Genomic DNA, 52,284 nt, shown 5'->3' with positions numbered 1-52,284 from the left:
TGGACGCGATTCTCACCGTGCTCACGCCGGAGCAGCGGGCTCAGTTCAACCCCGTCCCGTGCGAACTGAAGGCGGGGGAGGCGGTTTTCCATCACCCGCTCATGCTCCACGGCAGCTACGAGAACCGTAGCCCACGGCCGCGGCGAGCCGTGGTGATCAACCTATTCCGCGACGGAACGCTGTCTGATGCCGACGAACCGCTGCTCAAGGGAGTCGATGCGATTCCCCGCGGGGAGAAGATGAGCGGAAGATTCTTCCCGCTGCTGTCGTAAGCCAGGCTTTTCTGCCTGAAGGACGCCAAGATACGTTGCGTCCTGGGAGAGTCCGATCAGGCGAGAATGCCTGATCGAAAGCTAAAGTACCGGAGAGAGGACTTGAACCTCCACGCCCTTGCGGGCACATGGACCTGAACCATGCGCGTCTGCCAATTCCGCCACTCCGGCGAGCTACGGTCAGATAACAATCGCAGACCGAGCCGTTTAATTCAAGGGGGGCTGCGTAGGGTTCAGCGTCCGGGGTTCAGGGTTCAGAAAATTCGATTCTTTCCCCGCATTTTCTGAGCCCCGAACCCTTCCACCTAACCCCTTAGTACCGCGCCATCCCGGGTTCGACGTCGGTCGCCCACTGATCGATTCCGCCCGCCATCGATTGGGCTCGCGTAAATCCTTGCTCGCGGAGCCAATTGGCAACTCGCAAGCTGCGGCCCCCCTTATGGCAATGAATGACGACGCGGCGATCTTCGTTCCCCGCCAATTCGCCGACGCGCTCCGCGAGCGTGCTCATCGGCAGCAATTGTGCCCCCTCGATGGCGGCGATCTCGTACTCGTTCGGCTCGCGGCAATCGATGAACAGGAAGTCTGCGCTCGCATCGCGGAGGGCCTTCACCTCGGGGACAGAGATTTCGATCGGTTCGTTCGCGGCAGACATGGCGGGCCAATGCGGGGTGGCGGTGAATGGACGCACGACTAGCCCCCCATCTTTCGCAGCGCCGCCAGCAAATGGCAAGGGGCTGCGATCAGGGTTTGCCGCGAGAAATTGGCGATTAGCGGCCTAAAACCTGGTCGTAAACTCGGGCCACGTTGGCCGCCATCGCTTCGGCCGAGAAGTACTCGGCATGGCGCGCTTGCGCGTTGCGGCTCAGTGCCGGATAGTCGATCAGCCCCGACGCCAATTCGTCGATCGCCGCCGCTAGCGAAGCCGCGTCGCCAGGTTGCACGAGCAAGCCGTCTTGGCGATCGACGACCGCCTCGGGAACGCCTTCAACGTCGCTCGCGATCACCGGCAAGCCGGCAGCCATCGCTTCGAGCACGACCATCGGCAATCCTTCGCCGAACAGGCTCGGAAGCACGAGAGCGTCGATCTTCGCCAATTCAGCCGAGACGTTCGTTACGAACCCGGTCCAGTCGATGGCGTCATCAAGGCCGAGTCGCGTGGCGAGGCTGCGGACCTCGGCCTCGTAGGCTGGCGTTTCGAACGGCCCGATGGCGCGGAGTCGGACGTTGCTGCCGCTTCGGCGGGCCAACTTGAGGGCCTCGAGCAGTATTTCGACGCCTTTCCGCGGACGGAAAAGCGCCGTCATGCCGAGCGTCCAGCTCTTCGGCGCCTGCGCGCGAGGCGATGCGTCGATGGTCGGCACGCCGTTGGGAACGCAGATCACGTGACTCGCCAGAAACCCTTGTTCGATCATGTAGCGTCGCACGCTCGGCGAGACGGCGATCAGGCGCGCGGCGCGGTGGGCCGAGTGCCGCTCAAGCCAAGCATTGGCCATGTTGCGGAACCAACGCGTGGAATCGCGACCCGCGGGGCTGTGGACGTGGTAAATCAGCGGCACCTTCGCGAGGCGCGCAGCCTGGTCGGCGACCATCAACGACCGCGGCGTGTGGGCGTGGATGAGCGCAAAGCCTTCGTCGCGAATCAGCGCGGCTAACTTGCGGCCGCAGCTGAAATCGAGCCGACTCCGCATCGGCATCGGGTAAAGGGCCGCATCGCGAAATTTGCGAACCTCGGGAAAACGATTCGGCTTCACGCAGGCAAAGCCAACTTCATAGCCGCAGTCGGGCAGGTAGCCTGCGAGCAAGTCTTGCACGCGCTCGGCGCCAGAGTAGTGCTCGCCGTTGATCACATGGAGCACGCGGACCAGTCGTGGCGGGGCGACTGCTTCGACCGCGTCGACGTCGAGAACCGCTGGCTCGAACGGGCGACAAAGCTCGTCGTCGGCGCCGGTGGTGAGAGGTAACAAAGCGACCGGCGTGGCGTCGGACATGGGGCGAGACCTGGACCTGCGAAGGAGCGGCCCAGACTGACCGGACCATAGTGCAAGCCTATGTCACGCCGCTCGGTGAGGCGGCGACGGTTGCGGCGGTTGGCGCGAGCGGATTGCCGAAGCGGCTGGTTGTAACGGTGGCGCCGGCGACGAGGCGCGTCGCCGCATTGCTAGCCCCGGGCTTCGCTCGGGGGTCGCGTCACGCACCGCAACGCTTAGCGGAATAGCAAGCCACCCCCGGGCGGAGCCCGGGGCTAGAGCGGGAGCAATCCTCTACCGCTTCAGTTCCAGCGTCCCATTCGGATTGGCGGCTTGAGGCGCGGCACCGCCGGGAGCGGCAGTGCCGTCTTCGTTCACGACCCGCGTCCAGCCAAACGGCACCCGCGGGGCGGTGAAGAGGGACGGAAACCAATCGCCAAGCCCCGTCTCGTTCACCTTCGGCGCCGTGAACATGTAGGCGTGACGTTGTTTGCCGCCTGGCAGCTTCACTTGAATCGCCTTCGGCTGCATCGTCTTGCGGTCGAGCATCACGTCGACCATGTCGTAGTTCAGGGCGTCGGCCGGCCAGCGCGGATGGGCTTCCAGCCAGATCATGCTGGGGTCCGAGGCCCGCTGACGGATCCAGTAACGATCCATCAACTTCTTGGCTTCGGCGCCGAATAGGAACGGCAGCGGGCCGTCAACGATCTTCGTGCCACGCATCTCTTCCGGAATGCTGGTTACCTTGAGTTGCTTGTCGCGGTGGCTGTATTCGTAGACAGCTTTGCCGTCGCAGACCCAGTGCTCGCCGATTTCGTCTGGCTTCGGAGCCCAAGTGCCAGGCGCATTCACATCGGTGCTTTGCGGATCGTTCTTGCCCCACCGGCTGATCGAGTCGATCTTGAAGCTTCCCTTGTCGGGCTTCGAGAACGACAGCGTTCCCTTCGCCTTGATCATCGGGATATCGGCGCCGGGGCCGAACACAGCATCATATTCCCAGCGCTCGAACGAGGAATTGAACGTCTTCACGTCGGCGCTCGACTTCTCCCACATGTCGAGAATGCGGAAGACTTCAGCCTTCTCAAGTTCCGTCAGGATAAACGGGGGGCCGGGCGGCAGGTTCATCGGTGCGCCATTCGGCGCTGTGGCGACGGGTGCGCCGCCATTCGGCCCGGCAACAGGCGCTCCCAGGACGCCGCCCACCTGAGCGCCAGGTTGCCCGACGCCGACGGCCGCTACTTGGTTGATCGTTCCCGCCGGTTGCTGCATCGGCGCGCCGACGACTCCCGGCTGGCCGCCGTTGACGGGAGTTCCCGGATACTGCTGCCCTTGCGCGACGCCTACCGGGGCCGCTAGCGAAAGGGTCAACGTCGTTCCGAGGAAAAATCGGCGGAGTGTCATCGCGCTGGTCTCGCGGTGAGGCAATGGCGGAGGGGCGGCCACTCTTCATGGCCGAAATGGGCGCGGAGAATAACAACCTCGCCCCAACGCCGCGAGGGCAGCTTTCACCGAAATCGCAGCGCCGGCTGGAGGTGCGGCGAGTGCTATCGCCCCGCGGCGGCTCTCCGGCGTATCTTGCCTACGTCAGATTGCTTACGCATTCATTCAACTATGCGCCATTTTTCGCGGCATGCCGGCGGCGACTGAAAAGATGCTCGAAGAACTTCGCTGGAGAACGAGCCCCGCGGCAACGGCCCTCTACCTCGCCGCGTGCCGCGCCGATAGCGTCGCGGCCGCCGACGGCGCACTAGCCGCAGCGATCGCAGCGCCAGCGGACGCGCTGATCGCCGAAATCGACGCCATAGGCCTCCCCCGCACCGAATTGCTGGCGGAAATGACCTCGCTGGCTGCGGAGATCGACAACAACCGCGAACTCGTCGCACGCGCCGCGGCTCGTTTGCACGCCGCGCCGCTTCCTTCCCCGGCAGCGACACGCATCGCTGGCGCCGTTGGGGAGTTAGAAGCCGCGCTCGGGCGCGCTCAGCCGAATCTCGCTGAAGAACTCGCCGCGCGAGTGCGGCCGCTGCGGGAACAGTGGGAAGCCCGCGGGCCCGGGATGCTGCGGGAAATCGGCCGGCTGACCGACGAGGCAATCGTGCCGAGCGCCGCCGAGATTGTCATCGTGTTGCCGTACGCCGGCGGGCGCGGCGTCGCTCATCCGCGGCAGAATCGGCTGACGCTTGAGGGGGTACTCGTTCATCCACACCCACAGTTGCCGGAACCGCTGCGGATCGCGTGGCTACTTGCTCAACTCAACGCCGATCTGCCGCGCTACGCAGATGTACTGCCGCCTGGGCGCTCCCTCTTCGCAGTTGCCGTAGCGATGACGCCGGCGACGCTAGCGGCGGCTGAAGAAGTTGAGCTAGCAACGTGTGACGAACCGGCGCTCGCGTCGGCCTTCGAGGCGTGGGGACTTAGCAGCGAACTGCGGAACGACGCGCCGCAGCGCGTCTTCGGCTGGTGGCAGGCTTGGCTCGATCGGACGGCGACGTGGCCCGTGGCTGTCGCGGCGCTGGAACGCTTGCTGGCGTAGGCTGACCTTGACCCGGTGCCGTGCGGCGTCGATCATCCCGGCCCAAACCCGACCGCTACGTCCACGCCGTTTGCGAGCCATTCGATGCATCACCGTCACCTGCTTGTCGTTCCGCTGCTGATTGCAGCGTTCGCCGTCCCCACGGTGGCCGAGCCGGCGCCCCCCGTCGCGCCAGTTGCTCCCACCGCCACGGGCGCCGTCGTACGCTTCCGCCAGGCGCCAGCGATTGCTGGCGATCGCGTGACGCAAACGCTCAACGTCGACCTCGGTCTAACAACCACGATCACTCAGTCGGGGCAAACGGCCCACGAAAGCCAGAACCGCATGCGGCGCGAGCAGCAGCGGACGATCGAGGTGCTCGAAGTCGCCGATGGCCGCGCCGCGAAGGCCAAGGCGACGTTCGGCGTGAGCCGCCGGCAGTCGCCCGAAGGCGCGAAGCCCGAAGAACTCGTCACGCAGCCTATTGAAGGAAAGTCGTACCTGATGGTGCGCGCGGGCGATCGCGTGACGATCACCGACCTCAAGGGCGCCGCGCCGCCGGATGAAGAGGCGCGCCTGGTCGCCGAATCGCTCGAAAACGTCGGCAAACCGAACCCATTCGCCAGCTTACTCATCGAACGCCATATCACGGTCGGCCAGCGGATTCTCGTACCGCGCGACGTGGTGCAGTCGCTTCTCGGCTTCGACGGTCCGATCGGCACGGTCCACCGCTTCGAGTTGACGCTGCAGAACGTCGAACCCGCCACCGCCGATCGTCCCTCGCCCGTCGCTCATTTCAAGGCGGCGATCGAAGTGCGCCCCAATGGGGAATCGCCGCTGTCGATCGTCCTCAATGGCGAGATGGAGGTAGAGACGGAAACCTGCCGCCTCACGGCCGTGAAGATGGTCGGCCCGGTGCAACTGTCGAGCATCGAGCGGACCGCCGGCGGCATTTTTCAATACTCTGCCGGCGGGGAACTGCATCTCGCCATCCGCAGCGAGTACGACGCTCGCGTGCGCTAAACGGATTCTGACGCCGAGTTGCCAAGCATGAACGCCGCTCCCCTACACTCGATTCCCCTGCGTTGGTTCGGCGTTGCGATCGTCAGCGTGGCGGCGCTCGCCGTGCAGGCACAGGGAGCCTCGATCACGCTCGCCTCGGCGGAAATGGGGCCGGCCGGGCAAGTGAGCGGTACGCCGATCAACGCGAGCAAGTACATTGGTTGGCGGTTTCGCGTCACGAAGACCATGGCTGTGACGGAAGTCGGCGGGCATGTCGGCGGCCTTAACGGGGAACTATTTGCTGCGATCGTCTCGCTAACCGCGCTCGACGCGCTGCCGCAAGGAGCGCCGTTCGCCGACGGCACCGTCAAGGCGAGCACGACCTTCTTGCCGCCAGCACCGACCGCGGAATTTCACGCTCCGCTCGCCGTCACGCTGCAAGCGGGAACCTACGCGCTCGTCATTGGTTCCGGCAAGTTTGGAGCCACCGGCAACGGCGTCGCGTCTTCGGTACAGCAGCCGAACATCTTGCCGACGACGCAAGCTTCCTACATCTTCTGGGAGCAATCGGTGCCGAATGTGTTCAATTGGACCGTCGGCTCGGCGAACAACCTGCGATTCATCGTGACGGGCGCGGAGCTCACAAGTCCAGCAGACTTCAATCTCGACGGCACGGTCAACGCGCTCGACCTGCCCGTTTGGAAGGCTGGCTTCGGCAACCCTGCTCCAGCAGGTACCGCCAACGGCGACGCGAATGCTGACGGGAAGGTTGATGGCGCTGATTTCCTCGTCTGGCAGCAGGCGGCCGCCGCCAGCGCCGCCGTACCGACGGCGAGCACTGTTCCCGAACCTGCAGCCGGGAAGATGGGTGCCGCTTTACTTAGCGTCGGCTTCGCTGCTCGCCGGCGAACTAGCGTCGGCTGCGGCTGAATCAGCCGCGGCGGCAGACGACTCCGCAGCGCGGTGTTGCCGCTCCTGCTTCTGCACGCGGAGGTAACTCCAGCCGACAGAGCCGATGATGATCGCCACGGTCGCCACCAAGTAGCCGACGAACAGCGACACCACCAACGTGCGATTGTGCCGCGACCAACGATAGAGCCGCTCGCTGAGGCGATCGCGGTGGGCTCGCACCGGTTCGTCGCCGAGCCAACGCTCGATGTCGTCCGACAAGGCGCGGGCCGAGACGTACCGCCGCTCCGGAGCCAGATCGAGGGCTTTCATGCAAATCGACGCGAGCGGCCGCGGCAGCCACGGCGCCTGGCTCAGCACGGGGATCACGCGGCCATGCTCGGCCTTCGCGATCATGACGCCCAGATCATCGTCGTCGGCATGCGGCAGCCGGCCCGTCAGCATGTGGTAGAGCGTCGCCCCTAGACTGTAGATGTCGGTCGCCGGGCCGAGTTCGTCGTTCCGGCCCGCCGCCTGCTCGGGACTCATATAAGCCGGCGTGCCGATCGTCATGCCGACTTGCGTCGACGTGGCGCCCCCTTCGCTCACCGGCTGGCGGACCATCCGGGTGGTCAGCGCGACATCTTCGTCGGAGCCGATCACCTTGGCGAGCCCCCAGTCGACGACGAGCGTTTCCCCATACTTGCCAACCATGATGTTCGACGGCTTGAGGTCGCGGTGAATGACCCCCTTACTGTGGGCATAGTCGACCGCGTTGCAGACGTCGACGAACCGCTGCAACAGCTTGCGGATTTCGGACATGCGCTCGTTCAGCTTGCCGCCGACCTCGGTGACGTGGAACCGTTCGAGCACTTCCAGCAAACTCTCACCGCGAATCAACCGCATCGCGTAGTAAGGGCGGCCGGTCGCGTCAGCGCCAACGGCGTAAATTGGGACGATGCCAGGATGCTCGAGCCGGCCCGTGATGCGGGCTTCGAGCAGAAAACGGGCCCGCGAGCTTTCGTCGTCGGCCCACTGCGATTTGATTTGCTTGAGCGCCACCGTGCGATCGATCTCGTGATCGCGGGCGAGGAAAACGACGCCGAGGCCCCCCTGGGCGTGGACTTGCAGAACGTCGAATCGCTCGCCAGGCGTGAGCGTCGCGGGTGAGGCGCCGGGCGCCGCACGGGAGGTCGGCGAGGCAGCGCGCGTTTCGAATCCCACGTCGGTCGCGAGCGCCACATCGGAGGCAGGCCCCGCCAACAGCCGGCGGACGCCGGGAGGGAGCTCGCGCAACCGCGAGGTGCGGGGATCGACGGCCGTGTCGGTCGCGCTGGCCGCCAGGAGGTTTTCAGCTTCCTCCCGCTGCTGCGGCGTGAGGGCGCCCCGCGCGACGAGCACGGCGAGGAGCGGTTGCTCGTTTTTGCCGATCCACTCGACGACCGCCCCCTCAATATCCTGGTCCGACATCCAGCCCCGCTGTTTGACGAGCAGGCAGAGCAGCAGATCGCGGCTGGAAATCGAGGGGGACATGCGTCCGTTGTACCAAGCTGCCGAGCAAGCCGCCAATTGCCCCGGCTAGCGTTCCGGCCGCTTGTAGTCGGCTGCGATGGCGTCGGCCGATTCGATCGGAAGAAACGGCGTAACATCTCCCGCCGCCCGCCGCTATTATCCGCGGCAGACGGCTGCGGCCGCTGCGGGAGAGATTGCTCTCCGCACTTTCACAAGACGTTCACCATTTGCCGGAAGAGAGAAACCATGTCACGAACCATTCACACTGCCGTCGCCCTCGCCTTGATGGTCGGCGGTTCGATCGTTGCCGCCCCGCAAGCGTCCGCGAGCACCGGCTGCTGCTTGCCGCCCGTAAAAGTCACGCTCTGCGTCGATGATCCGTGCGATCCTTGCCCGGCCTTCCCCGTGACGGTTTGCGTGCCAGGTGGATGCGACGAGACGCCATGCGTCAGCTGGCGGAACGGCGCATTCGGTCGCCGCGTCGCCACTTACACTTGGCGTTCTACCGGCCACCAGGTCGAGGTCGTCGTCACGCGTCGCGGCGAGGTAATCGTTCGCGACTAGCGGTCGACGAACTGGCCGATTGGCCCCACGAGCGTCACGCCAGCGGAGCAAGATTTGCGCGTTCCGTCGCTCGCTTCGCGAAACACGCAAACTTTACCGAGAGCCTTTGCGAACGCTCGGGAGTCATCGATATACTCCCGGGCGTGAGGGGCTTTTCTGGAAAAGGAGGCGTTCCATGACGCGCTTGCTCGGATGGCTGTTGGCGTGCGGCGGAGTGCTGGCGGTTCTGCTCGCTGAGCCAGCGACGGCTCAAACGGTTTCGACGGAGCACTACCGCTTCCTACCGAAGCTGAGCGTATTGAACCAACATGGCGGGTTCGGCGGCTTCGACGTCGATCACCGCGTGATGGGGACGTTCGACTTTGAAGTCGAGATCGGACCGACAGACGTCTGGCCGACCGCGTACGTCGCGAAGTTCTCGGACGTCAACGCCTGGGCGAGCCACCCGATTCTCGCCTACGTGTTGCCGCTGAATCAGACGCTTAACCTTGAAGGATTAGTCGGCCACAAAGTTCCGGTGAGGGCGCCGATCGATATCTATCGATTTGACGGAACGACCGGCGACGGCTCAAGCGTTGAGTTGTATGCCGCGCAGATTGGGCCGTGGCTTCACTTGAAGGCAACGACCGCCGCCCCGCCGAACAGCGCCGACTTTTTTGAGTACGAGTTGAAAGCGGTCGCGCGCCGGACGCCGTTCGCCGACTTCGACGGCAACTCAAGCGTCGACAACGCCGACCTCGCCAAGTGGGCGAGCCGCTTCGGCCTCAAGACCTCGGTCGGGGATGCGCTCGCTCAGGGCGATGCGAATGGTGACGGCGTCACGGATGGCGCCGACTTTTTGGCATGGCAGCGGCAAGCGGGCGAAGTCGTGCCGACGGCGGAGAGTCTCGATGCGCTCGTCACGGCGGCGCTCGCAACGGCGAATGGTGCGACGCAAAGTTCACTTGCCGCCGTGCCGGAGCCGGCAACGTTCGCGCTGCTCAGCCTCGCGGTTGCCGCTCTCTCTAGCCCCGGGCTCCGCCCGGGGGTCGCTCGCCACTCACGTACGCATCGCCTCGCGTGAGACGACCGCAAGAGAGACGCCCTCCAGGTGTAATTTCGGCCACAATGAATGTTGTGGCTCCCTCCCCCTTGAGAGGATTATGCAACTGCTAGCAGCGTCTTGAAAAGAAGGAGTCCGCGTTCCACCTTGTCGGTAGCAAACCCCTGACAAGGAGAGTTTTATGGAACGCGAACTCTGGCTGGCACTTTACCTATTAGCGCGCGGATTGGACAAGCGTTGGGGAAGTTGGAAGTACTCGACGGCGGAGATTGTGGCGGTTTACTTCTGGGCGGTGGTGCACGATCGGCCGACGAGTTGGGCGGCGTGTGCCGAGGAGTGGCCGGCTGATCTGCGGCTCGATCCACTGCCGCCGCAGAGCACGCTCAGTCGACGACTGAAGCAGGCGGACGCCGTGGAGTTGTTGACGGCGGTAGAGCAGCAACTGCTGATCTTAATTGGTTTAGGGCGGCAGTGGATCCACATCATCGACGGCAAGGCCTTGGCGGTCAGTCCGATCAGTCAGGACCGGGACGCCGCCTGGGGTCGCGGCGCGAAGGGGAAGCAGAAAGGTTACAAGCTGCACGCCGTGTGGAATGGAGGGCCGTTGTTTACGACGTGGTCGCTCGCTCCGATGAACGTGAGCGAGAAGACCGTCGCGCGTCAGTTGTTCGAATCACTGCCAGGCGGCGGTTATCTGCTGGGAGATACGCAGTACGACGCGAACGGGCTCTACGATGCGGCGGCGCAAGCCGGGTTTCAACTCGTCGCCAAGAAGACGCCCAGTCGCGGTCGCAACGGCCTCGGCCATCGTCGCCAAAGCCCGAGCCGCCTGCGATCGATCGAACTGTTGGCCACGCCGTTCGGCCGCGAGCTCTATCGCGAGCGTGGCGCCATCGAGCGACAGTTCGGCGTCTTGGCAAGCACCGGAGGAGTCTTAGCCCCGCTGCCAGCCTGGGTGCGACGCTTCCACCGAGTCCGACATTGGGTGCAAGCCAAATTCATTCTCAACGGCCTCCGGTGGATCAAAATCCGGCAACCGGAACTGCTGGCACTTGCATAATCCTCCTTGAGGGGAGGGCTGGGGAGGGGGTGGAACGCTTGTACCCGCATCTTTCACCCCTCCCTAACCCTCCCCCTCAAGGGGAGGGGATCTCAGGATTCAATTTTTCGGGAGCCTAGCGAAACCGCACGAGGCGAGTAGCTACTTCCAATCCTTCAGCGCCAGCACCTTCGCATACGCGAACCCCAGCGCACTCATCGACGCCGCATGAACATCGGCGGCCGTCACCCGACGGCCGTCGAATTCCTGCTCGCGAGTCGCACAAGCGTCGTGGATCACCTCCACTTGGTAGCCGAGATCCGCGGCCGCACGCGTTCCCCCTTGGATGCACATGTGGCTCATGGCTCCGGCGATCACAAGTTGCTTCACGCCGAGCGCTCGTAGCTGTGCTTCGAGATCCGTCTCGCGGAACGAATTCACGTACTGCTTCGTGATGACCGTCTCGCCCGGCAGCGGCTTGACGCTCTCGTGAATGGCCGCCCCTGCGCTGCCTGGGCGGAAGAACGGGGCGGCGGGCGAGGCAAACTCGTGGCGGATGTGGATCAGCGGCTGGCCGGAACTGCGAAAGCGATCGAGCAGTTCCGCAGCCTTCGCGCTCGCCTCGCCGATGCGGTCGAGCTCGTACGCCCCGCCCGGGTAGTAGTCGTTTTGCAAGTCGATCAGCAGCAAAGCTTGGGCGGAATTCATTGAAGGCTCGCAATTTGGGCGTCGGGGAACGGTCTCGCACGGACCGTCATCGCAACTCAATCGACAAACTTTACCAATCCCCACGCTGATTGCCACCTGTCGCCGCCCTAGTCGGGGGCATTCGCTCTCTGCGGCTGATCGACTTTACCGCCTCGGCAAAGCCCGCCGATCGGCTGAAGCCTGCCGATGGCGCCAGTCGTGCCCAGCGATCGGAGAATCCCGCGGATAGCGCCCGGCCGCCGTCGATGAATGCGACAGTCGCGCTCGATTTAGCTGGCAGGACGCCGGTGTCGCAGATGCGATTGCTCACACGGAGGTCGGGCAGATGAAGGCGGGATTACAAATCATTGGCGTTTCGTCGCTAGCGATGGCGACGAGCGTCGCCGCGGCGGCGACGCCGCTGGAGACGGCGCTACACAATCCCGAGTCGATCGACTCGGCGGCGTCGACGGAAGCATCGCAATCGTCGATGATCATCTATGATCGCGCCGTTTCGGAAACGGCTTACAGCGCTGAGTGCACCGACGGCTGTGACAACGGCTGCGGCGACTTGTGCGGCTCGCTCTGTGCTCCGACGTGGAAAGTCCGCGCCGGCGCCGCGATTCTCAACCGCAACCGGCCTGACGGCGTCTCGCTCGTCCGCCCGCTCGGCGGGCTGATCGACATCTCGACTGGCAACGACTTCGATATGGGCTACGCCGGCGGTCCGGACGTCTCGATCGAACGTCGCCTCGGCAACGGCCCGAACAGCATCGAAGCCCGCTTCCTCGGCGGACTCGAGTGGAACTCGCTCCACCAGTACGGTGCGATGGGCGATATCCAAATCGGCCCGATCAACATTCCGCTGACGCTCGACGTCAACGCGAACTACCAATCGAAGCTGAACAGCACGGAAATCAACTGGCGCCACCAACGCTCGGATCGCGTCACGTGGCTGGCTGGTTTCCGCATCATTGAGCTGCACGAAGAGCTCGCCTACGACGTTGACTTCATCGTCCCGAATCTGACGGGCGTGAACTGGAACACCGACAACCACCTGTACGGCACGCAAGTCGGCGCCGATCTCGCCCTGTGGCGGCTCAACGCTCCGCTGTCGATTAACGGTTTGTTCAAGGCCGGCATCTACGGTAACGACGCAGATAACGACTTCACGTTTGACGTGCTCGGCAACCCGCTGATCGACGGCGGCGCCAACAGCAATCCGGTGGCTTTCGTGGGCGAAATCGGCCTGACGACGGCCTACCAAGTGACGCCGCACTTCGCTCTCCGCGGCGGTTATCAGCTGCTGTGGGTCAGCGGCGTCGCGTTGGCGGCCGAACAGGCTCAGCTGACGCTCAACTCGCTGAACCAGAACGTCATCGACACCAAGGGCGACGTGTTCTATCACGGCGCCTTGGTCGGCGGCGAGTTCACTTGGTGATCTTGAACAGTTGCGAACGGTGAGCCCGTCTCGTCCCCGACCACGTATTCGGGGGCGAGACGTTTGGAAATATGTGAGTTAGTCGACCGTTCGTACGGAGACATCGAGGGCCTTCGGCAATTCTTTGCCGAAGGCCCTTTTTCTTTGCTTGGAGTGAAAGTGCGCCGCTCTCGTTGATTTCACTGCGAAAGCTGAGTGAAATCGCGCAGGCCTTCGGCGGTGGTTAAGTGCAGCGGTTGCGGGCGTCGACACTAGTGACTGACATGCCACTGGCGACGGTTGTGACGCCACTGCTCGCATGTCCCCTGTACGATCGCGCAAATGCGACGGCAGCGGCCACGAGTGTTCCCACCACGATCGCCGACGCCGCTTCCATTCCAGGCGTTGGCTTCTCGGCTCGAAAGGCGGAATCGATGTCGAAGCTGTTGCGCGCCATGGCTGTTGGCTACTTTGGTTTGACGGCCGGAACAACGCTGGCTGCTGAGCGCCGCACGGGCGACTCGATCGCCGACGGCATCGAGTTGACCTCGGCTTGCGATTCGATCGCGAGCGACGAATGCTGCAGCGGCGTCGGTTGCGGCGAGGACGTCTCACTCGACCTCGGCTGCGGCTGCCCCAGCTTGTGGACCGTGCGGGCGGGCGCCGTGATTATGAAACGCGAACGCCCGAATGCGGGAGTGCTGGCAGAGAGCGATCCGGGCAACGACCCGATTTCCAACACCGCCGACTTCGCGTTCGACTGGACCGGCGGTCCCGACGTCTCGATCGTCCGCCGCACCGCGAACGGCAATGCGTGGGAGCTCCGCTACTTCGGCATTTTGGATGCCGAAGCGAACCGCGACTACGGCGATCCGGGCAACTTCAGAATCAATCCGTTCGGATTCAATACGTCGAACTCGCTGACAGCGAACTATCTGTCGACGGTCCACAGCACCGAATTGAACTGGCTGCACCCGGTCTCGCAGCGCGTTACTTGGCTGGCGGGCTTCCGCTGGGTGGAGCTAAACGATCACCTCACCTACACGGTCGGCTATCCCAGTCCGACGGTGATCGACCAGAACTACAACATGCACAACCACCTGTACGGCGCCCAGACCGGGGCCGACGTGGCGTTGTGGAACCGCGGCGGGCCGCTGACAGTGAACGGCATCGTGAAAGCTGGCCTCTACGGCAACAGCGCCGACAGCAGTATCTATTCGATCAACCAAGACAACGAGGTAAACAGCGACGGCGGGGCCACGTCAAGCCACGCGGCGTTCGTGGGCGATCTGAGCTTCGTCGCCTCGTACCAGGTCACGCCTCACTTCGCATTGCGCGGCGGCTACCAGCTGCTGTGGCTCGACGGCGTCGCGCTCGCGAGCAACACGGCGCTGCTTGGCAAGAAAGAGACGAGCAAAAACGTGATCGATACAGATGGCAGCTTGTTCTACAACGGCGCGCTCGTGGGCGCCGAGTTCACTTGGTGAACGGCGCCCACGGCGCTCAGTCGCTGGGGAGTCTTCAGTTAGCGGCCGTCAAATTCTTTTCAAGGAGTAACGAGTCGACTACACTCAGCGAGATCGCGGCGCGACGTTGCGCTGGGGAGGATTCGAGTAACTCGATGGAGTGAGGTGGGCCATGGCAAAGAAAAAAGCTACGAAAAAGAAAGCGGCGCCGAAGAAGGCGGCTGCTAAGAAGGCCGTCAAAGCGGTGAAGAAGAAGGGCGCCAAGAAGCAAGCCAAGAGCGCGAAGCCCGCTGCGGCCAAGGCGGCTCCGGCCCCCGCGCCGAAGAAAGCCGTGAAGAAGCCGAGCGCGAAGGCGACCAATCCGCCGAGCAAGAAGGCCGCCAAGCGACCGACCGTCGGCAAGGGCGTGCCCGACGTCGCGGTGCCGGCCGTGGAGAAGAAGGTCGTTACGAAGAACGCTTCGGTCGGCAAGCGGAAGACGGCTCGCGTGCCGGTGCGAACCGGAGCGGCAGGCGGCCGTCCGGGCGGCGGCGGGACGGCTGAACTGACGCCGGCGAGCGATACGGCGGCGCAACGCGGCCGCGGGCGGAAGCGGACTTAATCGGTGACGATTGTCGATTATGCAGTCGACTATCAATCGGCGCGCTTGGCCCTCGGTTTGAAGAACCGCGGGCTAAACGCGCTGTTGCGTAAATACTTACCACGCGCAGCCGCGGGCCGTGACAGGCCAGATCGCTTCGACGCGATCGCCGCGGTAGCAGATCAGTTGATCGTGCATGTTCACCGTCGGATCGCAGTGGCCGGGGATCAGCTTCAACTTCTCACCCAGCTCGTAGTCGCGGGCGCCGTTCAGCTGAATGACGCCATGCTCGTCGGAGATGTTCGAGTAGACGGCGCTCGTCTGCTCGGCGAGGAGCGGCAAGCCTGAGTCGATGCTCGATGACTTGAGGCCCGCGTCGACCACCGCTCGCACGCCCGGCACGCGACTCATCACCGTGGTCCACACGAAGAGGCTATTCTTGAATCGCGGGAACGAGCTGTCGCTCCACTCGTTGGCACCGTAGTCGGCGTCCATGAAGACGTACGATCCGGCCTGCAGTTCGTTGTAGACGGAGCTTCCCGCCTCGAAGAGAAACGTCCCCGTGCCGGCGCCGGTGATTTTCGGGCACTCGATGCCGGCCGCTTGCAGGCAATCGCGAGTGAATGCGGCCAGCTCCGCCGCTTTTGCGATGACGGCGCGGCGTTCGTCGAGCGAGCGAACATGCTGCGCCGAACCATGGTACGCCTGCAGCCCCGCGAAGCGGAGTTGCGGCTGGACGCTGATTAGCTCGGCCAATCGGACGGCTTCAGCCCCGGGCTGTACGCCGCAGCGTTTGGCGCCGACGTCGATTTCCACGAGCACGTCGAGCGTACCGTTGCCGGCGGCGCTCATCGCATCGGCGAGGGCGGTGATTTGTTGCTCATCGTCGACGCAGATCGAAAGCTTTGAACGCTGCGCCAGTGCGGCAACGCGAGCGACCTTCGTCGGGCCGACGACTTCGTTCGAAATGAGCACGTCCTCGACGCCGCCGTCGACGAGGGCTTCGGCCTCGCTCACCTTTTGACAACAGACGCCGACGGCGCCGTGGGCGATTTGAGCCAACGCTATCGTCGGGCACTTGTGAGTCTTCGCGTGGGCGCGAAGTTGGACGCCGAAGCCGGCGATCGCTTCCTGCATTTGCCGCAAGTTCGCTTCGAACGCATCGAGATCGACGAGCAGCGCCGGCGTGTCGACGGCGGAGAGAGGCATGCCAACGGCGGCGGGTGCGTGAGACATCAACGGCTTACGGATTGCTGGGCGATCATGCCGCGTGGAAGCAATGGAAGACATGGATACGGTGCTCACCAACCAATAAGGAAAACGTGTTCGTCAGGCGACGCTGGTAGGCGAGTGTAATTGAGCTGTTTCGTTTGCAGCAGGCGGCGGAGTCCTTCATCCGGGAGATTGCGCAGAATTGACTGAGGCGGGTAGCAAAAAAGGTGGCTTTGTGCGGCCGTTCGACTACTTGATGAGGCCTGGGCGAATGGGTCGCGACGGGAGTTTTACCGCAGGCAGACCGGCTGCGCGGCGCCAGATGCTGATCTGGCCGATGTGGAGCGACTCGTGATGGAGCAGCAGGTCGGGGAGCATGAACTCGACGGTCGGATATTGTTTGGCCCAACGCTCAAGCGTAGGCGACCGCTGGAAATCTTCCGGCTTCGCGGCGAGGAGGGCTTGAGCAACTTCCTCGTGCCCCGCGGCGAAGCGATCGACCATCGCCCGCTTGCTGCCATAGGGGGCGAGCTCATCAAGCGGCCCATGGCCAGCGAAACCAAACAGCGGATCGTCCTTCGGATCGACGACCGGTTCCCCCTTGAGCAACTGGATGATCACCGGGTGATATGCGGCGATGTGGCCGACGATCCACGCCGGATGATTCATCCGCCCCTGCGGCCGGAGGACGAATTGCTCGTCGGTGAGGTCGTCGAGCAGGGCGAGGGCGTAGCCGAGTTGGTTGTCCCAGGCGTAGATGATGGAGGCGGGGGTGAACATGGCGGTCAGAGGGTTCAGGGTTCAGGGTTCAGGGTTCAGGGTTCAGGGTTCAGGCGGATGGTATGTCGTGTCGTGTCGCATCGTGATAAAGAGAAAATCGTATTTTAGGCGACACTACGCAACTCGTTTTACGGTAGCGACTTAAGTCGAAATCCGACGCGACATTAGCAGTAAAAGGCGACACCAAGCGGTCGATGCGACACGAAAACGAGAAACGCTGGCTGCAGCCCTATGCCGACAGGATGCACGCGGCGTTTAGCTGATTCGCTCGTCGCTTATCGATTGGCGCGCAGCGGCGGCCAGAGCGCAACATAGCAGATTAGGCCAGGCGCGAGGCGGGGCTATTTTCGGCCACCCCGCCGTGGAGGGTGGCGACGTTGAAGGGGTCGGGAACCTTTTGCCACTGGCGAGATTGCCTTGAGTAGAAAACCACCAGCGGCAAAAAGTCCCCGACCCCGTTTGGCGTGCCGACCGTATCGGCTAGCGGCGCCGATTGCGAACGATCCCGAAGGCCAGTGCAACCGCCATCAGCGTCGCGGCAGCCGGTTCAGGGATCGCAACGGCACTAAAGTTGAAAGAGACGCCGTCGCCGTCGGCGGGGGTGTGGTTGTACCCGCCGAGGAGCGCCAGGTTGCCGTTGAGGCTGTCGGCGAGTTTGAAGCTCGGGAAGTCCGACGATTTGAGGTGAAGCAATCCGCCGATGAAATCTTCGACGAACAACCGGTTGCCGAGCCACGCTTCGACGAGATCTGCGGTGACGGGCGTCAATGCCGGCGGGGCCGCTTGGATCGCTTCGTTGCCGGTAAGCGTGAGGTCGAGATTGAGCAGCCGCGCCGTCTTGGCCGTCGTATCAAGCTCGTAAGTAAACGTGCCGCCGATGCCGAAGTCGAGTTCGAACGGGCTCGGCGCGCCGCCGGGAATTCCGACCCAGGGGGAAGGTTTGTATTCGTACTGCCCGCCAGGGTTGATGCGGTAGGTCGTCTGCGTGACGGCGGCAGGGGCCAACGAGGCCGCGAGCGGAATGAACAAGATCGACGCGATGCAGCGAATGGCGTTCATCGGAAGCCTCCTCCTACAAATTGCTAGATCGAATCGTGCGGGGACGCAGAGGCGGACCACGCAGCCCGCTTCCGTCCCCGCTTGAGCAACATACACCGCTTCATTTCAATCGCTAACTGAGCCACTTAACTGTCGCTGGAGCCTACGCTCGAAATTACCCGACTATCTGCTTCGCCCCCCTGCCCGCTCAGCCCCCTGTCAACCAGAAGCTAAGCGGCACGCGATCTAATTCGGCCGATCAGCGACGGCGGTTGAGCACCGTCATGCTCAACAAGCACGACACGGCGATAACTGCCGACGTCGGCTCTGGCACGGGAACCAAGAGGAAGCCGAAAGACGAAACTCCAGGGATGATGCATTCGCCGACAATCCAACCTTGGTCATTGATCGAGTTCGCTCCGATCAGCGTGAATCCGCTGCCTGGTTCGATCAGGTCGTTGAGGTTGTATGCTTGGCCGCCATGCCACAGCGTAGCGACGCCGCCAGTTTTACCAACGACGACGCCGCTGCTGTTGATCGCAAACGGCTCTCCGTCGGTGTAGCCGGCGAGCAGCGGCAGGAGGCTGAAAGCGCTCGGGGTGTTCCAAACGACAGGTTGCCGCTGGAACGAGCCGTTGAGAACCCACCCCGCGACTTGGCCAAGGTCGTTGATCGCATTACCGGCCGAGCTCAATCCCAGATCAGGCAACTGCACCATCTCGCCTGGATCGGAAGCGTTATTGTTGTTGAGGTCGGTCCAGCGAAAGGCGCGATTGTTCTGATTGGGCGTTTCTGCAAATCCCGTGACCTGCCCGGCGTTGTTCAGCGCGAACGCTGCGGATTCGTTGCCTCCCAATGTTCCGATCAGCATTGGAACGCCGGCGTTCCATAACACTGCCGAGCGATCGGAAGCAGGTCCGGGGGCAGCCCAACCGGCGATTTGGGCAGAATTGTTGATCGACAAGGCGATGCTGAAATTGCCAATCGATGAGAGGGGGGCCGTGTGAATATCGTGGACGACCGAGCCGTCGTAGTAGGCGGCGTGCAGTTGGGTGCCTGCACCACTGCCAATGCTCCCCGCTATTTGGCCAAGTTCGTTAGCGCTGGCAGCGGCGCCGAGGTCCGTGGGGAAGGCGACGGCAGATGCACTCAGCCAATAATTCGACTGAGACTGCGGGTGGGAGTGTGAGCCGCCGATCGCCAATCCAGCGTTAGTAATGTCGCTGGCATTGCTATTTTGATAGCCCGGCAACGGGGCGAGCACCGTCAATTTGTACTGCGGCGGCGGCCCGGCGGCGTGGGCCCGTTGGCCGTCAGTGATTCCGAAATTTAGGCACAGCAGCGCTGCGCCGCTAATGAGAACTCCGAATTCTGACCGCATCATTAGGCATGCTCCGCGTTGAAAAGTTCGAAGTGCGTCGGCGTTGATGGCTTTCGTTGAACGCCAAGCAGTGCGGCTGCCGGCTTTCTGTCGAAATCGTAACCCATACGCTAACACGCAGGCCTGGGCGGGGCAACGACCGGGATGCTGGAATCGATTCGATTTGACATAAGAGGCTCTTTTAATTTGTCACGGGGATTTTTGATTGTTGTTGTTGGCGCGGAAGAGCTCGGGGGCCTTTGCCACTGGCGAGATTGCCTTGAGTGGAAAATCTCTAGTGGCAAAAGGCCCCCGACCCCGTTGGGTTAGCCCATCTTTGGCGGCCGGCCGCGCACCCCAGGCGTCGTCGGCAAACCGAGTTGCTGCTCCGTTGTTCACCGCCATGCTGGATGGCCGAATGGAACTCCGCGTGTCACGCAAGTTTGTGGGGGCTTCATGAACTACCGGCGCAAAGCTCGCTAGGCCGTGCGTGAGGCTAAGCGTTGCTTGCGGCGGCGCGGTTTGCCCCCGGTTTGAAGAACCGGGGGCTAAGCGGCGATTTCGCACTACGCGATGATTTTAGTTTACATTTGTGTATGCCGTCGTTATTTTCGCGACATGCGGCCGACGCTGGGCATCATGATCACGGCGACGACTTACGGAACGTGGCTGCGCGGGGATCGGCGCGGATGGATCGATGATGGAAAGCTGATGCCGCCCAGCCCTGGGCTTGAAGACGCCGATCGCGAACGGATGGAGCATCCGCCATTCGTGTTTGGGGCGGAGCAACTACTTGAGGTGGGCGATCTGATGGGGCGATCGCTCGTGACGCGGTTGGCGGCGCCGATCTTTGCATTACACGTCGGCTCGTGGCACTTTCATGTCGTGATCGGCGTGCAGCCGTGCGACGTGCCGGCAGCGGTAAAGTGCGGCAAGGATGCGGTGCGGTTTGGGTTACGGCCGAGCCGGCCGATTTGGACCGCGGGCTACGACAAGCGGTATTGTTTCGACGAGGCGTCATTGCGGGGTCGCATACGTTACGTCGAGCGCCATAACAAACGCGCCGGCCTCCCGCCGCGTCCGTGGCCATTTATTACCCCGCCCTGACGTCAGGAAGCGTTGTTTTAGCCCCCGGTTCTTCAAACCGGGGGGGCGCGGCGGCCGGCCATCTCATCCCCGCCGAGAATCCCGCACCGCGGCCGCCATTCCCCCGCGAGGCAACGTTCACCGCCAGCGCCATGGCGGCGGCACCTCTACGTCATGCCGGAAGTCGGCAACGTGGCGGGAGCGGGCGATACTACGCGTTTGGCAACGCGGTTCGCCCCCGGTTTGAAGGAGCGGGGGTTAAATGCTGGGTTGTTCTTTGAGGCGGCGGCGCATTACGAGGGTGATCGCCAGACCGATCGCGCCCGCGAGGATAATCGGAGCAGCGATGATAGCGGCGAAAAACGTGCGGTAGCCGCCGCCGAAGCCGCCAGGGGACGAACCGGGGGGATCGCCAATCGCAACGATAGCCACGCAACCAATGGGGACGAGGATTGCCAGACCGCAAGCTCGGGCAATCCACTTTAGTGTAGACAGCTTGTGTTCTCGATCACGAGAGACTTCGACTTCCGCCGCGCCGCCACGAGGCAACGCAAGACGCCGCTCGGAAGAATTCAGCAATGCAAGAACAACAAGCAAGAATGCGGTCGCACTGGCGACGCCTGGAACACCCCACCAACTGAAATAGCGAGCGACTTCGTCAGCGATGAGCCCGAGCGGCAAGGCTTCGAATAGGCGTACAAGCCACTTGATAAACCTCAACGATGTGTCGCGCCCTGCCACGAGCGGATGAGTAAGAACAGCAACGATCGTGACTAATGGATACGCGAAAGCAATACGATACGCCCAGGGCCGGCAGAGGACGACGCCGATGCTGGTGGCAATCAACGCGACGGCAATCGGCAAATTGAGAATGCTGCCGGCGATGACATAGAACGTTACCTGAAGGCCGCTGATGGCAAGTAGCAGAGCGAAAATGATCCAAGTGATGCGCGAGATTGCTACAGGGAATTGAGGCCAACGACGTTGTCCGCGAGTGAGCATGAGGCGCGATTTACGTGGAGGATTGCCGGCGGACGATCGAACACGATTGCTCATTGTACAGGGTTTACAAATTCCCATAAAAATAGCCCCCGACCTTGCGGTCGGGGGCTATTTCGTTGTTGGTTGCAGACCGCCGGGGTGAACCCGGCGGCTCGCTTTTTTAATGGAGGACGCTTCGGGGGGACCGCGACCGGCGGTCGCGGCTTTTCCGCTTGGCGTCCCAAGTCTTTTAATACATGTCGTCCATGCCCGGGGCGCTGGCGGTCGCCTTGCCGCCCTTTTTCGGGGCTTCGGCGATGAGGGCGTCCGAGGTGAGCAGCAGCGTTGCGACGCTCGAGGCGTTTTGCAGCGCGGTGCGGGTCACCTTCGTCGGGTCGATGACGCCCGCCTTGACCAGGTCTTCGTAGACGTCGGTCGCGGCGTTGTAGCCTTCGTTGTTCTTCGCAGCGATCACCTTTTCGCAGACAATGCCGCCGTCTTGGCCGGCGTTGTTCGCGATCGCGGTGAGCGGAGCGCGGCACGCGCGGACGACGATCTTGTAGCCCGTCTCTTGGTCTTGGCTCAGATCGGCCGGCTTCACCTTGCTGCTGGCACGCAGGAGAGCGACGCCGCCGCCGGGGAGAATGCCTTCTTCGACCGCCGCGCGGGTGGCGTGAAGGGCGTCTTCGACGCGGGCCTTCTTCTCCTTCATTTCGCTTTCGGTCGCGGCGCCGACGTTGACCTTGGCCACGCCGCCGGCGAGCTTCGCGAGACGCTCTTCGAGCTTCTCACGATCGTAGTCGCTGGTGGTGTTTTCGATCTCGCGACGGATCTGGTCGATGCGACCCTTGATGTCGCCGCTCTTGCCGGCGCCTTCGATGATCGTCGTGTTGTCCTTGTCGACGATCACCTTCTTCGCGCGACCGAGTTCGGCGAGGCCGATCGAGTCGAGCTTGATGCCGAGGTCGTCGAAGATCGCCTGGCCGCCGGTGAGGACGGCGATGTCTTCGAGCATCGCCTTGCGACGATCGCCGAAGCCAGGGGCCTTCACGGCGACGACGTTGAACGTGCCGCGGAGCTTGTTGATGACCAGCGTGGCGAGGGCTTCGCCGTCGATGTCTTCAGCGACGATCAGGAGCGGCTTGCCGGCGTTGACGACGGCTTCGAGGACCGGGACGAGGTCCTTGACGCTCGAGATCTTCTTTTCGTGAACGAGGACGTACGCGTCGTCCAGTTCGCAGGTCATGCTGGTGGGGTTCGAGACGAAGTAGGGGCTGAGGTAGCCGCGGTCGAACTGCATGCCTTCGACCCACTCGACTTCGGTGGCGAGCGACTTGCCTTCGTCGACGGTGATGACGCCGTCCTTGCCGACCTTCTCCATCGCTTCGGCGAGCATCTTGCCGATTTCGGTGTCGCCGTTGCTGGCGACGGTGCCGACCTGAGCCATCTCTTGCGACGACTTGATCTTGATCGACATCTTCTTGAGTTCGGCGGTGATATCAGCGACCGCTTTCTCGATGCCTTGCTTCATGTGGACCGGGTTGACGCCGGCGACGACGGCGCGGAGGCCTTCGTTGAAGATCGCTTCGGCGAGCACGGTGGCGGTGGTGGTGCCGTCGCCCGCGACGTCGCTCGTCTTGCTGGCGACTTCCTTGACCATCTGGGCGCCCATGTTTTCGTAGGCGTCTTCCAGTTCAATTTCCTTGGCGACGCTGACGCCGTCCTTGGTGACGGTCGGCGAGCCGAACGACTTCTGCAGGATGACGTTGCGGCCCTTGGGACCGAGCGTGATCTTGACGGCGCGGGCAAGCTTCTGGACGCCGCGACGCATTGCGTCGCGAGCTTCCTGGTCGAAGGCGATCATTTTGGCCATTGGTGGCTCCGGTAGAGTGCGTTGTTAATTGAATGCCGCGGCTGCGCGGCTTTGATTGCTCACGTGAATCGCTGCGGATGACGCCAGGGTTCAGGGTTCGGGGTTCAGCGAATTGCGTTACTGAACCCTGAACCCCGAACCCTAGTCGCTTCGCAACTACTCGATCACGGCGAGAATGTCGCTCTCGCTCATGAGGAGGAATTCCTCGTCATCGATCGTGATCGTTTCGGGGGCGTAGCTGGTGAAGAGGACGCGGTCGCCCTTTTTCACTTGGAGGCTGCCGCGGGTGCCGTCGTCGAGAAGCTTGCCGGTGCCGATGGCGATGATCGTGCCGCGGCTCGGCTTGTCCTTGGCCGAATCGGGCAGGACGATGCCGCCGGCGGTCTTGGTCTGCGATTCTTCGCGCTCGACGACGACCTTATCGCCGAGGGGTTGCAGCGTGACCTTAGCCTTCTTCTTCGTGGCGGTTGCCATGGATACGAACCTCCGATGCGTGTGTGAAATGCCTGTGTGCGAACTTCCCGCGGCGACCCGTGACGGGCTGAATGCGGGGATTTGAATGCGGTGTATCGGCGAGCCGCGGCCTTAACGGCTGCGGGCTTGTCTCGCGCAGCCCATCAGTGTGACGAATGGGCGGCGGCTGGGGGAGGGGCCGGGGGTGCGAAAGGGTGGAATCGCGACCGCATGCGCAGCCTCTCCGCTGGCGAGGGGTTCGTGAGCAAGCGCTGCGCCAATCTGCCGAATTGCCGTAAGCTGTTTCTGTATAGTGAGTTACGATTAAGCAATGCAAATTGGCGTGGCTGCCGTTTTGGCGAGGGGAGACTGGTGGGCCGTGGGTTGCGTGGGGGATGGCTGCCAGGATGGCAGGTAGCGAGGGCGAGCCGGAGGGGACGCGCGGTCTTACGACCGCGGCTAAATGGGCGTTGTGGTGGGGCGGGGGCTGGCGTGATGCTCCGGCGGGTCGTTGACCCGCGGCTACTCCGCTCCGTCTCTGCGCGATCGGCGCCACATGATCATTCCGCAAACTCGGCCTGAACGGCGCCTGCGGCAAAATAGTGCTAGCTGCTAGGGGTCGTACGAGCGGCACTCGATATGAGGGGAGACGTGCGTCTTCGCCCCCTCGATCGAATGCCATGCCGCTGAAGTCACTCGCCACTTTCGGAGTTGCCCTGCTGGCCGCGGCGCTCGGTTGCCGCTGCTCGTCGCGGTGCTGCATTCCGGCGACGCCGCACGTGGCGTGCAATTTCAAAGAGACGACCGGCGAGACGCTGCCGCCGAACTTGCGGGAGCTGACGCCCGACTGCAGCGTCGTCGAGTGCAATCTGCAAACGCTGCCGAGCCCCGGCGAAACGTACGAGTTGCTCACCGCCTCCGACGCGCAGTGCCGTGCGGCGACGAACGCGACGATCGCCAATCTGGTGAAACTCGAAGAGCACTGGGCGGGCGTCATCATCGAGTGCGACTCGAAGATCGTGGCAGAGAACGTTTGCCTGCAACGCGACCTGCTGGAACTTCACGCCGCCGACGAGCGGAATAAGGCGGCGGCTTCGGCGCTTGAGGCGTTCTACCAGCTCGCGGCGATCGAAGCTCGCAAGCATTACCTCGAACAAGCGACGCAAGAAACAACGCGGACCCGCGATCGGCTCGACAAGCTGCGCGAGCAAGGCTTGCCGGCGGAAGTCGATCGCGACGAGATCGACGCGAGGCTGACGACGCTGGAAGACCAACGGCTGCAGCTTGACTTTGCACGGGTCCAACTCAACGGCCAGCTGCAAAAGCTTCTCGGCTGCCCGGTCTCGGAAGCAAACTTCTTCTGGCCGCAGGCGGATTGGGAACCGAACCTGGCGCCGCTCGACGCCGATGCGGAGTTGGCGGCGGGATTGCCGAACCGGTTTGATTTGCGCGGGCTCGAGTTGGTGCTCTGCAACTTGGAAAAGTCGACCATTCGCGTCGCCCGCGGCGTGCTCGGCGTGGCGGACGCGACGCTCGGCTCGGTCGAACCGATGGATGGGATCGTCCACAAGCTGCGGTGCGTAAAGTGCAACGACCATGAAGTCGACGTGCGATGCCGGCAGCTTTCGATGCTGCATGCGGATACGGAGCAACTCGCGACGGCGGAGATCAAAGGCGCTGTTTATCAGATCGTGATGCAGCAGCAGCGCGTAGCACTCGCTCGCAGCGCCGTCGAAGCACGACAGAAAAACGTCGACGCGCTGGTCGCCCGCCGCGACGCCGACGATACGCCGATCTTCGCGATCAGCGCCGCCCGCGGCCGGCTGTATGAGGCCGAGGGAGAGCTAGTGCAGCAGGTCGCGTCGCTGAAGACGGCGGAGGTGACGCTCAAGAAGGCCCAAGCGGCGCTGGCGGCGGAGTGCGGGTTTGAGCCGAAGCTCTGCTGCGAAGGTTGCTGCAACGGGCACTGCATGCGGTGCGTGGCGCCGACTTGCAAGACGTGCGAGCAGCCGTGTGCTTGCGAGAAGTGTCGGAAGTAGGCGCCTACCCTTCTAGCAACTCTTCGAGCCGATTCTGATGATCGGCGCAGCAGGCGTGGACGTGGAATTTCACTCGCTTGTCGTCGCGGATCTCGACGTTTACCGCGCTTGGCGAGTCGTGGTAATGGCATTTTAGCAATTCGACTTGGTCGCGAATTTGCTCGGCGGCGGCTGCGAGCAGTTCGCGGAGTCGCGGGTCGGCGGGGGGATCGGACGTGGTGACGGTGACCATGGCGGCGTCGATTGAATGATGGACAGGATAACAGGATGTTACGGATCGACAGGATGAATTGAACCTGTTGCAGGCGTGAGCCACCCGCCAGGATCACACTAAAATCTCGTCCTGTAAATCCATCCCATCCTGTGATCCTGTCCAGTCTTCGAACAGGCATGCCACCTCTTCGAACTAAGTCCGGCTCGCCAGCACGTTGCGGAGTTCGTCGACGAACGTCTTGCTGCGGGCGATCACGTCCTTGAAGTCGGCTTTGCCGAGCGTGTAGAAGACCGATTTCGAGCGGGCGACGATCGTCGCGTTGCGCGGTTCGTCGCGCAGTAGTGCGGCTTCGCCGAAGTATTGGCCTTCGTCGAGTTCGGCCACTTTGCGCGACTCGCCTGCGTCGTCGATCAGCACGTCGACCTTGCCGCTGCGGATGAGATAGAAAAGTTCGCCCGGGTCGCCTTGGCGGATGATGACGTCGCCCGGAGCAGCCTCTTGGACCATCATCTTGTCGGCGATGTCGGTCAGCGTGCTCGTCGTCAGGTCGGAGAAGAGGGGGAACTGGCGGAGGAACGCGCAGATGACCGACGTTTCGTGGACGGCGACGTCGGAGCGGATGTAGCCGTCGACCATGTTCACGATGCGGTCGGCGACGTCGAGAATGCGGTTGTCGTGGGTGACCATGATGATGGTGCACCCCTCGTCGCGGGCGAGCTCTTGGAACAGCGTCACCACCTCGCGGCCCGAGTGTTCGTCGAGCGCGGCGGTCGGTTCGTCGGCAAGGACCAGCTTCGGCGAGTGGACCAAGCCGCGGGCGATCGCGACGCGTTGCTTCTGGCCGCCGGAGAGCGATTTGGGTTTGTAGTGAATGCGGTGGCCGAGGCCGAGGCGATTGAGCAGGTAGTCGATTCGCTCCTTCGCGGCGCCGCGATCCATGTCGAGCAGCTCGGCCGCCATGTTCACGTTCTGAAACGCGGTGAGCGATTCGAACAAGTTGTGGGCTTGAAAAATAAAACCCATCTCGCGACGCAGATTAACGATCTCGTCGCGCGAGGCGCCGTTGAGTTCGTTGCCGAGGACCTTCAGGCTTCCTTCTTGCACGGTGCGGAGCGTCCCGATGAGGGTCAGCAGCGTCGTTTTGCCCGAGCCGGAAGGCCCGGTCATGATGACGATCTCGCCGCGGCGGACTTCGAGATTGTTTTGGTGGAGCGCTTGCTTGCGCAGCTCGCCTTCGCCGAAGTAGTGATTCAGCTGCGAAACTTTGATCGTCTTAGGTACCTGCGGGCCCTGCGAGTAGGCGCCGCTGGTGGCCGGTAGTGATGCAAATGCGGTCATGAGTTTCGCCCTTCGCGGCTTCGCCTAGAACAGGTTCGCCGGGTCAACGGCCAATAGTTTTCGCACAGCCAAGAGGCCTGATGCGATGCACATTGCGATCGTCATGGCTAACACCATGAGAATCGCTTGCGGCGTCATTTGTAGTAGCAGCCCCGTTGAGTTCGCCAGCACTGCGTAGAGCGCGGTACTGGCGATAAGCCCCGGCACGAATCCGACGAACGACAGCAGCACCGCCTCCATGACAATCAACCTTAGGAAGTATCCTGTCGTGTACCCCATCGCCCGCAGCGTGGCGAACTCGGACATGTGGTCGGCGATGTCGGAGTAGATCACTTGGTAGCAGATCACCATGCCGACGATGAAGCCGATGATTTTTCCGGCGGTGAAAATGATGCCGATCGGCGTGCTTTTGTCCCAGAAGCTGATCTCTTGATCGCGGAACTGGGCGCGAGTGAGGACGAAAACGCGATCGTCGAGCAGTTGGTCAATTGAGTCGCGAATCGCATCGGCTTGCGTTTTATCGTCGATGTGGATGATGCCGACGTCGACGACGCTCAGCGGGTCGCCGAATTGGACGCGCTGGGGGAAGTAGGCGGCGAAGTTCTCGGCGCTCATGGCGAGGTTGCCGTCGTGGGCAAAGTCGGTGCCGAGGTCGAACGTGCCGACCATCACGACCCTTCGGTCGGCGAGTTCCGCCTGCACCTTGGCGAGTTCGGCATCGCTCTCTGTGGGGAAAGGAAAGTTGTCGCGTTTGCTGCGGACGTCGATGAGCGCGGCGTGCGGCAGTCGCAAACGTTCAAGCTGCGAGTTGATGCGATCGGAGTTGAAGATGGGATCGTCGAGGCGGAAGCCAATCGAGCGAATCGGATAGGCCTTGCTCGGGCCGCCCCGTCCGAAGCTCTTGAGGCGGGAAAGGGTCAGTTCGGTGTAGAGAGGATACGCGCCGCTGACGCCGCTGGCAGAACGGGCTTGGTTCACTAGTTCGAGCGGGAAGCGCTTTTCCGCAGCGAGCGTGTACTTCGCGCGGCTCACCAGAAAGATGTCGCCCTGCAGATCGTCGATCATCTTCACTTGGCTGTCGAACAGGGCGTTCTGGAAGCCGACCTGCGTGAACATCAACAGCACGGCAAACCCAATACCTGCTACCGCTACGGCCAGCCGACGCCAATCGTGGGTGAGGTTCTTCCAGGCCAGCGGTGTTTTGGTGAAGGATGGCATTCAGCGATGAACGAATTTCAATTGAACCACGAAGGCACGAAGGACACGACGAACGCCACGAAGGGTGGACGAGTTTAGACGGGATGTTCTTTTCGTATTCACGTCGTGCTCGTTGTGCCGTCGTGGTGAGTACTCTCCTAGAACAAATCAGCCGGGTCAGCTTGGAACAATTTTCTTAGTGCGGCCATGCCGGAGAGGACGCACATGATCACGGCGAGGACTAGCACCGTGGCGGCGATTTGCCAGGTCATCACCATCGGGAGTCCCGACTGGGCGCCGACGAACATGTACAGGCCCCACGAGATAATGATCGACGGGATGTAGCCGACGAGTGCGAGCAGCATCGACTGCTGCAGCACGACGCGGGCGAGGTAAGTGTTCGGATAGCCCATCGCTTTGAGCGTGGCGTACTCGCCCATCATGTTGGCGATGTCGGTCGATAGCACCTGGTAGACGATCGCCACGCCGACGAACAGCGCGACCCACACGCCGAGATTAAAAATCTTGCCAAGGGGGGTTTGGACGACCCAGCGGTACTCTTCGCGGGCGTTTACTTCGGCCCGGGTGAGAACCTCCACGTCGGCGGGCGTGGCGGAAGCGTCGGGTGCGAGCGTCTGCGGCGACACCATGGGAGCGATCAACCGCTGGACTTCCGCTTGGGCTTCGTTCGGATCGACGCCGGGCTGGAGCTTGAGCAGGCCGAAGTTGATTTCATCGAGCGGTTGCCAGGGGCAAGCTTGCGCGAAGCCGGCGTAGTTGCCGATGCAGGCGCCATTGGCCGCGAGGCCCGTGCCGAGCGAGACGACGCCGACGATGCGGACGCGACCGCCGCCAAGAGCCGTCTCGACGCCGATGTCGGCGGGGCCGAAGCGTTTGCCGTTCTGCGGGCCGAAGTCGGCTTTGCTCTTGTTATCGATCAGCACGAACCGCGGATCGGTGAGCAGCGCCGACTTCTCGCGGAGGTCGGCTGGGCGGAACGGCGGATCGTGGGGATCGACCCCGATGGTGATGATACCGCGCCAATCACCGGTGAACTGATCAGGCGGCGCGTTGGGCGGCGGGGGCGCCTGCCACTCGCTGAGGCCGAGATAAAAGGGCTGAGCGCTGGCGATCAGCGGAAGCGATGCGGCCTGGTAGACCCGTTCGCGCGGGAACGACCGCGGCTCGGTGAGATGGAGATACGACGGCGAGCGGAGCATCAGGTCGAAATCGAGCGCGTCGTAGATCTGCGTCGCCGTTTTACGGACGGCGCCTTTGAACCCCATCTGCATGAAGATGAGGATCACCGCGAAGCCGACGCCGGCGAGCGCGACGGCGGTGCGGACCTTGTTGTGCGTGAGATTCTTCCAGGCGAGCGGCGTTTTCATCGCGATGTCTTCGCTCTCTGGAATTCGACGGCTTCTATTAAAAGCCACCGGCTCTGCCGGTGGACGCCTGTCGAAAGGACGCCTTGATCGCGGTTCGTCCACCGGCGGAGCCGGTGGCTTTTATTGCCAGATGGTTACTTGGGCTGCTTGGCGGGTGGCTTCTTTTCGTCGGGGCCGAGGAACTCGACCGTCACTTGCAAGCCGACCTTGCTGGCCGCTTCGGCGGTGGCGGCGGCGTTGGCGGGATCGATCTCGACGTCGACTTCGACGATCGACCGATCGCTCGGGGCGAGCGGGTTGCGATTGGTGAGGCCCGGACTGGCGACCATCGACCCGATGCGAACGACGCGACCGGGGATGCCGGCGGTCGCGAAGTCGCCGGTGAAAGCGGGGCTGCGGAGCGTCACGCGTTGGCCGTCCCTGATTTCCTTGGCGTCGGCTTCGTAAACCTCGGCGACGCACGACATCTGAGTCAGGTCGGCGATTTCGATCACAGGCGTCTGAGCGATCAGTTCACCGGGGTCGACCATCGTGCGGAGCACAGTGAACTCGGCGGCGCCTCCTTCGACTTGCGGAGCGCGGAGGACTGCCTGGTCAAGCGCGGTCGCCGCGGCTTGGCGATCGAGATCGGCGGCCAGCGTTTGGTCGACCTTCTCGGCGAGCGCGGCGCTCTGCTGCGCGAGGCGCACGCCCGCTTCGGCCGCGGCGACGCCTTTGCGGGCCGCTTCGAGGCCGTCGGGGTATGCAGCGGCGGCCGCTTCGTATTCTTTGGCAGCGCGATCGCTCGCGTTTTGTCGGCGGCGAAGTTGGTGGGCCGTCACGAGTTCTTCATCTTCCGCTTGGAGAGCGACAAGCTTTTTGTAGTCGTCAGCGGCGATCGCCGCCGCTTCGGCGAGGTTCTTTAGCTTCCCCTCTTGGGCCTGCATCTCGCGGAGCTTCGCCTCGGCCTGCGCGTGCGTGGCAAGGGCTTGCTCGACCTGCACTTGCGCGGCGAGGAGTTCTTGCGAACGCTGCTCCTGCGAGGCGGCGTGCTTTAGCTCGGCCGCTTTGAGTTGCGTTTGCCGCAGATCGAAGGTGGCCGTCTGGGCGAGTTCGCCGCCAGCGGGAACTTTCGCGCCGGCCTCAATGCCGGGGGCGTACATCGTCAGTTTCTCGCCCGGCAACGCGCTGATCGAGATGACGCCGCTGGTCGGTTCGACGCGGCCGAGGGCGACGACGTTGCGAGTCGGCTGGGTCGTAGCGCCCGCGGCGACGGAGACCGGGCCGCTGTTCTGGCTGCAGCCGGCGATCAGCAACAGGCCAAGCGTCGCGCCGAGGAGCGCGCCGCGAGCATGTCGGGCCGAGTGATCGTGCGTATCAACCATCTTGCGTGAGCCCATCGCGACGCCGACATGCTGCTGGAAAAGGTAAACCCGCGGGGATGGTTAAAGTTTAACTGCCGCTACGCGCACGGGGACCGTTTTCACGCCCATTTCTTAGAATCGTTCTCGCGGCGGATTCTCTGCAGTAAACGCTGATTTAATCGGGACTTGCGGCATCTGCCGACGGCGACGAGACCGCCGCGGCGAACTGGCGACGGATGGAATTCGTATTCTGGGTGAGTGGGCGACCAGTCTACACTAATGGCAACGATCGTGCCGATTTCCCGCCCCCATGTGATTCGCGGTTCAACGGAGTGAAACGCCATGCGACGCCTTCCCACCTTCCTGTTCGGCATGTTTGTTGGCGGCGTGCTGCTCTACGGGGCGCTTCACTACCACGTCATCAACACCACGAGCGGCATCCACTTGGTGCCGAAGGTTGAATCGACTCTGGCCTCGACCTACGTCGACATCCGCCAGTTCACGCCGGTCGACTGGATGCAGCACCAAGACGTGGCGGCGGCGCTGTTCACGGCGAACCGGCAGGACCTGATGCAATCAGCGGCGCAAGATTCGTTGCGGACTGGGCTCGAGCAGATGCTTCCCCCCGCCACCGACCGGCGTTAACCGGGCGTTCGGCATAGCCGGCGCTTTCCGGCGCTGCGGCATCTTCGACAAGACCCTCCGCATCGGCGCCGTGGCAGCTCGACTTCAGTCGAATTGCGCCGCGGCTCGATATCTCTTCAACAAGCACGAATAGATTCATTCCGCCACGAACGGACAACGCTCGTTCGTCTCGGCGGCCTTGTCGACTTGCCTTAGCGTGGAGTGGCGCTCCGATGGAACTAAACCGCAATCAATACTTCTTCATTGGAGTGGTCATCCTATTGATCGGGCTCCAACTGCGGATGGTGAGCACCTACACGCTCACGCACGAGGCGACGAAGTTTCTCGCCCAGCGGACGAACGCCTCGGCCGGCGACCACGCGCTGCTCGCGGTGACGAGCGATATGGGCGCCGGGCATCAGAAGACGATTCAACCGCCCGAGTGGATTGGCTGGTGCCTGATGTCGATTGGCGGCGTGCTGATTCTGCACAGCCTCGCGATGCGAAAGCCGGGGGGCTGATGAGTCGCCGGCGGTTCGACATTTCGCAACGGTTGGTCGCGTCGGCGGCAGCGGCGACGCTGGGCGTTGCGCTCGCAAGGCACGGCGTGGCCGACGATCAGGCGACGCCGCCGGCTGCGGCAGAGCGGGCTGGCTTTGCGGCGCCGGGCGCTACCGATGCAGCGGGTTCGCACTCGGCCGGCACGCCGATCGGCGCCAATCGCCAGGAGAAGGAAGCCGCCGAGGCGGGGAAGCTCCGCCTCCGCGAAGGAACCGAACTGAAAAACGTCATCGGCCGCTTCCGACAGGTGGGCGACACGCTCACTTTCATCGACGGCCAGAACCGCGAAATTGGCGGCTTGCCGAACCTGAATCTCGAGCGGGTGTCGCGGGTGCTGCAGACTGTCGAAGAGCCTGAAAGCGTCAGCTGGAGCATCAGCGGCCGGGTAACCGAGTACTCGGGGCGGAATTTCCTGCTGATCAGCCGGGCCGTGTTCCGGTCGGCGGCCCCCCCTCCCCCGCCGGAATCCGTGGCTCAGGAGCCTGTGAAAGGGGCTCCCTAAGGGCTGAGGCGGTTCCCGCCGCAACTTGCTTGGCCCAAGTTACCGCGATATCATCAAATGGCTGCTAGCCGTGCTCGCCGCGACTGCCGCCAGACGCTGTTTGGCCAGATTCGCGCCGCGGTTCGAGCACCGCGAAATCATTCGTTCATCGAATTGGGACTTTCATCGCATGGCCAGTCCGCGTCGTTTGCAAATTGCCGAGTCGGCCAACATTTCCGTGGTCCATTTCAAGGACCAGAAGATTATCGACCCGGTCGCGATCCAGGAGCTCGGCCAAGAGCTGTTCGATTTGATTGAGAAGGACGATCGCAAGAAGATCGTGCTGAACTTTGCGAACGTTGAGTTTCTGTCGAGCGCCGCGCTTGGCAAGCTGATCACCTTCGAGAAGAAGGCGAAGCGGACCGGCGCTCAGATGATTCTGACGAATATTTCGCCGGAGATTTACCAGGTCTTCGCGATTACGAATTTGGATAAGTTGTTCAAGATCAAGGACAGCGAAGCCGACGCGTTGGCTGTGCTGTAGATCCCCCGCGCTTTCTCGGAACAGAGGCGCTATGTCTGCCACGCCGTCATCCGACGAACGTACGCTCCAGGTATTACTGCCGAGCTCGCTGACAGCCTATCACGACTTCATGCAGTCGATTATCGACCAATTGGAGGCGTTCGGCTGGCAGCATGGAGACTTGTTCGCGATTCACATGGCTCTCGAGGAGTCGATCTCCAACGCCATTCGTCATGGCAATAAGGAAGATCCTGCGAAGCGGGTCGCCATCGACTGCTACATGAGCAGCGAGCGGTTCTGGATCCGCGTCTGCGACGAGGGCCCGGGCTTCGACCCCCGCAAAGTTCCCGACTGCTGCGACCCCGATCGCCTGGAAGTCGCCGGCGGCCGCGGATTGGCCCTGATGAAGGCCTACATGACGCTGATGGAATACAACGAACTGGGCAACTGCTTGACGATGGAGAAGCGAATGGGCGTCCCGGCGAACGGGTGCCAGTGCGACTAACGGCGTGATTGGCCGTCGGCGTTCGGCTGGGGTCTGCCGTCGATGCGGCCGCCATCAGCTGAAATCGCCGCTCTCCGGCCTGCACGACGGGCAAAATCGTTCCATCCCGGCTTGAGCGGCGACTTGTTCGCGAAACAGCCCGCCAGCAGCCGATCTGTCCCCTTGCCGGCCTTCGGGCGGTAAGATATTTTGAGTAGTTCAACGCCACTTGGCGGGCTATTCCCCTGTAGCTCAGTTGGTAGAGCAAGCGACTGTTAATCGCTTTGTCCGAGGTTCGAGTCCTCGCGGGGGAGCTTTTAATCGGCCTGCGGAAATCGCAGCCGTCTGATGAACCCAAAATGCCGAGGCGCGAGTCGCCTCGGCATTTTTGCGTTTGTGCTCTGCTATCTGAGTTTTTTGAAGATCAGCAGCCGTGTGGTTCCGACTTCAATCCCACCACCACGACTTCGATTGGCTTGGCGGTGAGTACATGCGTGCCGTTTGCACTTCGGCTTGCACATTGGGAGCGTTGACGACGCCCGCTACATCCATATCCACGCCGCCGGAAACGCTGATCACCCACGCGCGTCTTTTCTTCACGGCATTCGCTTGTGATGCGACGGTTTTTGGTACTCGATGCGATGCCAGCTGAACCCGCGAGTCGTCGAGAAACATTGGCAAGTCCAAATCAACGCGCGTCGTCAGGTCGTTGGCGGTGAGAATCGCCGCCACCAGAGCTAGGTCCATGCAACCTCGCAGCTGACCGAACACCGGTTCGACGATCGCCAATTGATCGTACTTCGCCGTCATGGCGTCGGCCCATTCTTTCGCTAACGGATCGCTTTCCGTCGTCGGGGCGATTTGACCATCGGCCTGCAAACGCCCGGCTGCCGTGCAGACTTGAATTCCCGGCGGCGAGAGCCGCCAGCCAAGTCGATCCTTATCACACTCGACGGGCTGTTCGCCGTAGGCCATCCACCAGCGCGGCATCGCGTTGCTGGGTTCAGCGCCAGAGTGATGCTGCAGTAGTTCCATGTAGCTGGGCAATCCATCGACTGGCGACTCCACCAGCCCCATCCCCAGCCGCTTCATTTGCCAGTCGGCGGCGACGAGCACCTGAGCAAAGTGACTATCTGGCGAGACGCCCGTCAATGTAATCGTCTGCGGGCCCATTGCTTGCTCGATTTGTCGCAGCAACCTTGGCGAGGGGGACGTGCGACCGCCGCGCATGAGACGGGCAAACTGCTGAACCCCTGCCGGCGTTGGATCGATCGAGCAGCTGATCATCTCGCCGGCCAGCAACTTTTCCGACGTTCGCAAGGCCGCAATCAGGTCGTCCAATTGCAGTACCGGCGCCCCGGAGCTTTCGCTAACGGCATTGCCCGCGTCATCGATCAACCAGCCTTCCGCTGGTCCAGCCAAGACGAGGTCGTTCGCCTCGGGATAAGCGAAGAGGTACTCGATGCGTTGCAATCCAGCCAGATAGAGCACCTCCGGCGGCAGCGGCTTGTTCTGACCCGCATGCGAGGCGAGCAACGCATCCAGCCGGCGAAGCGAAACTTTGCGGAGCTTCGCCGGCTTCGCAATATCTCCCGCCAGGCCGTCTAGCGCGGCACGGCGTGCATCCAGGAGAGCCGCCTCATCGCGCTGCTCGGCCCGCTGGATGGTTCCGTCGGCGTCCACTACAACGCCGCCGACGGCGCCGTTCCCAACTACCGGCACGACGCCGATGACGAACGGCCGCTCCTCGGCGAAGTTAATGGCTTGGGCATGCACGATCGCAAGCCCGCTCAGAAAGAACGCCAAAGCGACGATGAGGCGAATAATAGGAGACATCGATTCCATCCTGCGACGCGATAAATCCAGTTTGGAATTCTATGGAGACTCCTGTAACGTCGCAAACACTTCGCGAATTGACCTTAGCGTCTGAAGCTCGAACACTCAGTGTTGCGGCGACTGGCGCGCCGGCTAAACGCGAACGCCCCGGCGAGCAACGCCCCGCCGACGCCGCATGGCTCGGGCACGGCGGCAACCGTCGGCGTCGCGAGAATCGATTGACCGAAATTGTTTTTCCAGATAGTCAGGTCGCCCTGGCTCAACGGCGAAGGCGATCCCCCCCGCTGCCATTGCAGGAAGTCGGCCCCGTCGACGCGCTTGTCATTATTGAAATCGCCGGGCAGCGTCGTCGGCCCGGTTTGGGCAAACCGTTGCGTGAACGCCGTGAAGTTGATCGCATCCGCGGCGACGAGCCCAGTTACGAAGACGTTTACGGTCACTTGCAAGTTCAAGTGCGGTGCAATCGCTTGGGTGTCGGCGAATTCGAAAACGTCGGCGACGTTGTCGGCCAGCGTCACGGCAGGTCCCAAGTCAACGCCGCCGATTGTCGTCACTTCTTGCGAGATCGTGGCGATGCCTCCCGGGCCGGCGAAGGCGACTCCCGTCATGTTGAGCGAATGCGAGGCGAACGAGTTCGACGTTCCAAGCGCGTGGACTTGATAACGAAACGTGAGATCGGCCGCGTTGATCCCGTTGACGGCTAGTTGCCCCCCCGAGCCGAACTGCAAGCCAGGGTTGCTGGGATCGCTGCCGATCGCACTCATCGACATCAGGGAGAAATCGAACGCCGCGCCGCTCGTGTGGTCAGCGCTCAGCAACTGCCAATTGTCGAAGCGGGCGTTGCCGACCGTCAGCGTTCCGCCGCCGAACAACCCTTGCAACGTGGCTGCGGTCGCGGTGGCCGGGCGACTGGCAGACGCTACACACGTGGTCCAGATCAGGCCAAGGGCGAGTAGCCGGCGAGCGAAACAATTCGTCGGAATCTTTCGCATGACCGGGCGCGGTGACAACGCAGAGCTTTGCGTTAAGGCATGATTGTTCATTGGATCACCACGTTGTCGCCGGGGCCGCCATCGAGCACATCGGCGCCGGGTCCGCCGACTAGCACGTCGTCTCCCAAACCGCCCAACAGCGTATCGCCGCCGTCGCCTCCCATGAGAACGTCGTCTCCCTCGCCGCCGTCTGCCGTGAGAAGCATGCCGGCCGTGGTGAGCCCAGTGGCGTCGATCACGTCGTCGCTCCCTAGTCCGTTGACGATGAGTCGATCGAGCGTTGGGTCGGCCGTGATGATATTGACGGTGGCGGCCAGCCCGTTGACGGTGACGCCGCTGGCGCCGCCGAAGACGGAGATCGCATCTTCGCCAGCCGTGCCGTTGATGGTCACCGTATCGGCTGCGCTGTCGCCAATCGCCCCGCCGACAGCGCTGGCGAGCAGCAGGTTCACGGTGGTCACGTCGGTGCCGGCAAGCGAGTGAACGACCAGCGTATCCGTGCCTGCCAGCGCGGCGACGTCGATGCGCTCGACGTCGTCGATGTCGAGAATAATGTTGGCAATGTTCCGGAAGAGCCGAGTTCGCCCGCCGTTGGCTGAGAGTTCGATTTGCTCGTTGGCTGCGCTGCCGTTGAACTGCAGTCGGTCGTTGCCTTGCTCTCCTTCGATGGCGTCGTTGCCATCGCCGGGATCCCACTGGATGACGTCGTCGCCGGCGCCGGCGAAGATGGCGTCGTTGCCTTGCTGCCCGTCGATGAAGTCATTGTTATCGCCGCCGCGCAGGATGTCGGCGCCGTTGCTGCCGAGGATGATGTCGTCCCCGGTTCCGCCGTCGACGGTAATTGAAATCAGCGCGGCAAGGTTTCCGGTCGCCGAGAATTGATCATTCCCGCCGTTGGCGTTCAGCACGAGGCTTTCGCTCGTGCCGATATCGATTGAAAAAGGCGCGGGATCGATACGGTCGAAGCGGACCCGCGTTCCGTTAGCGGTAGTCATGAAGACTTCGGAGCCGTTGCCGCCGTTGACTTCAACGAAGTCGACGCCGGCGCCCCCCTCATTGAGATCCGTGTCGTCGCCAGGATTCCAGATCATGCGATCGTTGTCACTCTGACCGAAAACCTGATCGTCGGCGTCGCCGCCCGTCAGCGTGTCGTTGTTGGCTCCGCCGAAGAGCATGTCCGATCCGCCCCGGCCGGAAATGACGTCGTCTCCCGACTGTCCGAAGGCGAGATCGGCTCCCGAACCGCCGTTGAGGACGTCGTTCCCGCCGCCGCCGAAGAGGTTCGCTTTTGGCAGCGCGCCGTTGGCTTCATTGAGCGAGAGCGTATCGTTGCCGCTAAGGCCGAACAGGTTTATCAGATTCGTGTTGGCGATCGTCGGTGCGCCGCCCACAATCGCCACGGCGCCGCCGTTCACGAGGATCGCGCCCGCAGCGTTGCGGCTGACTTCAATCGTATTATCGCCGCTGTCGCCGTAGACGCTCAGCAGGCCGCTGGCCGGCGAGTACGTGGCCGTCACCGCGAGGAGGCGGCGATCTTCCAGTGCTTCAAAACGCGGCGACCACGCTAACGGATGTCCGCTGTTTCGGCGAGCGCTCCGCTCGCGCCATTTGAGAATCAATTGCTGAAGCAACATCGAACCGCCTCGAAGAATGCCTGATTGAATTCGCCGCTGGTGAGTCGTCGGCTGGACGCATCAACCGCCACGAAGGGGGTGGATTATGGTGGCCCTGACGATCAAGCGTCAATGCACTCGCGTTGCAACATGCCAGCAAGATTTTTCGCAGCGTCTTCTTCGCGCAGAGCGAATGCATGATTGTGCATCGTGCAGCAAATTTCGCGGCTGTTCTCCCTCTATCGAGTGGCAGTGCGTAAAGCGTGCGAGCGCGTGCTGGCTGGCGACAACTCAGATGATTCCCAGCGGCTTCACGCCAGAATTCCCTGCACCACCCGCCCCGCGATGTCGGTGAGGCGCATGTCGCGGCCGCTGAAGCGGTAGGTGAGCCGCTCGTGATCGATGCCAAGCAAGTGGAGCAGCGTCGCATGGAGGTCGTGCATTTCGACGCGGTCTTCGACGGCTTTGTAGCCGTATTCGTCGGTGCTGCCGTAGATCGTGCCGCCGCGAACGCCGCCGCCGGCGAGCCAGCAGCTAAAGCCGAACGGATTGTGATCGCGGCCATCGCTCCCCTGGGCAAACGGAGTGCGGCCGAACTCGCCGCTCCACCAAACGACCGTTTCGTCGAGCAGGCCGCGGGCTTTCAGGTCGATGAGCAACGCCGCAATCGGTTGATCGACGGCGCGGGCGTTGTCGCGATGGCCGGGGGTGAGCTTGCTGTGCTGGTCCCAGCGATCAATGCCGGCCGCGGCGGGGCATGTCAGTTCCACGAAGCGGACGCCTCGCTCGACCAAGCGGCGGGCGAGGAGGCACTCCGCGGCAAAGGTGCGCGTCGGTTCGAACTCGGCGTCGAGGCCGTAGAGTTTCTTCGTCGCGGCCGTTTCGCTGGAGAGGTCGGTAAGTTCGGGAACTGCGGCCTGCATGCGGAACGCGAGTTCGTAGTTGGCGATCGCCGATTCGATCGGGTCGGCATGAGCAAAGCGCTCGGCAACGAAGCCGTCGAGCCGACGGCGGAGATTTAACTTGGCATCGATCTGCGCAGCGACTTGCTCGCGCGACGCGACGTTGGCGATGGCCTCGCCGCGCGGTCGCAAGATCGAGGCTTGGCTGCTGGCAGGGAGATAACCGTTGCCAAAATTATCAATGCCGCCGGAGGGGATGAGACCGCCGTTGAGGACGACGAAGCCGGGAAGATTTTGCGATTCGCTCCCCAAGCCGTAGATCGTCCAGGCGCCGGCGCTGGGTCGGCCCTGGATGCCGGCGCCGGTGTGGAGAAAGTAATTCGCGCTCGTATGTTCGGAGAACTCGGAGGTCATCGAGCGGATGAGCGCCATCTCGTCGACGCACCGCGCAACGTGCGGGAAAAGTTCGCTGACGTCCATCCCGCACTGGCCATGCTTGGCGAACTTCCAGGGACTGCCGAGCGTGAGGCCGTTGTCGTTGAACTGCGTCGGCTCCATCCGCATCTTGAACGGTTGGCCATGCTCTGCCTGCAGCCGTGGCTTGGGGTCGAACGTATCGACTTGCGAGGGGCCGCCGTCCATGTAGAGGAAGATGACGTTGCGGGCTTTCGGCGCGAAATGCGAGCGACTGCTGCTCGACTGCTCCGCACGGGCCGCGTCGGCGTGCAATCCCGCGAGTGCGAGGGCGCCAAAACCGCCGGCGCTCCGTTGCAGGAGTTGGCGACGCGTCAGCGGAGCGTTGAGGAAGCGGCCGCAGTGCATAGCGTTCTTGCTCGCTGAGGTCGATGAGGCGGAGGACTCGATTACCGCAGGTAAATAAACTCTTTGACGTTGACCAGGACATGGCAGAGATCCGCCCAAACTTGCTCGTCGTTGTCGTTAGTTCCACGCTCAGCGGATTGCTGCAGAACAAACTCATTCGCCGCGGTCGCTTCAGCGGGCATTGGCTCGCGGCCGAACGCGGTGAGGTAAAGTTCGCGGATTCGCCCGTCCGTCGAGCTGGGCTCCGCCACAATGCGCTCCGCCCAGCGACCGCAGAGTTCGAGCACGAGCGGGTCGTTCAGGAGCGTGAGCGCTTGGGCCGGGACGTTTGAGGCGTTCCGCTGGCCGACGCAGGTGGCGGGCGCCGGCATGTCGAACGCCAGCAGGAACGGCGCGAGGAAATTGCGGCGGACTTCGAGGTAAATGCTCCGCCGGCCGGCGCCATCGAGCGGGCCGCTTGTCGCTGGCTTGCCGCGGCCATCCATGAAGGGGCTGAGGTGGATCGGCACGGGCGGGCCCAGCAGCGTGCGGTCGAGCCGACCTGAGTTGCAGAGTAATGCGTCGCGGATCGCCTCGCCCTCAAGCCGCCGGACGTTGGCGCGATGGAGCAGGCGATTCTGCGGGTCAGCGATCTCTGAAGCTGGCACGCCGACTGTTGAACGCTGGTAGGCGTCGCTGAGCATGATCTCGCGGATGAGCCGTTTGATCGACCACCCTTCTTCGATGAAGCGGGCGGCGAGGTAGTCGAGGAGTTCGGGGTGGCTCGGCGGTTCGCCGAGTGCGCCGAAGTTATCGACCGTCGGCACGAGGCCGCGGCCCATGAGGTGGAACCAGATACGGTTGACCATCACGCGGGCGACGAACGGATTATCTTCGCGGAACATGCGCTCGGCCAGTTCCAGCCGGCCGCTGCCTGGCATTTCGTGCGGCGGATCGTCGGCAGTGATCGCTTCGAGTAGACGGCGGCGCGCGAGTTCGCCGGGAGTTTTATAGTTGCCGCGGATGTGGACGCGTAGGTGTTCGCCGCTGCCATCGCCGATCGCGACTGCGGCAACGGGATCGGGCAGCAATTCGTCGATACTCCGCATTGATTGCGCGAGTGACGTTAATCCAGCGATCGGTTCGCTCTGCAGCGCCCAGTCGGGAACTGGCATGCTTTCGAGTTTCGACCGATTGTCGGCCGGCGGCTGCTTGTTCTCTGAGAAGCGCACTTCATTAACCGCCAGCCACCCTGCCCCGGCGTCGACGAATTCGAGGTGGGCGCGATGCCCGAGGTACCGGCTCGCGTCCTGGCTCCGCCACTGGAACTCGTCGCCGTCGACCTCGAACGTGAAACCTTCGAAGAGTTGCGGCGTGAAGGGGTCCATCGCGTACCCGTCGACTATTAGGCGAACCTTGGACTGCCGGCCGGCCACGCGGTAGTGGAGATGTGGTTTTTCGATGGTGAACGTCGGCGAGCGCAAGACGCCGGGAAGGCGTTCGGCGAAGCGGCCGCTGTGGGCGACGCCCGGCGCGAGGATCGCGGGTTGAGCAGCGCGGACGCGCCAATCGCCGGGCTTCGTTGGTGCGTCGCCGAAGGCCCAGCCGGTGCGGAACCAGTGTTCAAACCCACCGGAGAAGTCGGCAAAGACTTGCTCCGATGGATCGCCGTGAACGTCGGCGTCGGCGTGATGGAGTTCACCTTCGAGCTGGCTGAAGAGCGCCGCGCTGACTATAGCCTCACGCCCCGCGGCGTGGAGTTCCGCCAAGCGGGCGGCGCCAGCTTCGAGTTCTCCGTTGGGATCGAGCCGAGCAACCTGTTGATGCGAACTCGCGAGGTAGCCGGCAAGGGCGTAGTAGTCCTTTGTTGAGATCGCGTCGAACTTGTGGTCGTGGCAGCGGGCGCAGGCGACAGTCAGCCCGAGAAACGCTTTTGAGAAAACGTCGACTTGGTTTTCGAGTCGCGTCGCCTGGTCGGCGCGGGCGTCGACAGGAGCGTGCACCGCTTCGCCGAGATACCAGAACCCGGTGGCGAGGATCGACTCGTTGAATCGTTCCGTCGGATGCCGTCGCGGCTCTTCGAGCAAGTCGCCCGCAATATGCTCGCGGACGAATTGGTCGTACGGCAGATCGGCGTTGAACGCGCGGATGACGTAGTCGCGATACCGCCAGGCCTCGGTCAGCGGGAAGTCCGATTCGTGCCCCAACGTTTCGGCGTAGCGAACGACGTCGAGCCAATGGCGGGCCCAGCGTTCGCCGAAGTGGGGCGAAGCGAGCAGCCGGTCGATTATCCGCTCGCGGGTCTGCGGCGATGGATCGTTTTCGAACTCATGAATTTCCGCCGGTGTCGGCGGCAAGCCGACGAGATCGAACGACGTGCGCCGCAGCAACGCTCCGCGATCGGCCAATTCGGCCCGTACGAGTTTCGCATCATTCAACTTGGCCAGGAGGAAGGCGTCGATCGGCGAGGCGGGTGCTGCGCCGACATCGGTCGGCGTGGCCGGTTTGACGATCGGGCGCCAGGCCCAATGGCTCGCCTTGCGAGCTTGCAAATCGAAGGCAGGCTTCGCCGCGGCAATCGCGGGCGCCGCTTCTGGCGGCCAGGGAGCGCCTTGGGCAATCCACTCTTCCAGCAGTTTTACTTGTTCCGCCGGCAACTGTTCGGTCGGCGGCATTTGGTAGATGTCGCCGTAACGGACGGCGTCGAGCAGCAGGCTGGCTGCGGGTTGTTGCAAGTCGAGCGCGGGGCCCGAATCGCCGCCAGCGAGCACGGCAGCACGCGAATCGAGCCGTAGCCCCCCTTCCTGATTCTCGCCCGCGTGGCACTCAAAGCAGTGCGTCGCGAGTAGCGGGCGGATGTGGCGCTCGAAGAATTCGAGTTGCTCGGCAGAAAAGGCGCGATCCGCAGCAACGGTCACGTTCAATTCCGCCGCGGGGGTGGGCCATCCGGCGACGGCTGCTAGCAGGAGCAACATCGCTGTCGCGAGGCAAAGCCGCAAGTGTCGTTGCAAACTCATAAGCAACGCGACGCGAAGGGGAGGAGAAAAGCCGCTGCTGCCAATTTCGCCGGTGGCTCGGACGCCGTCAATCTGCGGAAGCGACTTAGCTACCGTAAAAAACGCACTTAGGCACGGCGAACCTCGCGAAATTTCGCCGAGTGTCTGAGTTCTGCGCTGAGCTGCGAGTACGCTGCGGTTACCTCCGTTCCCGCGGTCTAGGGCAACTTGGGGCTGATTTCGATTCTCATCATCCTCTCATCGTCGAGTGCTAAATTGCGTGCCGAACGGCAGGGAAACGGTGCCTTGCCGGAGTGTCTTACCACCTTGGAGCGAAGAAGATGAAGACGATTCCACGACTGCTCACGTCTGCCTTGTATCTGCTGATCGGCATGTTCATGCTTCAATCGGCGCCAGCGGCAACCGCAAGCACCTTCGGGGCCTCGAGCGGCGTTACCGCCAATGCGGATGACGACGACGAAGAAGAGGAAGAAGAAGGCGAGGAAGAAGATGATGACGACGGCGAAGAAGAAGGCGAGCACAAAGACTAAGCAATCTTAGGGGCAGTGCGTTGAGGCGGGGCGTCGTTGGCCGTACGGCGACGCCCTCCTCTCATTTTGCCGTCTCGGATGGATCGCGGGGGGTTCCAGAATGACGTTAGTTGCTAGGAGACGGAAGGCTCGGCAACATTTCCCAGCAGCTTTCCGGTGATTGCAATCACGAACTCGTCGCTGGTGCACTGAGCTGCAATCTTCCCGCCCTGCGCCTCGACGATTCGCTTGGCAAGCGACAGCCCGAGTCCTACATGGATTCCTGTATCGGTTCGAGCGGCGTCGCCGCGCCAAAAGCGTTCGAAGACGTGCCGGGCCGTCTCCGCGGTCGCTTCGCCAGCTGAATTCGCTACGCTCAACTCGAACTGATCGCTTGCAGCGCTCAGTGAGATCTCAATCGCCCCGCCGACTGGACAGTATTCGACGGCGTTCGCGAACAAGTTCGACAAGACGATCCTCATCTGCCCCTCTTCAAAGGCCGCGATAGGGTCTTGTTCGGCCGCCACGTTGACCAACACATGCTTTCTTGCAGCCGGTTCTGCGTGAGGCTCCCACGCTTCACTGATCGTCTTAGCGAGGAGACACTGCGCTGCTCGGTCGATAGCTTGGCCCGATTCCGTCCGAACCAGCAAGAGCAGCGACTCGACGAGTCGGTGGATGCCGACGCAAATTGATTGACATTCGCGAAGCGCGTCGGTCAGTTCATCGACGCCGCGCGTGCGACTGAGGGCGACTTCGATGGTTGCACGCAGCCCGGAAATAGGAGTTCTGAGTTCATGGGCGACGTCCGAAGAGAATGTTTTCTCTCGGGTGAAGGCCGTTCCCAGACGGGCCAATAGATCATTCAGCGCTTCGACGATCGGAACAAGCTCGACTGGGGCCTGTGAAACTTCGAATCGTTCAGCCAGGCGATGCTCGTCAATCTGCTCCGCATGTCGGGCCAGTTGACTGAGCGGACGAACTCCTTGAGAGATTGCCCAACTGGTCAACGCGAACATCAAACAGACGGCGAGGCCCGCAGCAGCCAACTGTATCGAGGCCAGCCGCTGGAGCGTCAATTCATACTCAACCGTATCTTTAGCAACCGCCAATATGACGCTTTTGCCGTCGATACCGGCTTTTGCCGGTTCGGCATGATGCTCGCCTTCCTGGTGATGATCGCCGTTCGCCCCGCCAGAATCCTCGGCGTGCGGGCGGAATCGAAATAACGCCATGCGTCCCGGCCGCCCGTCGGGAAGAGTGACGAATTGGCATGTAGAATCTTCGTTCGACGCATGAAAGAGATTCCGCTCCCAAGCGCTTCGTTCGCCTGAAGCCGCCAACACGGCGTTATTCTCGTCAAGCAGAACGTAGTATTCTGGGCGATCGTCGCGCGTGAACTCCGAAAGCTGATGTTCTTCGAATTCGAAGGAAACACGATCGTTTTTCAATTCGACCAACGATGCGAGCGTGCGCGCCTTCGCTCTCAGAAGTTCGTCGTACTCGTGGAGTAAGCCGCGGCGAAATAGCAAAAACGTCGCCAGCGAGGCAAACGCAAGAGCGACGACCGCGGCGAGCGTCGTGCCTAACAGTAGTCGCGTACGGATCGACCGCTTCATGGGCCCCCCTGGCCGTCAAAGAGGCGATACCCAAAACCACGCCGGGTGTGGATGAGCTGCGGCCAATCGTCGCGTTCCAGTTTCCGGCGTAGATATCCTACATAGACGTCGACGACGTTGCTCTGAGCGTTCGAATCGAACTGATAAACGTTTTCCCAGATTTCAGTTCGCGAGACCCATTCGTTCCTGCGTAGCAACAGGAAATGCAACAGCGAGTACTCTCGTTTCGTGAGTTCAATCGACTCGCCTCCTCGCAAGACGGCAAGCGATTCCGTGTCGACGCTTAAGTTCCCCGCCTTCAGTACCGGGCTGCTCTGGTCATGGCGACGTCGCACCAAGGCTTTCACTCGAGCCAGCAGTTCGTCGAAAGCGAACGGCTTCACCAGGTAGTCGTCGGCTCCGGCTCCTAATCCGGCGACTCGATCTGGAACGGCATCCTTCGCAGTGAGCAACAAGACTCGTGCATCCGACTCTTCTTCTCTAATCCGCTTCAACACAGAAATGCCGTCGAGACGCGGCAACATGACGTCCAAGATGATGACGTCGTACGCCGTATGGCCTGCGTACCACAGACCGTCTTCGCCGTTGTCGGCGCAGTCGACGGCCATCGCCGCCTCGCGTAGGCCTTTGGCAATGGCGTTTCTTATGGGCGCATAGTCCTCAACGACGAGTACTTTCATACCTCTAGCCAGCTAATTCGCGGCGGGTGGTCGATCACTTGATGTTACTCCCTAGGACCCGACCTACTAATTAATTAGTAGAAATTGTAACGCAGGAAGGCCTGTGGAGGAAATCGTCATCCTCAACGCCGGTGCAGAATTGGCACTGCAAGGAGTGCTGTGAACTGGCGAGTGTGGACGGCCTCAGTCGGCCTCGCGAGAACAATTACGAGTGGCGTCGAAACAATCGGGCGTCCAATTGCATCGCGTTCCGCACCGCCCAAGCCACCCCTTCGTCCTGAGCGCCGAAATCGGAACCGACGCCACGCCAACTCACTACAGAATTTGCCACGCTTGGATGAGAACAAGCCCCAAGCATGCCGCCAAGGTTGCTTGATACTCGCGATTTTTCTTCCACTGCTTCAGGCTCCAGGCGCCGGCGTGAACGATCAGGCGGCGTGGAATGACCCGTGGAGTGGACTTTGCGTAAGAATCCCAAGCAGCCCCGTACTGCGCGCGAAGCTTAGCTTCTTCATGCATCACCGCAACGCCGAAGAGAAGAGTGAATATCGGGGCGACGACCCACGCCATGCTGAATTGCCCCACGAGCACGCAGAATCCCACCATCATCATCATCGATCCGGCGTATAACGGGTTCCGCATCAACGAATAGGGTCCGACGGTCGTCAATTCCGCATGCTTGCGCAATGTTCCGGCAGCCCACGAGCGTATGGCGGCTCCGGCCAGAACCAACGACAGGCCGGCAAGCGTCTGAGGATCTTGCAGGCTTGTCAAATCTCGCGGCTGAACGCCCGCCGCGAACCCCAATGCGACCATTGCGACGAAGAACGCAGAAGTGAGCGGAACGCGCCGCTTTACTAGCGCCGCAGCGACTCTGCTACCCAGAGTAGCCCACGTTGTGGCGCCGACGGTTTCGTTCGCTTCGCCGCTTGTTGCCATTCGCTCCACTCCGTAGAACGCTTCGCAGAACTCAAAGAACGAAATCGACCTTCACTCGGACGCGGATGCACCGTCACATGTTGATGGCTATCCAGCCTTCGCCGCATATCGCTGCAGGATCGGCGTTTCCTTCGAGAATAGGTCGTCCTCCCAACAGCGCCCGCCTGAAACCTGCTGAACGGCTGATAGCACATTGCCGAGATCGACTTATTTCCGCGAAGACTGGATGAGCGCTGGAGGCGTAACGGCGTTTCTTCGCAAGTCTGGCCGCCATGCCTCGGAAAAGGCCGCAAAGCCGTTAGTCTCATGGCAGCAGGCTGGAGCACCGCTGAGTTGCAACCGCCGCGCACTTCCCGCTGGCAATACTCACGGTAGTCCCGCCGTTGGGCGCGGGCCCCCGTGCTATCTTCGGGGCCAGCTGGCTCTCCTCCGGCAGTTACTCGCCCAAATAGAGCCTTGAGGAGAGGAAGGGAACTAAAAATTGTACGAATTGGCACACTGGTTGCTACCCGCCCAACACTCATTGCCCCGCTGGGGGTTCAGTTACATTAAGGTCAACTACATCATTCTGACTCGCATCAGCTTCCGGCAATCCAGGAACTCAAACGTGAAACGATTTGCACTCCAGCTCACGCGGACCATCGCCGCCGTAGCAATCACCGCGTTCGGGCTCACCACCACGGCGCATGGCGCCGACGCGAAGAAACCAAACGTCATCGTCATCCTCGCCGACGACCTCGGCTGGGGCGAACTCGGCGCTCAAGGGAACAAGCAGATCCCGACGCCGAACATCGACTCGATTCCCGCCAATGGCGTGAAGTTCACGCAAGGCTATGTTTCCGGGCCCTACTGCAGCCCCACGCGAGCCGGCCTGGTGACGGGCCGTTACCAGACGCGCTTCGGCCATGAATGGAACCCGCCGCAAAAGCCGAACGCCGGGTTGCCGGTCGATCAGAAGACAATCGCTGACTATTTGAAGTCGGCCGGCTACGCCACCGGCGTCGTGGGCAAGTGGCATCTTGGCGTGGATGAAAAGTTCCGTCCGTCGAAGCGCGGGTTCGACGAATTCTACGGCACGCTCGCCAACACGCCGTTCTTCCATCCGCAGCTCGTCGACTCGAAGATTTCGGACAATCCGAAGCGGGTCGAAGATCCGGAGTTCTACACGACCGACGCCTACGGCAAGCGGGCCGTCGAGTTCATCACGGAGCATAAGGACGAGCCGTTCTTCCTGTACCTGCCGTTCAACGCGCAGCATGCTCCGCTCGAAGCGCCGCAAAAGTATCTCGATCGCTTTCCGGAGATCAAGGACGAGAAGCGGAAGCATTTCGCCGCCATCCTGTCGGCGACCGATGATGCGATCGGCGACGTGCTGAAGTCGCTCAAGGACAACGGCATCGAAGAGAACACGCTCGTGATTTACCTCGCCGACAACGGCGGCCCGACGCAGGGAACGACTTCGAGCAATCTGCCGCTCCGCGGCGTCAAGATGACGACGCTGGAGGGTGGCGTGCGGGTACCGTTCTACGCTCAGTGGAAGGGGAAAATTCCGGCTGGCCAAGTTTACGAGAACCCGATCATTCAGCTCGACATCATCCCGACCGCGCTGGCGGCCGCGGGAGTTGCCGTGAATCCTGACTGGCAACTCGAGGGGGTCGACTTGCTGCCGTACATCACCGGCAAGAACGAAGCAGCGCCGCACGACGCGTTGTTCTGGCGGTTGGGTGAGCAGTGGGCGGTCCGCAAGGGGGATTGGAAGCTCGTAGCGTCGCGGATCGATGGTCCGCAGCCGCGGCTGTTTAATCTGAGCGAAGACATCGGCGAAGCGAACGATCTCGCCGCGAAGCATCCCGAGAAGGTGGCTGAGCTCCGCAAGGAGTGGGAAGCGTGGAATGAGAAGAACATTCCGGCCGCTTGGGAGCCGAACGGCAATCCCGAAAAGCTGAAGATTCGCAAGGGCGCCGGCAAGCAGGCTCGGCGGAAGCGAGCGGCCCAAGCCGGGGCCACGGCCACTGGACAGTAACTCCCACCACGCGGCAGCCGCTCTGGCAGGGATGCAGGAGCGGCTGCCCGTCATTGGCGGGTTTCCCGCAGGTCAGCCGTGTCCGATCTGCTTAAGGAAAGTCAGTAATTCTTTAAGAATGGGCGCCCCGGCAAGAGTCGGCGTAACTGGGGTCGGAGTTTCATCAAAACGCGCGTTGGCGGCTCATGGTTGACGGAGCCCCCAACGGCAAGCGAGTATCATAGTTGAAGCCTTTTCAGCTCCTTCCGTCGATTCCGATTCCCTTGTCCACGACATCAGTTGATATGCCACGTTTAGCCATCGCCCTCCTCCTGGTCCTTGCGGCCAATTTGTCCCACCTGGCCGCCTCCCACGCCGAAGACAAACCCTCGCGTCCCAACGTGTTGATGATCGCCGCCGACGATTTCAACCACTGGGTCGGCTATCTCGGTCGCAACCGTCAGGCGATTACCCCGAACATCGATCGGCTCGCCCAGCAGGGTGTGTCGTTCACCCGCAGCTACTGCGCGGCGCCTTCGTGCAATCCATCGCGCACGGCCCTCATGTCGGGTCTTCGCCCCGATGCGACCGGCGTCTACGGCAACAACGACGACTGGCGGAAGGTACTCAATGACAAGGTCCACCTCGCCTCGGCCTTTCGCAACGCCGGCTACTACGTCGCCGGCGCCGGCAAGATTTATCACGAAGCCTACCGCAGTCCCGCGGAGTGGGACGACTACCTGAAGGAATCGGGCACAGATCCCATTCCAACTGGCAGCAAGGGAGTCGGCGGCATTCGCTTCGGCGCCGTCGATGCGAACGACGAAGACCTCCGCGAGTGGAAGATCGTGCAGTACGGCATCGACGAGTTGAAGAAAGAGCACGACAAGCCGTTCTTCCTGGCGATCGGGCTGCACAAGCCGCACATGCCGTGGTTCGTGCCGCAAAAGTATTTCGACATGCACCCGCTTGATGAAATCGAGCTGCCGCCGCACATTGAGGATGATCTCGGCGACATTCCGCCCGCCGGCGTGAAGATGGCCAGACCAGACGGCGACCACAAGCAGATGGTCGACTCAGGTCGGTGGAAGGAAGCGATTCAAGCTTACTTGGCCGCGTGCTCGTATTCCGATGCCATGATCGGCCGACTGCTCGATGAACTCGAAAAGAGCCCGTACCGCGACAACACGATTGTCGTCTTCTGGGGCGACCACGGCTGGCACCTCGGCGAGAAGGAGCATTGGCGGAAGTTCGCATTATGGGAAGAAGCGACCCGCGCGCCGCTGATTTGGAAAGTTCCCGGTGTGACGAAGCCCGGTAGCGTCAGCGAGCGGACGGTCGATTTCATGTCGATCTACCCCACGCTCACCGATCTAGCCGGCATCGAGACGCCGGAGCACGTACAGGGGAAGTCGATCCGCCCGCTGCTCGCCGATCCCAAAGCCAAATGGGACACGCCTGCCGTGACGACGCAGGAAGAAGGGAACCACTCTGTACGCAGCGAAGGGTGGCGGTACATCCGTTACCGTAACGGCGACGAAGAGCTGTACGACGAAACGGCCGACCCCTACGAGTACAAGAATCTGGCCGAGGATCCCAACTTCGCGGAGCGAAAAAAAGAACTCTCGCAGTACCTGCCGACGACGAATCTTCCCGACATCTCCGGTGGGCCCGACGGACACAACGCCGAGGGGAAGAAAATGAAGAAGAACCGGAACCAGCAACGCAATCAACAACGCAAGCAGCGAGCTAAGTAATGACTTTTCAATTTCGGACGTACACTACTGCTTTACTGAGCGGCGTCTTCGCGCTGCTCGCGGTTTCCGCTTCAGCTCAAGCCGCTGAGGCGAAGAAACCAAACGTGATTTTCATTCTGGCCGACGACTTGGGTTACTCCGACGTCGCGGCCTACGGCAGCAAGTACCATGAAACGCCGAACATAGACAAGCTCGCCGCCGACGGCGCTCGCTTCACCAACGGCTACACCTGCGGGCCGAACTGCCAACCGACGCGGGCCGCCCTCAACAGCGGTCAGTATGGTCCGCGCACCGGCATCTATACGGTCGGCGGCATCAACCGCTTCGACTGGTCGAAGCGCCCGCTTCGCCCGGTCGACAACGTCGTCCAGTTGCCGCTCGACAAGGTCACGCTCGCCGACTCGATGAAGAAGGCCGGGTACGTGACCGGCATGTTCGGCAAGTGGCACCTCGGCAAAGACGCCGCCCACCACCCGAACAAACGCGGCTTTGACGAAGCGATCGTCTCGCAAGGCAAGCATTTCGACTTCGCGACGGATCCGCAGACCGATCACCCCGATGACCAGTACCTCGCCGACTTCTTGGGCGATAAGGCAGTCGACTTCATCGAACGCCACAAGGACGAGCCGTTCTATCTCTACCTCCCGCATTACGGCGTGCATGCTCCGTACGATGCGAAGGAAGAATTGGTCGCGAAGTTCAAAGACAAGCCGGCGGCAGGCGGACATCACGATCCGCGTTACGCGGCCATGCTGTACAGCGTCGACGAAAGCGTCGGTCGCATTGTCGCGAAATTGGAAGAACTCGGCCTCGACGATGACACGCTGGTGATCTTCAGCAGCGACAACGGCGGCGTCGGCAGCTACGACACGATTGGTCTCGATAAGAAAAACGGCATCACCGACAACTCGCCGCTCAAGGGCGGCAAGGGAACGCTGTATGAAGGGGGCTTCCGCGTACCCTACGTCTTCCGCTGGAAGGGAAAGATTGAGCCGGGCCGCACCGAGGCGACGCCGATCAACTCGGTCGATCTCTACCCGACGCTCGTGGAACTCGCCGGCGGCGAATTGCCGGAGAACTACCCGCTCGACGGCGTTAGCTACGCCAAGCTTCTCACCGAAGAAAAGCCGCTGGAGCGCGGCAAGCCGCTCTTCTGGCACTTCCCCGGCTACCTCGGCGCGAGCGGCGACACCTGGCGGACCACTCCCGGCGGCGCCATCCGCGACGGCGAGTGGAAGCTTATCGAGTACTTCGAGGACGGGCATCTTGAGCTGTACAACGTGACCGAGGACATCGGCGAGAAGAACAACCTCGCTGCGAGCAATCCGGAGAAGGCCAAGGAACTACACGAGAAGCTGAAGGCATGGCGCCAGGAGATCAACGCTCCGCTGCCGACGGCGAATGATCCGACGAAGGCTCAGCCGGTGGTGAAGGCTGGCAAGAACAAGGGGAATAAGGCCGGTAAGGCGAATAAGAATCGCGGCGGCAAAGGGAAGAAGCGCGCCGCAAAGCAAGCGGCGAGTGCGGAGTAGCACTAGCGCTTCCTTGATGAATGCTGTGGCTCCCTCCCCCTCAAGGGGAGCGGACCTCACAATTTCAGTCAATGTGCGGCTTCATGAGTTTGCGATTGAATCTGCCGTAAGATCGCGAAAACATCTCAATCCGAAATCGCTTCGCTCAACTCGCGC

47 protein-coding genes and 2 tRNA genes (2 of these 49 only partly in view) are annotated in these 52,284 nt (G+C 62.4%); 22 read left to right on the top strand and 27 right to left on the bottom strand.

Annotated features, from left to right (window positions below; genetic code table 11):
- On the top strand, window positions 1-272 hold the end of the coding sequence (locus tag ACQY7R_RS28030) for a phytanoyl-CoA dioxygenase family protein (RefSeq protein ID WP_428308828.1). It extends 592 nt beyond the left edge of the window; 272 of the gene's 864 nt are visible here — the last part of the coding sequence; its start codon lies beyond the left edge, outside the window; its stop codon occupies window positions 270-272.
- An 87-nt stretch (window positions 273-359) separates the two neighbouring features.
- Here the strand turns inward: ACQY7R_RS28030 and ACQY7R_RS28025 are convergent.
- From ACQY7R_RS28025 to ACQY7R_RS28010, 4 genes are all read right to left on the bottom strand, one after another.
- Window positions 360-443, bottom strand: a tRNA-Leu gene (locus ACQY7R_RS28025).
- 142 nt (window positions 444-585) lie between these two features.
- Window positions 586-927 (bottom strand): rhodanese-like domain-containing protein, encoded by a 342-nt coding sequence (locus tag ACQY7R_RS28020; RefSeq protein ID WP_428308827.1) that lies wholly within the window; start codon window positions 925-927, stop codon window positions 586-588.
- 115 nt (window positions 928-1,042) lie between these two features.
- Window positions 1,043-2,263 (bottom strand): glycosyltransferase, encoded by a 1,221-nt coding sequence (locus ACQY7R_RS28015; protein WP_428308826.1) that lies wholly within the window; start codon window positions 2,261-2,263, stop codon window positions 1,043-1,045.
- 273 nt (window positions 2,264-2,536) lie between these two features.
- Entirely contained in the window at window positions 2,537-3,643 is a 1,107-nt protein-coding gene (locus tag ACQY7R_RS28010) for a TIGR03009 domain-containing protein (protein ID WP_428308825.1), read from the bottom strand.
- Between the two features lie 250 nt (window positions 3,644-3,893).
- On the opposite strand from ACQY7R_RS28010, the gene ACQY7R_RS28005 reads away from it, so the two are divergent.
- From ACQY7R_RS28005 to ACQY7R_RS27995, 3 genes are all read left to right on the top strand, one after another.
- Window positions 3,894-4,775 carry a hypothetical protein gene (locus ACQY7R_RS28005; protein WP_428308824.1) on the top strand — a complete coding sequence of 294 codons (882 nt, stop codon included), beginning with the start codon at window positions 3,894-3,896 and terminating at the stop codon, window positions 4,773-4,775.
- An 84-nt stretch (window positions 4,776-4,859) separates the two neighbouring features.
- The gene (locus tag ACQY7R_RS28000) at window positions 4,860-5,777 is read left to right on the top strand and encodes a hypothetical protein (RefSeq protein WP_428308823.1); all 918 of its coding nucleotides are present in this window, start codon (window positions 4,860-4,862) and stop codon (window positions 5,775-5,777) included.
- A 27-nt stretch (window positions 5,778-5,804) separates the two neighbouring features.
- Complete coding sequence (locus ACQY7R_RS27995) at window positions 5,805-6,686, top strand: dockerin type I domain-containing protein (RefSeq protein WP_428308822.1); 882 nt, start codon at window positions 5,805-5,807, stop codon at window positions 6,684-6,686.
- Here ACQY7R_RS27995 and ACQY7R_RS27990 read toward each other — a convergent pair.
- A complete protein-coding gene (locus ACQY7R_RS27990; RefSeq protein ID WP_428308821.1) occupies window positions 6,633-8,177 on the bottom strand; it encodes a serine/threonine-protein kinase in 1,545 nt (514 codons plus the stop codon). The two genes, ACQY7R_RS27995 and ACQY7R_RS27990, sit on opposite strands and share 54 nt — an antisense overlap.
- A gap of 225 nt (window positions 8,178-8,402) precedes the next feature.
- Here ACQY7R_RS27990 and ACQY7R_RS27985 point away from each other — a divergent pair, with 225 nt between their 5' ends.
- The 3 genes from ACQY7R_RS27985 to ACQY7R_RS27975 all read left to right on the top strand — a co-directional run bounded on the left by ACQY7R_RS27985 (window position 8,403) and on the right by ACQY7R_RS27975 (window position 10,822).
- Window positions 8,403-8,720 (top strand): hypothetical protein, encoded by a 318-nt coding sequence (locus tag ACQY7R_RS27985; protein ID WP_428308820.1) that lies wholly within the window; start codon window positions 8,403-8,405, stop codon window positions 8,718-8,720.
- A gap of 175 nt (window positions 8,721-8,895) precedes the next feature.
- A complete protein-coding gene (locus ACQY7R_RS27980) occupies window positions 8,896-9,783 on the top strand; it encodes a hypothetical protein (protein ID WP_428308819.1) in 888 nt (295 codons plus the stop codon).
- Window positions 9,784-9,943: 160 nt separating this feature from the next.
- Window positions 9,944-10,822 (top strand): transposase, encoded by an 879-nt coding sequence (locus ACQY7R_RS27975; RefSeq protein WP_428303583.1) that lies wholly within the window; start codon window positions 9,944-9,946, stop codon window positions 10,820-10,822.
- A gap of 141 nt (window positions 10,823-10,963) precedes the next feature.
- On the opposite strand, the gene ACQY7R_RS27970 is transcribed toward ACQY7R_RS27975, so the two are convergent.
- On the bottom strand, window positions 10,964-11,509 hold the full coding sequence (locus tag ACQY7R_RS27970) for a cysteine hydrolase family protein (protein ID WP_428308818.1): 546 nt from the start codon (window positions 11,507-11,509) through the stop codon (window positions 10,964-10,966).
- A 325-nt stretch (window positions 11,510-11,834) separates the two neighbouring features.
- Here ACQY7R_RS27970 and ACQY7R_RS27965 point away from each other — a divergent pair, with 325 nt between their 5' ends.
- The 3 genes from ACQY7R_RS27965 (at window position 11,835) to ACQY7R_RS27955 (ending at window position 14,975) form a co-directional block, all read left to right on the top strand.
- Window positions 11,835-12,929 carry a hypothetical protein gene (locus ACQY7R_RS27965; RefSeq protein ID WP_428308817.1) on the top strand — a complete coding sequence of 365 codons (1,095 nt, stop codon included), beginning with the start codon at window positions 11,835-11,837 and terminating at the stop codon, window positions 12,927-12,929.
- Window positions 12,930-13,342: 413 nt separating this feature from the next.
- A complete protein-coding gene (locus tag ACQY7R_RS27960) occupies window positions 13,343-14,395 on the top strand; it encodes a hypothetical protein (RefSeq protein WP_428308816.1) in 1,053 nt (350 codons plus the stop codon).
- A gap of 151 nt (window positions 14,396-14,546) precedes the next feature.
- Entirely contained in the window at window positions 14,547-14,975 is a 429-nt protein-coding gene (locus ACQY7R_RS27955; RefSeq protein WP_428308815.1) for a hypothetical protein, read from the top strand.
- Window positions 14,976-15,071: 96 nt separating this feature from the next.
- On the opposite strand, the gene ACQY7R_RS27950 is transcribed toward ACQY7R_RS27955, so the two are convergent.
- The 4 genes from ACQY7R_RS27950 to ACQY7R_RS27935 form a co-directional block, all read right to left on the bottom strand.
- On the bottom strand, window positions 15,072-16,190 hold the full coding sequence (locus ACQY7R_RS27950) for a DSD1 family PLP-dependent enzyme (RefSeq protein WP_428308814.1): 1,119 nt from the start codon (window positions 16,188-16,190) through the stop codon (window positions 15,072-15,074).
- 225 nt (window positions 16,191-16,415) lie between these two features.
- Window positions 16,416-16,946: a DinB family protein gene (locus ACQY7R_RS27945; RefSeq protein WP_428308813.1), complete on the bottom strand. Its 531-nt coding sequence runs from the start codon at window positions 16,944-16,946 to the stop codon at window positions 16,416-16,418.
- 480 nt (window positions 16,947-17,426) lie between these two features.
- Window positions 17,427-18,005: a hypothetical protein gene (locus ACQY7R_RS27940; protein WP_428308812.1), complete on the bottom strand. Its 579-nt coding sequence runs from the start codon at window positions 18,003-18,005 to the stop codon at window positions 17,427-17,429.
- Window positions 18,006-18,243: 238 nt separating this feature from the next.
- Window positions 18,244-19,368 carry a hypothetical protein gene (locus tag ACQY7R_RS27935; RefSeq protein ID WP_428308811.1) on the bottom strand — a complete coding sequence of 375 codons (1,125 nt, stop codon included), beginning with the start codon at window positions 19,366-19,368 and terminating at the stop codon, window positions 18,244-18,246.
- A 594-nt stretch (window positions 19,369-19,962) separates the two neighbouring features.
- On the opposite strand from ACQY7R_RS27935, the gene ACQY7R_RS27930 reads away from it, so the two are divergent.
- Window positions 19,963-20,451, top strand: a complete 489-nt coding sequence (locus tag ACQY7R_RS27930) for a hypothetical protein (protein ID WP_428308810.1) — start codon at window positions 19,963-19,965, stop codon at window positions 20,449-20,451.
- A 237-nt stretch (window positions 20,452-20,688) separates the two neighbouring features.
- On the opposite strand, the gene ACQY7R_RS27925 is transcribed toward ACQY7R_RS27930, so the two are convergent.
- The 3 genes from ACQY7R_RS27925 to ACQY7R_RS27915 form a co-directional block, all read right to left on the bottom strand.
- Window positions 20,689-21,510 (bottom strand): hypothetical protein, encoded by an 822-nt coding sequence (locus ACQY7R_RS27925; protein WP_428308809.1) that lies wholly within the window; start codon window positions 21,508-21,510, stop codon window positions 20,689-20,691.
- 151 nt (window positions 21,511-21,661) lie between these two features.
- Window positions 21,662-23,284: a chaperonin GroEL gene (gene groL, locus ACQY7R_RS27920; protein WP_428308808.1), complete on the bottom strand. Its 1,623-nt coding sequence runs from the start codon at window positions 23,282-23,284 to the stop codon at window positions 21,662-21,664.
- Between the two features lie 156 nt (window positions 23,285-23,440).
- A complete protein-coding gene (locus ACQY7R_RS27915; RefSeq protein WP_145431987.1) occupies window positions 23,441-23,758 on the bottom strand; it encodes a co-chaperone GroES in 318 nt (105 codons plus the stop codon).
- Between the two features lie 659 nt (window positions 23,759-24,417).
- Here ACQY7R_RS27915 and ACQY7R_RS27910 point away from each other — a divergent pair.
- A complete protein-coding gene (locus ACQY7R_RS27910; protein WP_428308807.1) occupies window positions 24,418-25,776 on the top strand; it encodes a TolC family protein in 1,359 nt (452 codons plus the stop codon).
- Window positions 25,777-25,780: 4 nt separating this feature from the next.
- On the opposite strand, the gene ACQY7R_RS27905 is transcribed toward ACQY7R_RS27910, so the two are convergent.
- From ACQY7R_RS27905 to ACQY7R_RS27885, 5 genes are all read right to left on the bottom strand, one after another.
- The gene (locus ACQY7R_RS27905) at window positions 25,781-26,008 is read right to left on the bottom strand and encodes a hypothetical protein (protein ID WP_428308806.1); all 228 of its coding nucleotides are present in this window, start codon (window positions 26,006-26,008) and stop codon (window positions 25,781-25,783) included.
- 174 nt (window positions 26,009-26,182) lie between these two features.
- Entirely contained in the window at window positions 26,183-27,328 is a 1,146-nt protein-coding gene (locus ACQY7R_RS27900) for an ATP-binding cassette domain-containing protein (RefSeq protein ID WP_428308805.1), read from the bottom strand.
- A 24-nt stretch (window positions 27,329-27,352) separates the two neighbouring features.
- Window positions 27,353-28,546: an ABC transporter permease DevC gene (gene devC / locus ACQY7R_RS27895; RefSeq protein ID WP_428308804.1), complete on the bottom strand. Its 1,194-nt coding sequence runs from the start codon at window positions 28,544-28,546 to the stop codon at window positions 27,353-27,355.
- 137 nt (window positions 28,547-28,683) lie between these two features.
- Window positions 28,684-29,913, bottom strand: coding sequence for an FtsX-like permease family protein (locus ACQY7R_RS27890; RefSeq protein WP_428308803.1), 1,230 nt, complete (start codon window positions 29,911-29,913; stop codon window positions 28,684-28,686).
- A gap of 134 nt (window positions 29,914-30,047) precedes the next feature.
- Window positions 30,048-31,292 (bottom strand): HlyD family efflux transporter periplasmic adaptor subunit, encoded by a 1,245-nt coding sequence (locus tag ACQY7R_RS27885; RefSeq protein WP_428308802.1) that lies wholly within the window; start codon window positions 31,290-31,292, stop codon window positions 30,048-30,050.
- 306 nt (window positions 31,293-31,598) lie between these two features.
- On the opposite strand from ACQY7R_RS27885, the gene ACQY7R_RS27880 reads away from it, so the two are divergent.
- The 6 genes from ACQY7R_RS27880 (at window position 31,599) to ACQY7R_RS27855 (ending at window position 34,243) form a co-directional block, all read left to right on the top strand.
- Entirely contained in the window at window positions 31,599-31,901 is a 303-nt protein-coding gene (locus ACQY7R_RS27880) for a hypothetical protein (RefSeq protein ID WP_428308801.1), read from the top strand.
- A gap of 212 nt (window positions 31,902-32,113) precedes the next feature.
- Complete coding sequence (locus tag ACQY7R_RS27875) at window positions 32,114-32,401, top strand: hypothetical protein (RefSeq protein ID WP_152098029.1); 288 nt, start codon at window positions 32,114-32,116, stop codon at window positions 32,399-32,401.
- The gene (locus ACQY7R_RS27870; protein WP_428308800.1) at window positions 32,401-32,943 is read left to right on the top strand and encodes a hypothetical protein; all 543 of its coding nucleotides are present in this window, start codon (window positions 32,401-32,403) and stop codon (window positions 32,941-32,943) included. The genes ACQY7R_RS27875 and ACQY7R_RS27870 overlap by 1 nt, the downstream gene beginning before the upstream one ends.
- Window positions 32,944-33,112: 169 nt before the next feature.
- A complete protein-coding gene (locus ACQY7R_RS27865; protein ID WP_152098027.1) occupies window positions 33,113-33,466 on the top strand; it encodes an STAS domain-containing protein in 354 nt (117 codons plus the stop codon).
- A gap of 31 nt (window positions 33,467-33,497) precedes the next feature.
- Complete coding sequence (locus ACQY7R_RS27860) at window positions 33,498-33,950, top strand: ATP-binding protein (protein ID WP_428308799.1); 453 nt, start codon at window positions 33,498-33,500, stop codon at window positions 33,948-33,950.
- Between the two features lie 220 nt (window positions 33,951-34,170).
- Window positions 34,171-34,243: transfer RNA gene (locus ACQY7R_RS27855), tRNA-Asn, on the top strand.
- Window positions 34,244-34,376: 133 nt separating this feature from the next.
- On the opposite strand, the gene ACQY7R_RS27850 is transcribed toward ACQY7R_RS27855, so the two are convergent.
- The 5 genes from ACQY7R_RS27850 to ACQY7R_RS27830 form a co-directional block, all read right to left on the bottom strand.
- The gene (locus tag ACQY7R_RS27850) at window positions 34,377-35,765 is read right to left on the bottom strand and encodes a DUF1598 domain-containing protein (RefSeq protein ID WP_428308798.1); all 1,389 of its coding nucleotides are present in this window, start codon (window positions 35,763-35,765) and stop codon (window positions 34,377-34,379) included.
- Between the two features lie 83 nt (window positions 35,766-35,848).
- Window positions 35,849-36,757 (bottom strand): hypothetical protein, encoded by a 909-nt coding sequence (locus tag ACQY7R_RS27845; protein WP_428308797.1) that lies wholly within the window; start codon window positions 36,755-36,757, stop codon window positions 35,849-35,851.
- 47 nt (window positions 36,758-36,804) lie between these two features.
- A complete protein-coding gene (locus tag ACQY7R_RS27840; RefSeq protein ID WP_428308796.1) occupies window positions 36,805-38,391 on the bottom strand; it encodes a calcium-binding protein in 1,587 nt (528 codons plus the stop codon).
- Window positions 38,392-38,681: 290 nt separating this feature from the next.
- On the bottom strand, window positions 38,682-40,094 hold the full coding sequence (locus ACQY7R_RS27835) for a DUF1501 domain-containing protein (protein ID WP_428308795.1): 1,413 nt from the start codon (window positions 40,092-40,094) through the stop codon (window positions 38,682-38,684).
- A gap of 41 nt (window positions 40,095-40,135) precedes the next feature.
- Window positions 40,136-43,048 (bottom strand): DUF1553 domain-containing protein, encoded by a 2,913-nt coding sequence (locus ACQY7R_RS27830; protein WP_428308794.1) that lies wholly within the window; start codon window positions 43,046-43,048, stop codon window positions 40,136-40,138.
- A gap of 362 nt (window positions 43,049-43,410) precedes the next feature.
- On the opposite strand from ACQY7R_RS27830, the gene ACQY7R_RS27825 reads away from it, so the two are divergent.
- A complete protein-coding gene (locus ACQY7R_RS27825) occupies window positions 43,411-43,620 on the top strand; it encodes a hypothetical protein (protein ID WP_428308793.1) in 210 nt (69 codons plus the stop codon).
- A 113-nt stretch (window positions 43,621-43,733) separates the two neighbouring features.
- On the opposite strand, the gene ACQY7R_RS27820 is transcribed toward ACQY7R_RS27825, so the two are convergent.
- The 3 genes from ACQY7R_RS27820 to ACQY7R_RS27810 form a co-directional block, all read right to left on the bottom strand.
- Complete coding sequence (locus ACQY7R_RS27820; protein ID WP_428308792.1) at window positions 43,734-45,218, bottom strand: ATP-binding protein; 1,485 nt, start codon at window positions 45,216-45,218, stop codon at window positions 43,734-43,736.
- A complete protein-coding gene (locus tag ACQY7R_RS27815; RefSeq protein ID WP_428308791.1) occupies window positions 45,215-45,898 on the bottom strand; it encodes a response regulator transcription factor in 684 nt (227 codons plus the stop codon). Before ACQY7R_RS27815 ends, ACQY7R_RS27820 begins: the two co-directional genes overlap by 4 nt.
- A gap of 315 nt (window positions 45,899-46,213) precedes the next feature.
- Window positions 46,214-46,837: a methyltransferase family protein gene (locus ACQY7R_RS27810; protein ID WP_428308790.1), complete on the bottom strand. Its 624-nt coding sequence runs from the start codon at window positions 46,835-46,837 to the stop codon at window positions 46,214-46,216.
- 607 nt (window positions 46,838-47,444) lie between these two features.
- Here ACQY7R_RS27810 and ACQY7R_RS27805 point away from each other — a divergent pair.
- The 3 genes from ACQY7R_RS27805 (at window position 47,445) to ACQY7R_RS27795 (ending at window position 52,128) form a co-directional block, all read left to right on the top strand.
- A complete protein-coding gene (locus tag ACQY7R_RS27805; protein WP_428308789.1) occupies window positions 47,445-48,860 on the top strand; it encodes a sulfatase family protein in 1,416 nt (471 codons plus the stop codon).
- Window positions 48,861-49,144: 284 nt separating this feature from the next.
- A complete protein-coding gene (locus ACQY7R_RS27800; RefSeq protein ID WP_428308788.1) occupies window positions 49,145-50,596 on the top strand; it encodes a sulfatase in 1,452 nt (483 codons plus the stop codon).
- Window positions 50,596-52,128: a sulfatase gene (locus ACQY7R_RS27795; RefSeq protein ID WP_428308787.1), complete on the top strand. Its 1,533-nt coding sequence runs from the start codon at window positions 50,596-50,598 to the stop codon at window positions 52,126-52,128. Before ACQY7R_RS27800 ends, ACQY7R_RS27795 begins: the two co-directional genes overlap by 1 nt.
- Before the next feature lie 125 nt (window positions 52,129-52,253).
- On the opposite strand, the gene ACQY7R_RS27790 is transcribed toward ACQY7R_RS27795, so the two are convergent.
- Window positions 52,254-52,284 carry the 3' end of an AraC family transcriptional regulator gene (locus tag ACQY7R_RS27790; RefSeq protein ID WP_428308786.1) on the bottom strand. The gene runs 905 nt beyond the window's last position, so only the last 31 of its 936 coding nucleotides appear in the window; its start codon lies off the right edge, out of view; it ends in the stop codon at window positions 52,254-52,256.

Origin of the sequence: Lacipirellula sp. (genome assembly GCF_965279485.1) — a bacterium.
Taxonomy (GTDB): Bacteria; Planctomycetota; Planctomycetia; order Pirellulales; family Lacipirellulaceae; genus Lacipirellula.
Note: the sequence above shows the minus strand (reverse complement) of the source record. Positions and strands in the feature narration are given on the sequence as shown.

Excerpts from the sequence above, each read along its gene's own strand:
- ACQY7R_RS28020 (WP_428308827.1), bottom strand. The coding sequence starts at position 927 with ATGTCTGCCGCGAACGAACCGATCGAAATCTCTGTCCCCGAGGTGAAG.
- ACQY7R_RS28015 (WP_428308826.1), bottom strand. The coding sequence starts at position 2,263 with ATGTCCGACGCCACGCCGGTCGCTTTGTTACCTCTCACCACCGGCGCC.
- ACQY7R_RS28010 (WP_428308825.1), bottom strand. The coding sequence starts at position 3,643 with ATGACACTCCGCCGATTTTTCCTCGGAACGACGTTGACCCTTTCGCTA.
- ACQY7R_RS28005 (WP_428308824.1), top strand. The coding sequence starts at position 3,894 with ATGCTCGAAGAACTTCGCTGGAGAACGAGCCCCGCGGCAACGGCCCTC.
- ACQY7R_RS28000 (WP_428308823.1), top strand. The coding sequence starts at position 4,860 with ATGCATCACCGTCACCTGCTTGTCGTTCCGCTGCTGATTGCAGCGTTC.
- ACQY7R_RS27995 (WP_428308822.1), top strand. The coding sequence starts at position 5,805 with ATGAACGCCGCTCCCCTACACTCGATTCCCCTGCGTTGGTTCGGCGTT.
- ACQY7R_RS27990 (WP_428308821.1), bottom strand. The coding sequence starts at position 8,177 with ATGTCCCCCTCGATTTCCAGCCGCGATCTGCTGCTCTGCCTGCTCGTC.
- ACQY7R_RS27985 (WP_428308820.1), top strand. The coding sequence starts at position 8,403 with ATGTCACGAACCATTCACACTGCCGTCGCCCTCGCCTTGATGGTCGGC.
- ACQY7R_RS27980 (WP_428308819.1), top strand. The coding sequence starts at position 8,896 with ATGACGCGCTTGCTCGGATGGCTGTTGGCGTGCGGCGGAGTGCTGGCG.
- ACQY7R_RS27975 (WP_428303583.1), top strand. The coding sequence starts at position 9,944 with ATGGAACGCGAACTCTGGCTGGCACTTTACCTATTAGCGCGCGGATTG.
- ACQY7R_RS27970 (WP_428308818.1), bottom strand. The coding sequence starts at position 11,509 with ATGAATTCCGCCCAAGCTTTGCTGCTGATCGACTTGCAAAACGACTAC.
- ACQY7R_RS27965 (WP_428308817.1), top strand. The coding sequence starts at position 11,835 with ATGAAGGCGGGATTACAAATCATTGGCGTTTCGTCGCTAGCGATGGCG.
- ACQY7R_RS27960 (WP_428308816.1), top strand. The coding sequence starts at position 13,343 with ATGTCGAAGCTGTTGCGCGCCATGGCTGTTGGCTACTTTGGTTTGACG.
- ACQY7R_RS27955 (WP_428308815.1), top strand. The coding sequence starts at position 14,547 with ATGGCAAAGAAAAAAGCTACGAAAAAGAAAGCGGCGCCGAAGAAGGCG.
- ACQY7R_RS27950 (WP_428308814.1), bottom strand. The coding sequence starts at position 16,190 with ATGTCTCACGCACCCGCCGCCGTTGGCATGCCTCTCTCCGCCGTCGAC.
- ACQY7R_RS27945 (WP_428308813.1), bottom strand. The coding sequence starts at position 16,946 with ATGTTCACCCCCGCCTCCATCATCTACGCCTGGGACAACCAACTCGGC.
- ACQY7R_RS27940 (WP_428308812.1), bottom strand. The coding sequence starts at position 18,005 with ATGAACGCCATTCGCTGCATCGCGTCGATCTTGTTCATTCCGCTCGCG.
- ACQY7R_RS27935 (WP_428308811.1), bottom strand. The coding sequence starts at position 19,368 with ATGATGCGGTCAGAATTCGGAGTTCTCATTAGCGGCGCAGCGCTGCTG.
- ACQY7R_RS27930 (WP_428308810.1), top strand. The coding sequence starts at position 19,963 with ATGCGGCCGACGCTGGGCATCATGATCACGGCGACGACTTACGGAACG.
- ACQY7R_RS27925 (WP_428308809.1), bottom strand. The coding sequence starts at position 21,510 with ATGGGAATTTGTAAACCCTGTACAATGAGCAATCGTGTTCGATCGTCC.
- groL (WP_428308808.1), bottom strand. The coding sequence starts at position 23,284 with ATGGCCAAAATGATCGCCTTCGACCAGGAAGCTCGCGACGCAATGCGT.
- ACQY7R_RS27915 (WP_145431987.1), bottom strand. The coding sequence starts at position 23,758 with ATGGCAACCGCCACGAAGAAGAAGGCTAAGGTCACGCTGCAACCCCTC.
- ACQY7R_RS27910 (WP_428308807.1), top strand. The coding sequence starts at position 24,418 with ATGCCGCTGAAGTCACTCGCCACTTTCGGAGTTGCCCTGCTGGCCGCG.
- ACQY7R_RS27905 (WP_428308806.1), bottom strand. The coding sequence starts at position 26,008 with ATGGTCACCGTCACCACGTCCGATCCCCCCGCCGACCCGCGACTCCGC.
- ACQY7R_RS27900 (WP_428308805.1), bottom strand. The coding sequence starts at position 27,328 with ATGACCGCATTTGCATCACTACCGGCCACCAGCGGCGCCTACTCGCAG.
- devC (WP_428308804.1), bottom strand. The coding sequence starts at position 28,546 with ATGCCATCCTTCACCAAAACACCGCTGGCCTGGAAGAACCTCACCCAC.
- ACQY7R_RS27890 (WP_428308803.1), bottom strand. The coding sequence starts at position 29,913 with ATGAAAACGCCGCTCGCCTGGAAGAATCTCACGCACAACAAGGTCCGC.
- ACQY7R_RS27885 (WP_428308802.1), bottom strand. The coding sequence starts at position 31,292 with ATGGGCTCACGCAAGATGGTTGATACGCACGATCACTCGGCCCGACAT.
- ACQY7R_RS27880 (WP_428308801.1), top strand. The coding sequence starts at position 31,599 with ATGCGACGCCTTCCCACCTTCCTGTTCGGCATGTTTGTTGGCGGCGTG.
- ACQY7R_RS27875 (WP_152098029.1), top strand. The coding sequence starts at position 32,114 with ATGGAACTAAACCGCAATCAATACTTCTTCATTGGAGTGGTCATCCTA.
- ACQY7R_RS27870 (WP_428308800.1), top strand. The coding sequence starts at position 32,401 with ATGAGTCGCCGGCGGTTCGACATTTCGCAACGGTTGGTCGCGTCGGCG.
- ACQY7R_RS27865 (WP_152098027.1), top strand. The coding sequence starts at position 33,113 with ATGGCCAGTCCGCGTCGTTTGCAAATTGCCGAGTCGGCCAACATTTCC.
- ACQY7R_RS27860 (WP_428308799.1), top strand. The coding sequence starts at position 33,498 with ATGTCTGCCACGCCGTCATCCGACGAACGTACGCTCCAGGTATTACTG.
- ACQY7R_RS27850 (WP_428308798.1), bottom strand. The coding sequence starts at position 35,765 with ATGTCTCCTATTATTCGCCTCATCGTCGCTTTGGCGTTCTTTCTGAGC.
- ACQY7R_RS27845 (WP_428308797.1), bottom strand. The coding sequence starts at position 36,757 with ATGCGAAAGATTCCGACGAATTGTTTCGCTCGCCGGCTACTCGCCCTT.
- ACQY7R_RS27840 (WP_428308796.1), bottom strand. The coding sequence starts at position 38,391 with ATGTTGCTTCAGCAATTGATTCTCAAATGGCGCGAGCGGAGCGCTCGC.
- ACQY7R_RS27835 (WP_428308795.1), bottom strand. The coding sequence starts at position 40,094 with ATGCACTGCGGCCGCTTCCTCAACGCTCCGCTGACGCGTCGCCAACTC.
- ACQY7R_RS27830 (WP_428308794.1), bottom strand. The coding sequence starts at position 43,048 with ATGTTGCTCCTGCTAGCAGCCGTCGCCGGATGGCCCACCCCCGCGGCG.
- ACQY7R_RS27825 (WP_428308793.1), top strand. The coding sequence starts at position 43,411 with ATGAAGACGATTCCACGACTGCTCACGTCTGCCTTGTATCTGCTGATC.
- ACQY7R_RS27820 (WP_428308792.1), bottom strand. The coding sequence starts at position 45,218 with ATGAAGCGGTCGATCCGTACGCGACTACTGTTAGGCACGACGCTCGCC.
- ACQY7R_RS27815 (WP_428308791.1), bottom strand. The coding sequence starts at position 45,898 with ATGAAAGTACTCGTCGTTGAGGACTATGCGCCCATAAGAAACGCCATT.
- ACQY7R_RS27810 (WP_428308790.1), bottom strand. The coding sequence starts at position 46,837 with ATGGCAACAAGCGGCGAAGCGAACGAAACCGTCGGCGCCACAACGTGG.
- ACQY7R_RS27800 (WP_428308788.1), top strand. The coding sequence starts at position 49,145 with ATGCCACGTTTAGCCATCGCCCTCCTCCTGGTCCTTGCGGCCAATTTG.
- ACQY7R_RS27795 (WP_428308787.1), top strand. The coding sequence starts at position 50,596 with ATGACTTTTCAATTTCGGACGTACACTACTGCTTTACTGAGCGGCGTC.